Source organism: Actinomyces sp. 2119 (assembly GCF_003591215.1).
GTDB classification, from domain to species: domain Bacteria; phylum Actinomycetota; class Actinomycetes; order Actinomycetales; family Actinomycetaceae; genus Actinomyces; species Actinomyces lilanjuaniae.
Genome location: NZ_QYRR01000007.1, coordinates 115,344 through 172,854, shown reverse-complemented (window position 1 = coordinate 172,854; position 57,511 = coordinate 115,344). Strand labels below are relative to the sequence as shown.

48 protein-coding genes, 1 tRNA gene, 1 other RNA gene and 1 pseudogene (2 of these 51 only partly in view) are annotated in these 57,511 nt (G+C 70.4%); 28 read left to right on the top strand and 23 right to left on the bottom strand.

Translation table 11 applies throughout. The features are described 5' to 3' along the window. Positions 1-2,607: the 5' portion of a type VII secretion protein EccCa gene (gene eccCa, locus D4740_RS09980; RefSeq protein WP_259390780.1), read on the bottom strand. The gene continues 1,521 nt to the left of window position 1, outside the view; only the first 2,607 of its 4,128 coding nucleotides appear in the window; the start codon lies at positions 2,605-2,607; its stop codon lies off the left edge, out of view. Positions 2,608-2,798: 191 nt separating this feature from the next. Here eccCa and D4740_RS09975 point away from each other — a divergent pair, with 191 nt between their 5' ends. Both D4740_RS09975 and D4740_RS09970 read left to right on the top strand, forming a co-directional pair. Continuing rightward, the gene (locus D4740_RS09975; RefSeq protein WP_147392901.1) at positions 2,799-4,184 is read left to right on the top strand and encodes a hypothetical protein; all 1,386 of its coding nucleotides are present in this window, start codon (positions 2,799-2,801) and stop codon (positions 4,182-4,184) included. 7 nt (positions 4,185-4,191) lie between these two features. Next, positions 4,192-4,833 carry a hypothetical protein gene (locus tag D4740_RS09970; protein WP_119836791.1) on the top strand — a complete coding sequence of 214 codons (642 nt, stop codon included), beginning with the start codon at positions 4,192-4,194 and terminating at the stop codon, positions 4,831-4,833. Between the two features lie 229 nt (positions 4,834-5,062). On the opposite strand, the gene D4740_RS09965 is transcribed toward D4740_RS09970, so the two are convergent. Beyond that, positions 5,063-5,353: a WXG100 family type VII secretion target gene (locus D4740_RS09965; protein ID WP_119836790.1), complete on the bottom strand. Its 291-nt coding sequence runs from the start codon at positions 5,351-5,353 to the stop codon at positions 5,063-5,065. Between the two features lie 105 nt (positions 5,354-5,458). Next, entirely contained in the window at positions 5,459-5,791 is a 333-nt protein-coding gene (locus D4740_RS09960; RefSeq protein ID WP_162933740.1) for a WXG100 family type VII secretion target, read from the bottom strand. A 448-nt stretch (positions 5,792-6,239) separates the two neighbouring features. Here D4740_RS09960 and D4740_RS09955 point away from each other — a divergent pair, with 448 nt between their 5' ends. The 9 genes from D4740_RS09955 (at position 6,240) to D4740_RS09915 (ending at position 14,746) form a co-directional block, all read left to right on the top strand. Then, positions 6,240-7,577: an EsaB/YukD family protein gene (locus D4740_RS09955; RefSeq protein WP_259390779.1), complete on the top strand. Its 1,338-nt coding sequence runs from the start codon at positions 6,240-6,242 to the stop codon at positions 7,575-7,577. Next, entirely contained in the window at positions 7,577-8,902 is a 1,326-nt protein-coding gene (gene eccB / locus D4740_RS09950; RefSeq protein ID WP_119836787.1) for a type VII secretion protein EccB, read from the top strand. The genes D4740_RS09955 and eccB overlap by 1 nt, the downstream gene beginning before the upstream one ends. Then, the gene (locus D4740_RS09945) at positions 8,899-10,629 is read left to right on the top strand and encodes a S8 family serine peptidase (protein ID WP_182911393.1); all 1,731 of its coding nucleotides are present in this window, start codon (positions 8,899-8,901) and stop codon (positions 10,627-10,629) included. The genes eccB and D4740_RS09945 overlap by 4 nt, the downstream gene beginning before the upstream one ends. Positions 10,630-10,812: 183 nt before the next feature. Beyond that, positions 10,813-11,160, top strand: coding sequence for a hypothetical protein (locus D4740_RS09940; RefSeq protein WP_147392900.1), 348 nt, complete (start codon positions 10,813-10,815; stop codon positions 11,158-11,160). Between the two features lies 1 nt (position 11,161). Beyond that, positions 11,162-12,496 (top strand): hypothetical protein, encoded by a 1,335-nt coding sequence (locus D4740_RS09935; RefSeq protein WP_119836784.1) that lies wholly within the window; start codon positions 11,162-11,164, stop codon positions 12,494-12,496. Beyond that, a complete protein-coding gene (locus D4740_RS09930; protein WP_147392899.1) occupies positions 12,493-13,041 on the top strand; it encodes a hypothetical protein in 549 nt (182 codons plus the stop codon). The genes D4740_RS09935 and D4740_RS09930 overlap by 4 nt, the downstream gene beginning before the upstream one ends. Before the next feature lie 17 nt (positions 13,042-13,058). Next, the gene (locus D4740_RS09925; RefSeq protein WP_259390778.1) at positions 13,059-13,604 is read left to right on the top strand and encodes a hypothetical protein; all 546 of its coding nucleotides are present in this window, start codon (positions 13,059-13,061) and stop codon (positions 13,602-13,604) included. Between the two features lie 17 nt (positions 13,605-13,621). Further along, positions 13,622-14,164 (top strand): hypothetical protein, encoded by a 543-nt coding sequence (locus D4740_RS09920; protein ID WP_259390777.1) that lies wholly within the window; start codon positions 13,622-13,624, stop codon positions 14,162-14,164. A gap of 42 nt (positions 14,165-14,206) precedes the next feature. After that, positions 14,207-14,746 carry a hypothetical protein gene (locus D4740_RS09915; protein WP_259390776.1) on the top strand — a complete coding sequence of 180 codons (540 nt, stop codon included), beginning with the start codon at positions 14,207-14,209 and terminating at the stop codon, positions 14,744-14,746. A 94-nt stretch (positions 14,747-14,840) separates the two neighbouring features. Here the strand turns inward: D4740_RS09915 and D4740_RS12925 are convergent, their stop codons facing one another. The 6 genes from D4740_RS12925 to D4740_RS09885 all read right to left on the bottom strand — a co-directional run bounded on the left by D4740_RS12925 (position 14,841) and on the right by D4740_RS09885 (position 20,379). After that, positions 14,841-15,698 (bottom strand): hypothetical protein, encoded by an 858-nt coding sequence (locus D4740_RS12925; RefSeq protein ID WP_182911392.1) that lies wholly within the window; start codon positions 15,696-15,698, stop codon positions 14,841-14,843. A gap of 9 nt (positions 15,699-15,707) precedes the next feature. After that, positions 15,708-16,895 (bottom strand): hypothetical protein, encoded by a 1,188-nt coding sequence (locus tag D4740_RS09905; protein ID WP_119836782.1) that lies wholly within the window; start codon positions 16,893-16,895, stop codon positions 15,708-15,710. Beyond that, on the bottom strand, positions 16,892-17,185 hold the full coding sequence (locus D4740_RS09900) for a hypothetical protein (RefSeq protein ID WP_119836781.1): 294 nt from the start codon (positions 17,183-17,185) through the stop codon (positions 16,892-16,894). The genes D4740_RS09905 and D4740_RS09900 overlap by 4 nt, the downstream gene beginning before the upstream one ends. Beyond that, entirely contained in the window at positions 17,182-17,451 is a 270-nt protein-coding gene (locus tag D4740_RS09895; RefSeq protein WP_259390775.1) for an SseB family protein, read from the bottom strand. The genes D4740_RS09900 and D4740_RS09895 overlap by 4 nt, the downstream gene beginning before the upstream one ends. 163 nt (positions 17,452-17,614) lie before the next feature. Then, positions 17,615-18,832 carry a PLP-dependent transferase gene (locus tag D4740_RS09890; RefSeq protein ID WP_119836779.1) on the bottom strand — a complete coding sequence of 406 codons (1,218 nt, stop codon included), beginning with the start codon at positions 18,830-18,832 and terminating at the stop codon, positions 17,615-17,617. A gap of 149 nt (positions 18,833-18,981) precedes the next feature. After that, the gene (locus tag D4740_RS09885; RefSeq protein ID WP_119836778.1) at positions 18,982-20,379 is read right to left on the bottom strand and encodes a MalY/PatB family protein; all 1,398 of its coding nucleotides are present in this window, start codon (positions 20,377-20,379) and stop codon (positions 18,982-18,984) included. A 307-nt stretch (positions 20,380-20,686) separates the two neighbouring features. Here D4740_RS09885 and D4740_RS13555 point away from each other — a divergent pair, with 307 nt between their 5' ends. After that, positions 20,687-20,956, top strand: a complete 270-nt coding sequence (locus D4740_RS13555) for a NaeI family type II restriction endonuclease (RefSeq protein ID WP_119836777.1) — start codon at positions 20,687-20,689, stop codon at positions 20,954-20,956. Between the two features lie 54 nt (positions 20,957-21,010). Here the strand turns inward: D4740_RS13555 and D4740_RS09875 are convergent, their stop codons facing one another. Both D4740_RS09875 and D4740_RS09870 read right to left on the bottom strand, forming a co-directional pair. Beyond that, positions 21,011-22,006: a DNA cytosine methyltransferase gene (locus tag D4740_RS09875; protein ID WP_259390774.1), complete on the bottom strand. Its 996-nt coding sequence runs from the start codon at positions 22,004-22,006 to the stop codon at positions 21,011-21,013. Between the two features lie 169 nt (positions 22,007-22,175). Next, positions 22,176-22,263, bottom strand: a tRNA-Ser gene (locus D4740_RS09870). A gap of 173 nt (positions 22,264-22,436) precedes the next feature. Between D4740_RS09870 and ffs the strand changes: the two genes are divergently transcribed. The 4 genes from ffs (at position 22,437) to bsh (ending at position 27,139) form a co-directional block, all read left to right on the top strand. Then, an RNA gene (gene ffs, locus D4740_RS09865) (signal recognition particle sRNA small type) lies at positions 22,437-22,532 on the top strand. A gap of 145 nt (positions 22,533-22,677) precedes the next feature. Continuing rightward, on the top strand, positions 22,678-25,377 hold the full coding sequence (locus D4740_RS09860) for a DNA polymerase III subunit gamma and tau (RefSeq protein ID WP_119836775.1): 2,700 nt from the start codon (positions 22,678-22,680) through the stop codon (positions 25,375-25,377). 1 nt (position 25,378) lies between these two features. Next, the gene (gene recR / locus D4740_RS09855; protein WP_119836774.1) at positions 25,379-25,987 is read left to right on the top strand and encodes a recombination mediator RecR; all 609 of its coding nucleotides are present in this window, start codon (positions 25,379-25,381) and stop codon (positions 25,985-25,987) included. Between the two features lie 195 nt (positions 25,988-26,182). Beyond that, positions 26,183-27,139, top strand: a complete 957-nt coding sequence (bsh, locus tag D4740_RS09850; RefSeq protein ID WP_220475034.1) for a choloylglycine hydrolase — start codon at positions 26,183-26,185, stop codon at positions 27,137-27,139. A 115-nt stretch (positions 27,140-27,254) separates the two neighbouring features. Here bsh and D4740_RS09845 read toward each other — a convergent pair whose 3' ends face one another. Together D4740_RS09845 and D4740_RS09840 are read right to left on the bottom strand one after the other, a co-directional pair. Then, on the bottom strand, positions 27,255-28,325 hold the full coding sequence (locus D4740_RS09845) for an ABC transporter permease (RefSeq protein WP_119836772.1): 1,071 nt from the start codon (positions 28,323-28,325) through the stop codon (positions 27,255-27,257). Beyond that, the gene (locus tag D4740_RS09840) at positions 28,322-29,347 is read right to left on the bottom strand and encodes an ABC transporter ATP-binding protein (protein WP_119836771.1); all 1,026 of its coding nucleotides are present in this window, start codon (positions 29,345-29,347) and stop codon (positions 28,322-28,324) included. The genes D4740_RS09845 and D4740_RS09840 overlap by 4 nt, the downstream gene beginning before the upstream one ends. A gap of 220 nt (positions 29,348-29,567) precedes the next feature. Here D4740_RS09840 and D4740_RS09835 point away from each other — a divergent pair, with 220 nt between their 5' ends. Together D4740_RS09835 and D4740_RS09830 are read left to right on the top strand one after the other, a co-directional pair. After that, positions 29,568-31,112, top strand: a complete 1,545-nt coding sequence (locus tag D4740_RS09835; RefSeq protein WP_119836770.1) for an aspartate kinase — start codon at positions 29,568-29,570, stop codon at positions 31,110-31,112. A gap of 131 nt (positions 31,113-31,243) precedes the next feature. Further along, on the top strand, positions 31,244-32,332 hold the full coding sequence (locus D4740_RS09830; RefSeq protein ID WP_119836769.1) for an aspartate-semialdehyde dehydrogenase: 1,089 nt from the start codon (positions 31,244-31,246) through the stop codon (positions 32,330-32,332). A 39-nt stretch (positions 32,333-32,371) separates the two neighbouring features. Here D4740_RS09830 and D4740_RS09825 read toward each other — a convergent pair whose 3' ends face one another. Then, on the bottom strand, positions 32,372-33,712 hold the full coding sequence (locus D4740_RS09825) for an NtaA/DmoA family FMN-dependent monooxygenase (RefSeq protein ID WP_119836768.1): 1,341 nt from the start codon (positions 33,710-33,712) through the stop codon (positions 32,372-32,374). A 26-nt stretch (positions 33,713-33,738) separates the two neighbouring features. Continuing rightward, a complete protein-coding gene (locus D4740_RS09820) occupies positions 33,739-34,236 on the bottom strand; it encodes a flavin reductase family protein (protein ID WP_220475033.1) in 498 nt (165 codons plus the stop codon). An 89-nt stretch (positions 34,237-34,325) separates the two neighbouring features. Here D4740_RS09820 and D4740_RS09815 point away from each other — a divergent pair, with 89 nt between their 5' ends. The 4 genes from D4740_RS09815 to D4740_RS09800 all read left to right on the top strand — a co-directional run bounded on the left by D4740_RS09815 (position 34,326) and on the right by D4740_RS09800 (position 38,854). Then, on the top strand, positions 34,326-35,060 hold the full coding sequence (locus D4740_RS09815; protein WP_119836767.1) for a TetR/AcrR family transcriptional regulator: 735 nt from the start codon (positions 34,326-34,328) through the stop codon (positions 35,058-35,060). An 86-nt stretch (positions 35,061-35,146) separates the two neighbouring features. Next, complete coding sequence (locus D4740_RS09810; protein WP_119836766.1) at positions 35,147-35,542, top strand: co-chaperone YbbN; 396 nt, start codon at positions 35,147-35,149, stop codon at positions 35,540-35,542. Between the two features lie 353 nt (positions 35,543-35,895). Continuing rightward, positions 35,896-37,302: a glutamate decarboxylase gene (locus tag D4740_RS09805; RefSeq protein ID WP_119836765.1), complete on the top strand. Its 1,407-nt coding sequence runs from the start codon at positions 35,896-35,898 to the stop codon at positions 37,300-37,302. A gap of 10 nt (positions 37,303-37,312) precedes the next feature. After that, the gene (locus tag D4740_RS09800) at positions 37,313-38,854 is read left to right on the top strand and encodes an amino acid permease (RefSeq protein WP_220475032.1); all 1,542 of its coding nucleotides are present in this window, start codon (positions 37,313-37,315) and stop codon (positions 38,852-38,854) included. 521 nt (positions 38,855-39,375) lie between these two features. Here the strand turns inward: D4740_RS09800 and D4740_RS09795 are convergent. From D4740_RS09795 to D4740_RS09770, 7 genes and pseudogenes are all read right to left on the bottom strand, one after another. Then, a complete protein-coding gene (locus D4740_RS09795; RefSeq protein ID WP_119836764.1) occupies positions 39,376-41,868 on the bottom strand; it encodes a DUF5979 domain-containing protein in 2,493 nt (830 codons plus the stop codon). Positions 41,869-42,258: 390 nt separating this feature from the next. Then, positions 42,259-43,683: a glutamate-1-semialdehyde 2,1-aminomutase gene (locus D4740_RS09790; RefSeq protein WP_119836763.1), complete on the bottom strand. Its 1,425-nt coding sequence runs from the start codon at positions 43,681-43,683 to the stop codon at positions 42,259-42,261. 280 nt (positions 43,684-43,963) lie between these two features. Then, positions 43,964-45,091 (bottom strand): porphobilinogen synthase, encoded by a 1,128-nt coding sequence (hemB, locus tag D4740_RS13035; RefSeq protein ID WP_220475036.1) that lies wholly within the window; start codon positions 45,089-45,091, stop codon positions 43,964-43,966. A gap of 132 nt (positions 45,092-45,223) precedes the next feature. After that, positions 45,224-46,189 (bottom strand): annotated as a pseudogene (locus D4740_RS13030) (uroporphyrinogen-III synthase); the annotation flags it as partial. 6 nt (positions 46,190-46,195) lie between these two features. Next, positions 46,196-47,476, bottom strand: a complete 1,281-nt coding sequence (gene hemC / locus D4740_RS09780) for a hydroxymethylbilane synthase (RefSeq protein WP_119836761.1) — start codon at positions 47,474-47,476, stop codon at positions 46,196-46,198. 81 nt (positions 47,477-47,557) lie between these two features. Next, positions 47,558-49,177, bottom strand: a complete 1,620-nt coding sequence (locus tag D4740_RS09775) for an NAD(P)/FAD-dependent oxidoreductase (RefSeq protein WP_119836760.1) — start codon at positions 49,175-49,177, stop codon at positions 47,558-47,560. Then, complete coding sequence (locus tag D4740_RS09770) at positions 49,174-50,403, bottom strand: uroporphyrinogen decarboxylase (protein WP_259390783.1); 1,230 nt, start codon at positions 50,401-50,403, stop codon at positions 49,174-49,176. The genes D4740_RS09775 and D4740_RS09770 overlap by 4 nt, the downstream gene beginning before the upstream one ends. Before the next feature lie 317 nt (positions 50,404-50,720). Between D4740_RS09770 and D4740_RS09765 the strand changes: the two genes are divergently transcribed. From D4740_RS09765 to D4740_RS09740, 6 genes are all read left to right on the top strand, one after another. Further along, positions 50,721-52,430 carry a glutamyl-tRNA reductase gene (locus D4740_RS09765; protein WP_119836758.1) on the top strand — a complete coding sequence of 570 codons (1,710 nt, stop codon included), beginning with the start codon at positions 50,721-50,723 and terminating at the stop codon, positions 52,428-52,430. A gap of 46 nt (positions 52,431-52,476) precedes the next feature. Continuing rightward, on the top strand, positions 52,477-53,847 hold the full coding sequence (locus tag D4740_RS09760; protein ID WP_259390773.1) for a ferrochelatase: 1,371 nt from the start codon (positions 52,477-52,479) through the stop codon (positions 53,845-53,847). 41 nt (positions 53,848-53,888) lie between these two features. Next, on the top strand, positions 53,889-54,707 hold the full coding sequence (gene hemQ / locus D4740_RS09755) for a hydrogen peroxide-dependent heme synthase (RefSeq protein WP_119836757.1): 819 nt from the start codon (positions 53,889-53,891) through the stop codon (positions 54,705-54,707). A 278-nt stretch (positions 54,708-54,985) separates the two neighbouring features. Next, positions 54,986-56,047 carry a macro domain-containing protein gene (locus D4740_RS09750; protein ID WP_243106860.1) on the top strand — a complete coding sequence of 354 codons (1,062 nt, stop codon included), beginning with the start codon at positions 54,986-54,988 and terminating at the stop codon, positions 56,045-56,047. Positions 56,048-56,101: 54 nt separating this feature from the next. Continuing rightward, the gene (locus D4740_RS09745; RefSeq protein WP_259390772.1) at positions 56,102-56,755 is read left to right on the top strand and encodes a TetR/AcrR family transcriptional regulator; all 654 of its coding nucleotides are present in this window, start codon (positions 56,102-56,104) and stop codon (positions 56,753-56,755) included. Between the two features lie 44 nt (positions 56,756-56,799). Beyond that, a complete protein-coding gene (locus D4740_RS09740) occupies positions 56,800-57,297 on the top strand; it encodes a Dps family protein (RefSeq protein WP_119836756.1) in 498 nt (165 codons plus the stop codon). A 130-nt stretch (positions 57,298-57,427) separates the two neighbouring features. On the opposite strand, the gene D4740_RS09735 is transcribed toward D4740_RS09740, so the two are convergent. Further along, positions 57,428-57,511, bottom strand: partial view of a TetR/AcrR family transcriptional regulator gene (locus tag D4740_RS09735; RefSeq protein WP_119836755.1) — the 3' end only. It continues 531 nt past the right edge of the window; 84 of the gene's 615 nt are visible here — the last part of the coding sequence; its start codon lies off the right edge, out of view; it ends in the stop codon at positions 57,428-57,430.

The window sequence follows — 57,511 nt, the reverse complement described above, 5'->3', positions numbered from 1 at the left end:
CTCCCGACGCTGCTCCAGGGGGATGTCGGTGACCCCCAGGGGCACCACCAGGTCACCGCGTGACCTCCAAGAGGGGGAGACCAGCCCCAGGGCGTCGTCAGTCACCAGGTCGCCCGTCAGGGAGTCGAGCGTCTCACTGACCTCCAGGGGCGGCAGCCAGATCTGGTGGGCAGGAGTGCCGTGCCCCGCCATCCGGCTCACGGCGATGTCCAGCATGGACATGTCTGCGTAGGGGTCGTCGTGGGAGTCGTTACCGTCCGCGGCGCCGGTGTCCGCAGTCAATGACGCAGCGGGTGGCGTGACGGGCGGCGGGGGCGGTGGCGGGGGAGGTGGGGCTGCTGCTCCAGGGCCAGCGGGCACCGCGCCAACAGCCGCCTCGACAGCCCTGACAGTCTCAGCGGCCGTGAAGGGGACCACCTCGACCGGGCCGGTGGGCTGAGGGGCAGCAAGGACCTCCTCGCCCCAGTGCGGCTGCGGGGAGGGGCGTGTGGGTGGCGGGCCTGCCACGTAGGCGGCCCGGAAGCGGGTCATAGTCTGGTTGTCGCTCTTGAGGAAGCCCGATCCAGGCAGGGAGGGTAGCTCGTAGGCGTCGGTGACCCCCAGGACCACACGGGACTCCATGGCGGAGAAGGTGCGCAGGCCGATCCGGTAGGACAGGTGGGAGTCCAGGCCGCGCAGCCGCCCCTCGTCCAGGCGCTGGGAGGACATGAGCAGGTGGACTTGCAGGGAGCGGCCCAGGCGGCCGATAGCCACGAAGGAGTCGATGAGCTCGGGCCTGGCGGACAGCAGCTCGGAGAACTCGTCGAGGATGACCAGCAGGGCGGGCAGGACAGGGCCGTTGTGGCGTCCCGCGCGCCGGGCCTCCTCGTAGTCGGAGACGTTGGCGTAGTTCCCGGTGTCGCGCAGGATCTCCTGGCGTCTCACCATCTCTCCACGCAGGGCCTCCTCCATGCGGTCAACCAGGTCCAACTCGCTCTCCAGGTTGGAGATCATGGCGGACACGTGGGGGAGCTCGGACATGCCGGCGAAGGTGGCTCCGCCCTTGAAGTCAACCAGGACAAAGTTGAGCTGCTCGGGTGAGTGGGTCAGTGAGAGTGCCAGGACCAGCGTACGCAGGACCTCTGACTTGCCCGAGCCTGTCGCCCCCACCAGCAGCCCGTGGGGACCCATCCCGCCCTCGGCCGACTCCTTGATATCCAGGCTCACTGCCTCTCCCTCCGGGGTGACTCCGAAGGGGACGCTGAGGCGCTGGTCGCCGCTGCGCCGCACCCACTGGCGCTGCGGGTCGAAGTCCCGTACGTCGCCCAGCCCGAGCAGTTCCATGAGGTCGGCCGAGCGACTAGGGTCGGAGGTGCCCACCGGTGCGGAGACCACCTCCTCCCCAGCCGTGGTGAAACGCGCGGCCAGACGGCGGGCCACCGCCTCGGCTTCCTCCGTGCTGAGCAGGTCGACCACGACTGGGACGGGGTCCTGGCCCGCAGCCAGGAGCTGCGCCTCCGGCTCGCCTGCTCCAACGGCACCAGGAGACAGAACCAGGCGCATCCTGGTCTGTGACACTGTGTGCGACGGGGCCTCTACCAGTTCGACCACCGTGACGCCGGGCAGGTCTGCCTGCGCGGCCAGCGGTGAGGACGGGGAGATGCGAGAACCGTCAACCACGACGAGGACATGAGGCTGTGGCCCGTCGACCTCCTGGTTCTCCTGGAAGGAGAGGCCGTGCCCCTCCAGTGCCCCCGGCAGCCTGTCGGCCAGCTCCTCCAGCGAGGCGGCGATGAGACGGGCAGGACCGGCGGCATCCTCCACCCGCTCGGACCAGGCGTGGGGAGCCCATTTGACCCATTCCCATGCTGGAAGGCGTTCCTGGGCGGCCACCACGACCACGCGCAGCATGCTGGGCGGCGTCAGGGTCATGAGGTGGGCGAGCAGCGCCCTGGCCTGTGCCCGGGTGGACTCGCCCGCTCCCGCGATCTCGAGATGAGAGATACCGCTCAGGGAGGTGCTTAGCGGGAGGGCGTCCACATGGGTGTGGGTGTCCAGGAAGCGGCGCATCGCCGACTCGCACACCGGGTCCGGGCTGGCCAGCGCGCCCAGTTCCTCCGCCTCCAGCCTGGCCGCCAGCGGCTGGGTGGAACGTCCCACCCGGACCCGCAGCGGGTCCGAGCCAGAGCGGGCGCGCTCCCACACGCGCACACCCTGGTGGGCCAGGAACGGCAGCGCCTCAGGGTCCGGCAGGAGGGAGAGGGCGCGACGGCGCTGGAGCGCGGCCGTGCTGCGCACAGTGTCACGGACCTCCGAGAGGTAGGCCAGGTACTCCCGCCGCTGGTTGGCGACGTTGTTCCTGTGCTGCCGGACCTGGCGGTAGATGTTGGCCGCCACCATGGACAGCATCGCGACCACCATGCCGCCACCCATGAACATCATCCGGGTGTTGCTGCTGTTAGACACCGCCATGAACACCATGACGCCCATCGAGCCTGTCAGCGGCAGCACCATGGCCAGCGTGCTGGTCGTGTCCTGGGGGATGATGGCGTTGGGAGGCGCCTTGACCTCGATCGTCTCGGTCGGGGCCTCCAGGGCCTCGGGTCCGCTGGCAGTGTCGTCGTTCAATCGGGGGCCTTCCGTCGGGGGCCGGGACAGCCAGCAGATGACAGTCAGCGGATGAGACGTGCCATCCGCTTCTGCCACTGCGTGCTCGCTCGATAGAATCGTGACTACCCTACCCACAGTAGTGGCTGGCCCGGTGGCCTGTCCTGCGTCCTGCCGACCCTGCCCCGTCACCCTTGGAGCGTGTACCCGGAATGAGTACGACCAGCACGCACGTGACCCTCGTGCATGAGGGGGAGCGGCTCGACGTGGCCGTGCGCACCGGGACGACAGTTGCCGCGCTCCTGTTCTCCCAGACTGCCCGCCTAGGCTTCCAGGAGGTCAGCGTCACGACGGCGGACGGGGGCTACGTGGGCGGCAGTGCCGTCCTGGGCGCCGACGTGCCGGAAGGCTCCGTGCTCCTCCTTGGTGACGACGGACCCCGTCTGGGTGCGGGCAGAAGGGGTCGGCTGCTCCAGGCTGCTGGACAGGTCCTGCGGGGCACGTCGCTGGTTCTTCCTGCGACCCTCCTGGTGGCGCTGCTCGTGCTGCTACTGGGTGGGGTGCCCGCAGTGGTGGGGTGGCCCGTGCTGCTGCCCCCGGCAGCCAAGGCTGCGGGCGCAGCGCTCATCGTCCTCCTGGTCGCCTGCTCTGCCTGGCGCACGGGGGAGGAGGAGAGGACTCCCACGCATGAGGCTGCCGCGTGCCTGGGGCTGCCCCTGCTGGGGGCGGCCGGCGCGGTGCTGCTGGTTCCTGGGGGACTGGTGGACCCGGGTGTGGTGACGGCGCTGGCAGCATCGTGGGGTGCCGCTGCGGCAGCCATGCTCCTGTGGCTGGCCCGCCGTGGTGTCGGGAGCGCGGTGTCGGTGTGGTCCTGGACGCTTCTCGCAGTCCTAGTCACCTGTGTCTACGCGCTGAGTCTGCCCCTGACGCCTGTTCTCCTGGTCGTCATGGCGCTCGGGGCGGTGGGCGGCCTGCTGGTCCCCGGCCTTGCCGTGACCTTCCCGGACACCCAGGTCCTGGACCTGGACGCGCGCAGGCTGGTGGGCAGGTCGGTGCGGGAGCGTAGGCCGTCCAGGGCGGCACGTGTCACCGGCTCCCGGGCCGCTCGCACGGTCCGGGACGCGCTGGTCGTCTCCGTTGAGCTGGAGGTGGTCCTGGCCGCGATGGTGGTGGCTGGCAGCCTCACGGCCCTGCGGGTTGCCGCCACGGATGGCGTGGCGGCATGGGGTGCGCGGGCTGAGGTCGCGTCTGTCCTGGCCCTGCTGCTGCTCAGGCCGCGGACGGCCCGGTCCCGGGCCCTGCGCCTGCTGCCACGGGTCGCGGTCGCAGTGGTGATGGTTGTAACGGTCCTCGCCGCCTGCCTGTCGGGCTCTGAGGACGTCCTGGCCGCCACGCTCTCTGGCGGCTCCGGCAGCATGGTCGCTGGCGGCCTCATGCTGGCCGGGGGCGGACTGATGACCGCTGGCGTGATGCTCAGTCTTCACCCCTCGGCGTGGTGGGGCCGGGCGGGTGACCTCGTGCAAGGGCTCGCGGCCCTGTGCGCGCTTCCATCGGCGGTGGTTGCCGCTGGACTGATCGACACGATGAGGCAGATATGAGGCAGGTATGAGGCAGGTTCGGCCCGGCACGGCTGTGCGGGGTGCCCACACCTCCTGGCGGGCGCTGACGGCCGGCGAGGCGGTGCTCGCTGTCCTCCTGGACGTCCTGGTGGTGGCGCTGCCCGCTGTGGCTGTCGGCGTGGGGCTGGGATCAGGCGTCCTCGCCTGGATGGTTGCTCTGGAGACCGTGGTGCTGCTGGTGCTGGTAGAGGCTCGCTCGGGGCGCACGCCGGGCCTGCTGGCGGTGTCGGCCGCCTCCTCTGCCCCGAGCCGGGGAAGCGCACCGGGCCTGGGCAGGGCCTCCGCTCGTGCCGTCCTGCGGCTGATGCTGCCGTTGCAGCGACGCACCGGCGAGGCTGCGGGTCCCGGAGCCAGGCAGTCCGTGCTGGATCTCCTGACTGGTACGGTCACAGTCACCAGCCGTCCAGGTCCTGCTGCCGTCGTGCCGGGGCCTGCTGCGCCACCGCCGACATCTCCCGCTCCCCCGCCTCCACCTGGGGCTATTCCACCTGGGACCGTTGTCTCCAGCGGCCTGCTCACGCCTGACGCAGCCAGGCCAGAGCTAGCGGTGCAGCGACCAGTGCAGCCGTCGACACAGGGGCGGCGTGCTCCTCGGCACCGGGCGATGACGCCACCCGAGGCCCCGTAACGCGTTCAGGCGGCGGTCTTGCTACCGGGGATCATGCAGCGGCTGGCCTGGGACTTGTCCAGGTACCGTGAGTGCGTGTGACCAGGCAGGTCGGTGAGCCGCTGCCCCGGCACCTGGAACTGAGGGTGCCCCGGGACTTGCCCAGGGCACCCCCCGACAACACGCAGCCCTCCTCGGGCGGAGTCGGCTTGCTGCGACAGGCTCTCTGCCGCCCTGCGGCTCGGACGGCTCAGGCGCCGAACAGGCCTGCTGCGCTGGAGTCGGTCGAGTTGTAGTTCGCCGACGAGGTGGACACGTGGGCACCCAGGCGGCCGATCTGGGTCTGCATGTCGTTGAGCGCCGCCCGGCACTCGGCCATGGCGATCGTGTACTGCTGCTGCGCCTGGCCGCTCCAGTCAGACTGGGTGGGCCGCAGTTCAGCGTCCATGTTCTCCACGTTGGCTGCACTCTGCGCGGAGGCCTGCGTCATGGCCTCGGACAAGGCAGCCAAGGAACTGTAGTTCACAAGCATGTCGGTCATCTGTGGTCTCCTTCAGGGATGTTAACGGCACTGCGTCGCTGAATGGTGTAGACGGGGCGGGCCTGGTGGCCCACAGGTACCTCATACCTCTGTGAGTTGCTGGAATCAGCCCGGCAGCCCGTGGTAGGTCCCCACGCTCGCTCCGATCTGCGCGGCAGCAGAGGCTGCCTCCTCCTCGGTTGCCTGGTAGCTCTTGTCGGTGCTACGCAGGGCCTCCTCCAGGGAGTTCAGTGCCCGGTCGATACGGTTGGCGGCCTCCATCCACTGAGTCACTACCTGGGTAACCGCAGTGGCGCCAACCCCCTTCCACCCGGCCTGGGACTGTGCTGAGGCGTCGGAGACGCGGCTGGCGATGGTCTTCTGCTCTGCCCGGTGCGTGGACACGGTGTTTGCTGCGTTGACGAGTGTCCCGCTACCAGCGGCAAGGTTCTCACTCACTGAGGCTCTTCCTTTCTCGGGGGTATTGAGCTCACGCGTGTGGGTCATCGGATTATGTGGTCCTGGCCAGCGCCCTGGCAGGGCCGGTCCTACCTGGTCGCCGCCACTGGTTGTCGTGGCGGCATTACCAGAGAGGCCTGTAAACGCAGGGCACATAAACATGACCGTAAGACCACACTAGTGCATGTCACGAAGTCGTCACACCCGGTTCGTAAAGTGATCCATGCCGCTTTTTCGCTGGGTGGGTCGCGGGCTCGGATCGTGGTGGCCGGGTCCGGGTCGTGAGAGAGCCGTTCCTGCCCCAAGCCAGCCGGTGGCGGAGGTGCCGTCAGGCGATGCGGACCTGTGAGACCGAGGTGCCGTGTCTGTCCCGTGACTTACGATGGAGGCTGTTCCGTGGCATCTGCGACGACGTCGTGGGTCGCTGTCCCCGTTCCAGGAGATCGCCGTGACTCCCCCGAGCACCTCTGTGCGTGAGCCCTCCCTTGTGCCGGTGACCGTCTGGCACGCCAGTATCCCGACGGACCTTGCCCTGTCCTCCACGGTCCCGCTGGTTGAGCTCCTCCCCGCCCTGGCACAGCGTCTCAGTGCGCTTGACCACCAGGCCTCCTCCTACGGCCTGCACCTGCTGACGCAGGACGGCACCGTGCTGGACAGCTCCCGCTCACTGGGCGACCAGCGGGTGCGACCGGGGGCGGTCCTGACCCTGGCACTGCGAGATACCAGGGCGGCGCCGCGTTACGACGACCTTGTCGAGGCGGTAGCTACTGCCGTGGAGGAGCAGCAGACCGCCTGGGAGCCGCGCGACTCCGTAGCGATGTCCCTGGCAGCCTCCTGCCTGCTGTTCCTCGTGGCGGGGGTTCTTCTCCTGCGCCAGGGGCCTGGGGACCCGCTGGTGCCCCTGAGTGCCGTCGTCGTCACGGGTCTGCTGGTCCTGGCTGCCTACGCGCTTGACCAGCTGCGGATCGCGGGCGCCTGGGCACTGGTCATGACGGCTGGCGCCCTGGCGGGCGTGGCTGGTCACACCGCGCTGGAGGGGTCGGCGACGGGCCTGAGGCTGGAGGCGGCCGGCGCTGCCGCTGCTGCGGCCGTCGCCCTGTGCGCGCCCACGCTGCGAGGCAGCAGACCGGTGCTGGCCGGGCCAGCCCTGGTGTGCGTTGCCTTGGTGGGCACTGGCCTGGGGACCCAGGGGCTGGGCTATCCGCTGCATCACGTGCTGGCGGTAGTCACGGCGTGTGCGGCTGTCATCTCCCTGATTGCGCCCTGGCTGGCCCTGGCCTCGGTTCCGGTCACGGTCAGCCTGCCGGACCAGGCTGGCAGGCCGCCGCTACGTGGTCCGCAGGACGAGGTGACGCCTAGCCTGGTCGCCCGGGTCATGGACATGACCGGCCTGGTCCTGTCCGTGCGGGTCTCCTGCTCGATCACCGTCCTGACATGTGTGCCCGTACTGATGGAGACGGGATGGGAGGGGGCTGCCCTGGTGGCGGCCGTGGCTGCCGCCTTCATGCTCTCCACGCGGGCGGTCCGCTCCCGCAGTGATGTACTTGCCGGTGTCGTGGGCGGGATGGCCGTGCTGGTGGTCGCCCTGGTCGTGACGGTCACCTCTCGCACGGACCTGCTCATGCCTGCGGTGGGAGCGGTCGGTGCCGTCGGGGTGGCGGTGCTCCTCCTCAATGTCCTGGGGCCGTCCTACCGGCCACGCCTGGCGCGGGCCGCCGACGCGGTCGAGGTCCTCGTGCTCATGACGATCCCGCCCCTGGCTGCCGTCGTCTGTGGGGTGCTGTGATGGCCTCCAACAGGGACATCCTCAATGCGCAGCGCTTCAACCGGCAGCGACTGGTCATGGCGTTCGTCGCCGGGACCCCGGGTGGACGGGAGGTGGAGCCGAGTGGCACAGTGCGGCCGCTTGTCGGCGGTGTCGCCGTCACACTGGTCATTCTCCTGGTGGCCTTCGTGGTGGGCCGGTTCACCTCCAGCCTGCCGGACGGGTGGGAGGACAGCACGCTGGTCGTCGTCAGGGACGAGGGGACCCGCTACGTCACCATCGACGGCAGGCTGCGCCCGATCACCAACCTCGCCAGCGCGCGTCTGCTGGCTGAGTCGGGATCCTTCCAGGAGGTCTCGGTCAGCGCGGACACCCTTGACGGTATCGAGCGGGGGAGCCGGGTGGGGCTTGAGGACGCCCCCGAGGAGCTGCCCGGCTCCGACTCCCTGGTCTCCCAGGGGTGGTCAGCCTGCTCCACCACCTCGACCGCGACCTCCGCCTTCCTGGGCACCTCACCGCAGGGACAGGCTGCCGCCGACCACGCGCTGGTGTCGGTGGAGGGGACCATCTACCTGGTCGCGGAGGGGAGGAGCCATGAGGTCCCGGCTGAGGTCAGCGGGGCGGTCCTGCTCGCGCTGGGGCTGGACTCGGAGCCGGTGGTGGAGGTGGACGCCACCTGGCTCAACCTCTTTGACCAGGGCTCCGTGATCGAGCCGTTCACGCTGCCCGAGGCCGGGACACCCGCAGACGCCCTGGCCAGCACGGTGGAGGACGCTGTCTCCGGCATGCTGCTGTCGGTCACGGACACCTCCGGGGAGCCGCGCTTCTACCTGGTCCAAGATGACGGGACCCTGGCCCGGCTCACCGAGGTGGAGGTAGACATGTACGAGCTGGGCAACCCGGAGGTGCAGGCTCGTGAGGTCAGCGCCGCTGACCTGGCCCAGGTGGCCACGGCGGAGGCGGGCTCGCCCAGGGACTGGCCCCCGGTCCTGGGGGCGGGCGTCGGTGAGGGGCAGAGCGTGTGCGCGGTCCTGCAGGTTGACGGCTCCGGCGGGTTCACGACGGGCCTGGGTACTGCCGACCAGCTCGGTGACGGGGGCGTTAGCGTCGAGGGCGGGACGGGCGCCCTGGTCCGCGCAACCTCCGGCGGCTCGGCCGGGACGGTCTTCCTGGTCACTGACGCTGGCCGCGCCTGGGCGCTGGGAGGGGACCCGGTGGACACGCTACAGCGACTGGGCTACTCGGAGGAGGACGTCGCCTCCGTCCCCTCCCCCTGGCTGGCGCTGTTCCCCACCGGCCCGGAGCTGTCCTCGCAGGCCGTGTGGGAGGGGGTGGCCCAGCAGTGAGGGGCAGGACTCCGGAGGGGCACAGGCCGGATGCGGAAAGCAGGGGCTCGTGGGCGGTCCGTCGGTGTGGTCTGCTCCACCTGCCGTGGCGGCTGCTGGTTGTCGCTGCTGTCGGGGTCTGGCTGGCTGCGCTGGCCGCAGCAGGGCCGACGGCTGCGGCCCCCGTTGAGCCTGACGACCCCGCACAGGAGGAGACCCAGCAGGCTCAGGAGGAGCCCTCGCCCCAGGAGGAGGCCACCGACTCGCAGGCGGAGGAGACTCCCTCCCCTGAGCCTGAGCCGACACAGGAGCCTGACGAGGCTGAGCCGACGGACGAGCCGACGCAGGAGACTGATGAGGTCGAGCCGCAGGAGGAGCCGGCCCCTGTGGCGCCCGCGCCGGTGCAGACCGCACCGCCTGCGGTGAACCAGGAACTTTCCGGCTGCGGTGAGCTCGCGGAGGAGGGAGCTCTGGACGAGGAGGCCCAGGACGAGGAGACGCCGGTCCCCCTTATTGAGGACGTCCCGGCCGTCTTCTCCCAGGTCGGCGTGGAGGCGGCCTGGGAGGTCTCCCGGGGCACGGACGTGGTGGTAGCGGTCGTCAGCTCCGGCGTGGACGCCTCCAACCCGCACCTGGAGGGTGCTGTCGTCCCGGGGGCGGACCTGATGAGTGGAGGGGACGGGACGGTGGACGAGGACGGCCAGGGGACTGCTGTCGCCGGCCTGATCGCCTCCAGGCCGGTGGAAGACTCCGGGCTGGTGGGTGTCGCCCGGGAGTCGCTCATCATGCCTGTCCGGGTCTTCTCCGGCACCTCGGAGGCGGTTGTGGAGGAGGGCCGGGGGCCGCAGGCCTGGAGGACGGCCCAGGGCATCAGGTGGGCGGCTGACAACGGCGCCCAGGTTGTCGTGGTGCCTCAGGCGCTGGAGGACGACGCCCCCGAACTGGCCGAGGCCGTCGCCTACGCCGCGCAGGAAGGGGCGCTGGTCGTAGCCAGCGGGGGCCAGGCTGAGCAGGGTGAGCCGGACAGCGGCCAGGGCGGTGCGCAGGGCTCTTCCGCGACGTCCACCCCTGCGGGGACCGGGGGAGCCTCCCCGGGGGCTGGGGATGGTGACCAGGACACTGACACGACGGAGGAGCCGCGGTACCCCGCAGCCTATGAGGAGGCGCTGGGGGTGACGGCGCTGGACGCCGACGCCGCAGTATCTGACGCCGTGGTCCACGGCTCCCACCTTGACCTGGCGGTGCCCGCGCAGTCCGTGCTGACGACCTTCCTGGGCCAGGGTGACTGCCTGGTTGCCCGCAACGCCCCGTCCGCCTCCCTCGCCACCGGCTACGCCGCAGGGGTCGCAGCGCTCGTGGTGGCTGCCTACCCGCAGGAGGACCCCGCCGAGTGGGGGTACCGGCTGACGGTGACCGCCTTGCGCGCCACCCCGGAGCAGGCCTCCCCGACCGTGGGGTGGGGTGTGATCGCGCCCTATGCCGCGCTGGACTTTGTCAACGACGGCACGGCCCTGGGGCCGGACAACCCGCGTGGCGCCAGGCAGGCTGCGACCCCGGCGCAGGCCTGGGCGACTCCGCCGGTGAGCGACCCCGGTCCGGCCCGCAGGGCGAGCCTGGCCCGCAGGGCGGGGACAGCCGGGGCTGTGGTGCTGGCGCTGGGCCTGGTGGGCTCCCGCATCCGGTCTGGGAACGCTTCCGGGAGCAGGTCCGCCCTGGGTGGTGGGGGTGGCAGCGCCCCGAGGCTGTGAGGGCGGGGCCGGTCACGCAGAGGCACTCTTAGTGATCCTAATCACAGCCGTGACGAAGAAGGGTCGAGACTGCGTATTTAACGTAGGGTTATCCGCGTGTGACCGCCGGGGGCTCCTGGCGGACTGCTTCTCGTGTCCGTGTTCTCAACGTTCCCAACGTTCTCGATGCTGTGGAGGCCTGTGGTGGCAGGAGCGGATATTCATATTGTCGCAGGCGATCTGGAGGCGCTGGCCGCGTCTCTGGACGGTGTGCGTGGCAGGATCGCTGCCCTGGACGTGTCCGCTCCCCTGGAGCCGGTGGGTGCAGCCATGCCCGGTTCGCTGAGCTCAGGAAGAGCCGGGAGCGCGGTGAGCCGCCTGGAGAGCCAGGGCCGGGTGCTGGGAGGCCGCTACGGGGCCGTGGGTGAGGGCACCCGGGCCCTGGTGTCCGCTCACCAGGCCAACGACGAGTCCGTGGCGCAGGGCGCGGAGTCAGTGGGAGCCTCGGCTGCTTCGGTGGGCCAGTGGGCGCGTTCCAGGGGACTGATGTGACATGGTGGCGTGGAGTGACGTCTGTGCGTGGCGGCCTGACCCCCTGGCGGAGGCCGGTGACGGGCTGAGGAGCCTGGAGGTGTCGTTGAGGGGCCTGGCGGATGAGGCGCAGGTGGCGGGCTCGCGGGTGGTCTCACTGGGTGCCGGCGTGGAGGCGGCGCGTGCGGCGCTGCACCGCTGCGGGGCGTGCCACGACGAGCTGGTGGAGGAGGTGGGAGCGCTGGCGCGTGCCACGGCTGAGGCGTGTGAGGGCGTGGTGGAGGTGCGGCGCAGGGTGCTGGACTGCCAGGACTTTGCTGAGGCGCGGCCCTACCTGGCGCTGGGTGGTGACGGGTCGGTGTCGGTGTCGCTGGTGTCTGCTGCTACGGCTGGTGGTTCTGGTGGCCTGGCTTCGGGGGCTGCGGCTTCTGGGCAGGCGGTGGCCGTGGGGCTGGGTGGTGCCGTGGTGGAGGCGGCCCGGGCCCAGGCTGAGGCGGTTGAGCTGGAGGCGATGGTGGCCTCGGCTCTGGCCCTGGCCACCGAGGTCGATGAGGACTACGCCAGCGCCCTGGCCGGGGGGCAGGCGGCGGCCTCCGGGGCTGCTCACGCCTCTGGTGGTCGCGGTGGTCGCGGCGGTCAGGAGGACCAGGGCGGCCCCACGGTGGGTACTGGCCTGGGTGAGCCGGTTCCTGGTGAGGAGGCGGAGATGCCCGGAGTGGACCCCTGGGTCTACCCCGGGGACTCTGAGTTGGAGGGCTCGGGGGAGCACGGGCAGCGGTGGCCGAATCCCATGGACTTCCTGGTCCATGAGGCGGCCAAGGGCGCGGCGGTGGCGTTGTCGACGACGTGGCCGGACGCGGCTATGAACCTCCTGCACTACCTGAACAACAGCGGGGCACCCAAGCACGTCAACGTGGACAAGATGCTGGAGGACACGACGAGCCTGGGCGCGGAGGCGGAGAAGGTGGTTACGAGGACGGTGGGTGAGGCGGTGGAGGACGCCCGGGCTAGCGGGGCGGACGGGCCGGTGACCTACCCCTTCACCACCGAGTGGGAGGGGTACTACATCCACTCCTGGGAGGACCAGAACTGGTTCTACGCCACGGCCGGGGGGTGGTACGCCACGGAGGGCACGGTCACGGTCTACCCGCCCACGCAGGACAACCCGGAGTGGACCTACTCCTACGACTACCGTGTCCACGTAGCGGACCGCTACAACTGGGACGGGCAGAAGTCGACCCAGATCCTCGGTATGAGGATCAGTGACGAGCAGCTTCAGGAGCTGCACCAGGCGGGGATTGCCCAGGAGTATGACCTGGTGGGGCAGTCGTCGGTGATGAGTGGGAGTGGGCCGTGAGTCGGGGGGCTGTGGTGCGTCATGTGGTGGTGGCGGTGTGTCTGGTGGTGTGTGTGGTCCTGTGCGGGTGGGGGTTCCTGGTGCGTGAGGACGCGCGGGCCAGGAGGATGATCGCCCAGGCGTCGGCGTCGGCTAGTGCTGCGGGTGTGCAGGTGGGGGCTCCCTACCCGGCGGACGTGGACCACCTGGAGGAGATCCTGTCCATTGAGCCGGGGTACTCGCTGCCTGAGGGGGCGCGGGTGGTCTCGGTGGGGCCTGCGGTGCGGTTCGAGGAGGGGTTCCCGGGCGGGTGGGGGTATGTCATCGCCTTCACCGCCGAGGAGCAGGCCATCCGTGACTACGTGGACGCCGAGACGGTGTACTCCGGTGCCAATATCGAGAACCACCCGGTGGTGGACTCGACGCCGATGCGCGTGCAGCTGGCGGACCTGGACCTGGACAGTATCTCCCGGCCCTGGGATGAGGGGCTGGCCGGGGGAGGCAGTCTGGTTCTGGAGCGTCCGTTGGGGCGTGGGTGGCTGGTCATCCACAAGGGCGGGCGGTGACCGGTGGTGAGCGGGTCGTGAGTCGGGGTGTGGTGCGTCATGTGGTGGTGGCGGTGTGCCTGGTGGTGTGTGTGGTCCTGTGCGGGTGGGGGTTCCTGGTGCGTGAGGACGCGCGGGTCGGGAGGATGATTGCCCAGGCGTCGGCGTCGGCTAGTGCTGCGGGTGTGCAGGTGGGGGCTCCCTATCCGGCTGATGTGGATCACCTGGAGGAGATCCTGTCCATTGAGCCGGGGTACGTGCTTCCGGAGGGGGCGCGGGTGGTCTCGGTGGGGCCTGCGGTGCGGTTCGAGGAGGGGTTCCCGGGCGGGTGGGGGTATGTCATCGCCTTCACCGCCGAGGAGCAGGCCATCCGTGACTACGTGGACGCCGAGACGGCGCGCTTCGGTGCCAATATCGAGGACTACCCGGTGGTGGACTGGACGCCGGGGCCTGTGGAGCTGGCGGACCTGGACCTGGGCAGTATCTCCCGGCCCTGGGATGAGGGGCTGTCCGGGGGAGGCAGTCTGGTTCTGGAGCGTCCGCTGGGTCGTGGGTGGCTGGTCATCCACAAGGGCGGGCGGTGACCGGTGGTGAGCGGGTCGTGAGTCGGGGTGTGGTGCGTCATGTGGTGGTGGCGGTGTGCCTGGTGGTGTGCGCGGTCCTGTGCGGGTGGGGGTTCTTGGTGCGTGAGGACGCTCGGGTCGGGAGGATGATCGCGCAGGCCTCGGCGTCTAGTGCTGCGGGTGTGCAGGTGGGGGCTCCCTACCCGGCGGACACCGACCACCTGGGGGAGATCCTGTCCATCGAGCCGGGGTACTCGCTGCCTGAGGGGGCGCGGGTGGTCTCGGTGGGGCCTGCGGTGCGGTTCGAGGAGCGCTTCCCGGGCGGGTGGGGGTATGTCATCGCCTTCACTGCCGAGGAGCAGGCCATCCGTGACTACGTGGACGCCGAGACGGACCTGTCGGGTGACATTATCGAGGAGTACCCGGTGGTGGACTGGACGCCGGGGCCTGTGGAGCTGGCGGACCTGGACCTGGGCAGTATCTCCCGGCCCTGGCGGACGGGGCTGGCCGGGGGAGGCAGTCTGGTTCTGGAGCGTCCGCTGGGTCGTGGGTGGCTGGTCATCCACAAGGGCGGGCGGTGACCGGTGGTGAGCGGGTCGTGAGTCGTCGGTGAGGAGTGGGCCGTGAGTGGTGGGCGGGGGCTGGTTCGTGAGGTGGTGGCGGCTGCTGCTGCCTTGGTGGTGTGCGTGGTGGTGCTCCTGGGGGTCTATGTTGCGGGGCACCTGCTCCTGGGCGGTGCCCAGGCTGGGAGGGTTGAGGCGTCGGCTAGTGCTGCGGGTGTGCAGGTGGGGGCTCCCTATCCGGCGGACACCGACCACCTGGGGGAGATCCTGTCCATTGAGCCGGGGTACTCGCTGCCGGAGGGGGCGCGGGTGGTCTCGGTGGAGCCCGCTGTCAACTTTGCAGAGGGCTTCCCGGGCGGGTGGGGCTATGTCATCGCCTTCACCGCCGAGGAGCAGGCCATCCGTGACTACGTCACGGATCGTGTTGGCTATAAGTACATTGAGAGCCACCCGACGGCGGACCCGAGTGATGATGGTGTGGAGGATGTGGATCTTAGTGATGTGACGGCTCCGTGGGTGGGCGGGTTCGATAATGCCACGCTGGTTCTGGAGCGTCCGCTGGGGCGTGGGTGGCTGGTCATCCGCGGGGGCGGGCGGTGACCGGTCGCCGTGTGGCGGGGTCGCACGCTCCTGCCGGGGGGTGCGGCACCGTGGGAGGACCGGACCGGCCAGGTGCCGCCTTTGAGACGAGCCTCTACGGCGTAGGCGCGGGGCTGTCCGGGTCCTGCTGGTGGCTGGTGGGTGTTTCTTCTGTCTGGTTGGGGGGCTGGGTGAGGGTGGCGATTCGTTGGGGGCCGTGGGGGGTGGCGAGCTCGTGGCGGTGGTGGGGGTGGGTGGAGTAGTGGTGGAGGACGTTGTGGAGGTGGGTGTGGCTCAGGGGGAGGCAGTACATGGGGAAGCGCAAGGTCAGGCCGGTGCTGGTGGTGACGAGGGCCTCGTTGTACATGACGACGCTGGTGAGCGCGGGGGCCAGTTCCCAGGGGATCCAGGTCTCGTGGCGTCCTCCGGGCCACAGCCACACGCCCTCGGGGATGAGGGACAGGGCGGGTCTGCCTCGTCGGGTCATGGGGGTCTTGGCCCAGTAGTAGGTGGCCATGCCGATGTGGACGGCGATCAGTGCCTGGGCGAGGCCGTTGCCGTTGTAGTAGGGGCCTTGTGGGGTAAGCAGGATCATGCCCGCGGCCAGGGCGACGCCCACCAGCGCGCAGGCGGGTGGGACCTGCTCCCACATGAGCAGTCCCCAGTGGGTGGGGAAGACGGTGGCGCGGTGTGCCTGGTACCAGCGCTGATGGCAGGAGCGCCGTCGGCGCAGCAGCCACCACCGGCCCGTGGCCTGGGCGATGGTTGCCGCCCCGCTGGTGGTCAGGATGGCCACGGCGGGCAGCGCCCACATGAACAGCATCATCAGCACCAGCGCGGTGAACAGGGCCAGTGCTATAACCAGTTTCTCGATCTCCTGGGCCACCACCGCGTCGGCCTGGTCGTAGGGCACCACCCGCTGGGACCACCTCCCCCGACCCCGGCCACGCCCCGACAGCTCCTGCTGACTCACAACCGCCCCCTAGTTGTAGCGCCCGCCAGGCTGGCTCACGGCCTCGGCCAGCGAGTTCCAGGCGTCCTTGGCGGCGTCAGCAACAGAGCCAGCGGCGTCTTCAAGGCCCTCGTCAATCCTCTCACGAATATGAAGAGGAACTAACTGCTCGTAGGCATAGCCCACGCCTGTAGCGACAATAAAGGAAGTGCCTATCACCAGCAGGACCGGAGAACCAGCGAGCACTGCCGTGGCACCTGCTCCCGCTCCCGCGGCCACGAGCACCTGGGAGGAGGAGCCTCCTTGCGCGAGCTCGGTGCCGATGAAGCCGACCGTGACGAGGACGTTGGCACGTCTGGCGAGCTGGTTGCCTGTCTGCTGCAGGTCCCCCGCCTTGTTCGTCCAGCGCGTCAGTAGCCGGGAGTTGTCGATGACCCGGTCGATCTCCGCCTGGGTCGGGGACAGGGGGCTCTTGAAATGCAGGCTCCTGGACTGGTTCGCCCCCTTCATCAGCGCCTTGCTGTGCGCCTTGTTCCTCAGGGCGGCCGCCTTGTCCCCGTAGTGGTTCTTGATCTCGGTCTCTGTGCCCTTGGCGGCGATGTCGCCGACCGTGCTGCGGACACCGCTCAGCAGCGTGTCGACGAGGACCTCGGCCTCGGCGAGGACCAGGTTGTCGGTAATCCAGGTCTCCAGCTCGTCGCGGGTGTGGGCCACGTCCTCACGCAGCTCGTCAAAGACCTCCTTCCTGGCCAGGTAGTCCTCATAGGCGTCGTGAGCAGCCTGCCACTGCTCGGCCTGCTTGGTGGTGGCGTCCTTCGGCTTGCTGCCGGGGTCGTCTACGGGGGTGGGCGCGTGGATGAGGTAGCCGCTCACTGTCAGGCCACTATCGCGTGCCCGGCCCCGGTGGCCGGTCATGTCGTCCTGGCGCCAGCCCAGCTGGTCGGCGAAGGCCCGCACCACGTCGGCCGCCTTCAGCGCCCGCTCGAAGGCGTCGTAGCTGGTTGACCGGAGGCGGACGGCGTAGTCCGTGACCGCCTCGGCGGTCTGCCCGGCCAGGTGGTCCCGCGCGTCCTCCTTGCAGTCGTTGAACAGCCCGTCGGCGTCGTAGAAGCTGGCCTTGAGCTCGTAGAGCCAGTCCGCCGCCGAGTGCACGGAGGCGGGGCTTCCGGGGATCTCGGTGTCGATGGTCTCGGTTCCTGTGCTGGCCGTGTCAGTCACGACATGTCCTCCGCCATGCTCCGGAACGTCTGGGCGACGTCCTCGTCGTAGCCGGTGATGAGGTCCACCGCGTCCTTCATGTGGGTGGCGCCCAGCTCGGCGGCCTGGGCCAGGGTGCCCGCGTCCTCACCCAGCTTAGCCAGCATGCTCATGACGAAGTCGGCCCCGTCCCCACCGTCCACCGACTCCGGCATGGTCGGTGCCTGCTCCTCCAGGGTGTCCTGCGCGTCACTGAAGGTGGAGGTGATACGTGCCGCGTAGTCGACGTCGATCTCCAGGTCCCGGCTCACCGTGCTGCCTCCTGCTGGCCGGGCTGGCGCCACAGCTCGCGCGGCACCTCGGGGTCCAGGTAGATCACCTGGTAGGGCTGCACCGAGTCCAGGTCCCCCAGCCGGTCGGTGGGGTAGAGGACCCAGGGCTGGTGGGGTCCCATGCCCCGCACCAGGCGGTCCAGGGCCGTGTAGGCCAGCAGCGCCACGCGCCCGTCCTGGGTCTGGCGCAGCTCGATCTCCGCCCCGTAGGCGCTGCTGCCCCCGGTTGAGGGCAGATAGACCACCGGTGGGACCACCGGCTTGGAGGGCGGCTGGTGACCAGGCCCGCCTGCCGGGACTGGGGGACCTGTTCGTGCGCCGGGGTATACCCCTGGCTCAGTCCGGTGTATATCCACACCGTGATGCTACGTGACTGGATCGTGACTGTCTAGCGCCGCACGGTTTTTGTCACTCCTGCGCCGCCTCCAGGGCCTGCTCCAGGTCCGCCACCAGGTCCGCGGCGTGCTCCACGCCCACGCTCAGGCGCACCAGGTGGTCGGTCAGCCCGTAGGCGGCGCGCACCTCTTCGGGCACGTCCATGTGGGTCTGCGCCACCGGACAGGTCACCAGGGACTCCACCCCGCCCAGGGACTCCGTGAAGGTGAACACCCGCACCGCCCCCAGGAAGGCCGCCACGTCCACCGACTCCGCCAGCTCGACGCTGACCATCCCCGAACGCCCCGGGTAGAGCACCCGGGCCACCGCCGGGCTGGCCTCCAGGGCCGCCACCACGGCGCGGGCGTTGGCCTCGTGACGCTCCAGGCGCAGCGCCAGCGTCTTGAGCCCACGCAGCAGCAGGAAGCAGTCGAAGGGCCCCAGCGTGGCTCCGGTAGTATTCAGTCGATAGCTCAGGCGCTCCGCCAGGTCGTTGTCGCCGACCACCACCACCCCGGCCATGACGTCGTTGTGGCCGCCCAGGTACTTGGTGGCCGAGTGCACCACCAGGTCCGCCCCCTCCTCCAGGGGCCGCTGGCGCAGCGGGGTGAGGAAGGTGTTGTCCACCACCAGCCTGGCCCCGGCGGCGTGGGCCAGCTGCGCCGCCTCACGGATGTCGATCTCCGTCATCATCGGGTTGGTGGGCGACTCGATGACCACCAGGGAGGCAGGCGTGGCCAGGGCGGCACGCAGCCCCTCGATACCCACCACGAAGTCCACCGTGTAGGAGCCCTCCTCGTCCAGGACCTCCAGGTAGCGGAAGGACCCCCCGTAGAGGTCCTGGAGGGCCACGACCCGGCTGCCGTGGGGCGCCAGAGTCAGCACCGCCAGCTCCAGGGCCGCCATGCCTGAGGACAGGGCGAAGCCCGCCGTCCCGCCCTCCAGCTGCGCCAGGGCGTCCTGGAGGACGTCGCGGGTGGGGTTGGCCGTGCGCGTGTAGTCGTAGCCGGTGGACTGCTGCAGCCCTGGGTGCCCGTAGGCGGTGGACAGGTGGATCGGGGTGGTGACCGCCCCGGTGGCCGGGTCCGTGCCGGTGCCCGCCTGGACCAGCAGCGTCTCCAGGTGCAGCCTGGCGGTGTGCGGGTCGTCGGCGGGCGGGGTGGTCGGGTGGTGGTGGACGGGGAAGGTGCGGCAGGCGGGCTGCTGGCTGGCCAGTGGCTCAGGCAGTGGCTTGCTCAGGGGCTCGGTCATGGCTGTGCTCTCCTGTGTGGTGGTCGCTGTGGTGGCGGGGCGTCGCATGAGGGCGGTAGGGGGTCGTGCCTGCGGGCTGGCGATGTCGGCCCGGGGTCGCCCCAGGTCGGGCACAAGGCGGCTGGCGACGGAAGGGATGGCAGGGAGGGCTAGGCGGACAGCCGTCTGCCGTGGTTGGCCTCGGCCAGCAGAGCGGACACCGCCGCCTCCAGGCGGTCCAGGGCGTCGTCGAGGGTGACGCGCGGGCAGGCCACGTTGAGCCGGGTGAACCCCTCCCCGCCGGTGCCGAACATGCGGCCGTCGTCGAGCCACAGCCCGGCCTGGTAGGTCATGATTGGGTCCAGGTCGTTGGCACCCAGCCCTGTGCGCTCCAGCAGGTCGCGGCAGTCCAGCCACAGCAGGTAGGTGCCCTCCGCCGGGCACAGGCTCACCCCGGGCACGGTCTCCAGGCGCTGCGCCACGTGCTCGCGTGCCGACTGGACATGGTCCCGCAGGGAGTCCAGCCAGGCCTCCCCCGACTCGTAGGCGGCCCGGCAGGCCACCAGCCCCAGGGCGTTGGGCTGGGAGTAGCCGGTCGCGGCCAGTTCGCGTCGGAAGGCGGCCCGCAGCAGGGGGCTGCTCACCAGGATGTTGGCCACCTGCAGCCCGGCCAGGTTGAAGGACTTCGACGGGGAGGTGCAGGTCAGTGTCCTGGCCGAGGTCTCCTCGTCCAGGGAGGCGAAGGGGGTGGTGGCGTGGCCTGGCAGGGCCAGGTCGGCGTGCACCTCGTCGGAGACGACGGTGACGTCGTAGCGGTGGGCCAGGGCCGCTAGGGCCTCTAGCTCGGGGCGGGTCCACACCCGGCCCACCGGGTTGTGCGGGTTGCACAGGATCAGCAGGCGGGCGCCCGAGGTGCGCAGTGTGGCCTCCAGGGCGGCCAGGTCCCGCTGGTAGCGGCCCCGGGTGTCCTGGACCAGCGGCGCGCTGGCTACCACGCGGCCGTTGGCCTCCACCACCTCCCGGAAGGGGTAGTAGACGGGCTCCTCGATGACGACCGCCTCACCGGGGGCGGTGCAGGCCCGCACCGCCAGGGCCAGGGCGGGAACCACTCCGGGTGTCACTGTGTTCCAGGAGGGGTCCACCTTCCAGCCGTAGCGGCGGGCCATCCAGCCGACCAGGGCGGTGTGGTAGGCGGCGTCAGGCTCGGAGTAGCCAAAGACGCCGTGGCGGGTGCGCCACAGCAGCGCGCTGACGACCGAGGGCGCGGTGGCATGGTCCATGTCAGCCACCCACAGGGGCAGGGCGTCCTCGGGGCGTCCGCGCTGGGAGGCGAAGTCCCACTTCAGGCTGGCCGTCCCGCGGCGGTCGCGGACCAGGTCGAAGTCGGCGGGCGGCGTGGTCGTCGCAGGGGGGTAGTGGCCGAGCCCGGGCGCGTGCTGGCTGGGGCCTCCCCGCCCTGGCCTGAGACCGAGAGGTGAGATGGTCGGGGCGGCGGGCTGCGTGACGGTGTGGGTAACAGGGTGAGTAACGGGCTGGGTGGCGGTGGTCGGTGGTGTGGTCAGTGGCATGCGTGCGTCCTGGGTCGAGCCACCTTTGTTGGCGTACGCGGCTGCGCGAGTCCGCGGACGGCGGGTGGCTGGCGTGAGGGGCGGGCAGGAGATAAACACGGAGCGCACCGGGGCTCCTCCGCGGAGTACGACGGGCGGGGGCAGGGCTCCGCCCGGACTCTGGCCGTTACGTGGACGGACAGCGACGGCTGGCGCTGTCAGCGCATGCGCATTCGACCCGCGCTGAGGGGACGCACTGTCATCGTGCGGGCCTGAGGCGTCGAGGTCGTCATGGTGCGCAGTGTAGCGCGGGCGTCGGCCTGCCGTCATCCCGGGCTGGGCGGGGCGGTGTCGGCACAGGGACGATCGGCACAGGGACGGCGGCCGTGCTGCTGACCGCAGAGCGGCGTGGAGTATTGGGGTGGTGCGGGCTACGGAGGAGAACAGGCGCATGAGCGTGAACCGGGACCGTAAGACGAGCCTGAGTGCTCACGGCCGTTCACAGGTCACCTGGCTGTTTCGGGACGCGCCGATGCAGCCCAACGTCCTGCTACAGCTGCCGCCAACGGTCGTCTCGCTGCACCGGGTGAGGCGGTAGTGTCCCCTGCACCGCTGCTGCCTCGCCAGTAGGTCAGCAGTGTGCGGCAGGGGTCTAGCTGACTGCCCGCAACCGCCCGCCTGTACCTGTGCCCCAGCTGGGCACAGCCCCCAGCGCCTCGGCAACTGACCTGCCTATCGCCTCGGCGGCCGGTGGCGGGAAGGCGTTGCCGATCTGCCGGTAGACTGAGGTCTTACGTCCGGCGAACTCCCATGCCGGGTCAAAGCCCTGGAGCCGGGCCGTCATCTGGTTGGTGAGCCTGGGGATGTGGTCCACCGGTGTGTCTGCTGCGGGTGCGGCGTCGGCGATCCCCTTCCCGTCGACACCAAGCGCTAGCCAGGCCTGCTTTGCTCGTGTGGGTCCAAGGTCGGCCCCGCCGTGCTTCTTGGAGCCGCCGACCAGCGTGGGTGCAATGCTGTTGGCTCTCCTGGCCCAGGCCTCAGCTCCCCGCCACCCGCGGGAGCCCATGAGCGGGCCGAGTACCTCACCGACCGTGGGTGGGGTGCCACACGCGCGCGGCCACTCGAACCGGCGGCGGCTGCGACGTCGCATCGCCACGAGGATGAACCGGGGCCGCAACTGGGGGACGCCAAACTCGCTGGAGTTTAGCAGCTGCCAGTCGGCGTCGTAGCCCATGGTGTCGAGGGCGGCAAGGATCGATTGCCGGTAGGGGGCAAAGCGTGCGGAGGCCAGCCCCTTGACGTTCTCCAGCATGACTGCGGAGGGACGAGCCTCACGGACCAGGCGGATCGCCTCCGGGAAGAGGTCGCGCTCGTCGTCGGCCCCCAGCTGCCTACCGGCGATGGAGAACGGTGGGCAGGGCACCCCGCCGACCAGGAGGTCGATGCCCCTGTGGTCACGCCCGCTGATGTCGCGCACGTCCCCCTCGTGGACGTGCCAGGAGGGGCGGTTGAGCCGTAGCGTCGCAGCCGCGTCCCGGTCGATCTCCACGGCCAGGCGGTGGCTGAACCCGGCCGCCTCCAGCCCGGAGGACTGGCCGCCCGCACCCGCACAGATCTCCAGCACACTCAGCTCGGGGTTGCGTCGCACGTGCCCTATTCCTCTCATCACGGTGGCTGGTTTCCCAGGAAGGCGGGGGAGCGAGACCATGCTGCCACCAGGCTGCGACACCGTCTCACGTCCGGGAACGGCTACCACGGCTGCTGACCGGCGGCAAAGTAAGTCCCCCGTGGGCGGGGCCGACGGGGGACTGTCATGGTGGCGGAGGATGGGGGATTCGAACCCCCGAGGGCTTGCACCCAACACGCTTTCCAAGCGTGCGCCATAGGCCACTAGGCGAATCCTCCAGGTCTCACAGGCGCTCTCGCTCTCACGGGCGTGCTGCGCGACGGAACGTGAGCATAGCCGAGGTTCGCCAGCCGCTGCCAGTTGCCTACGACCGGCTGCACGTGCGATCGGTCACGGCGCCGTCGGCGCCGGTTCCCAGGTGCGACGGCGGTGCATATCCGCTATGCTGCCACCCGGCCCCTCGTGCGGCGTCATCCTGCGAATCCCCCCAGGACCGGAAGGTAGCAAGGGTAAGGAGGCTCTGACGGGTGCGCGAGGGGTCCTCACGTCCTGGCACCAGGAGGCCGGGGGGCAGCAAGGAGCAGCAGCCCCCCGGGTGCCGCAGTGCCCGGCGGCCTGCCAGGTGCGCCCGCACTGTCGTGTCCGGGGCCGTCGCGCCGCACAGGCTCAGCCAAGCCGTCTAGAGTCGGAGCGTGACCACCGCCCTGTACCGCCGCTACCGCCCCGACACCTTCCAGGACGTCATCGGACAGGACCACGTGACTGCCCCGCTCATGGCAGCGCTGCGCGCGGACCGTGTCACCCACGCCTACCTGTTCTCCGGCCCCCGCGGCTGCGGGAAGACGACCTCGGCCCGCATCCTGGCCCGGTGCCTCAACTGCGAGCAGGCGCCGACCGACGCCCCCTGCGGGGAGTGCCCCTCCTGCCGGGACCTGGCTACCGGCGGCCCGGGTAGCCTGGACGTCGTCGAGATCGACGCTGCCAGCCACAACGGCGTCGACGATGCCCGGGACCTGCGGGAGCGAGCCGCCTTCGCCCCGGCCCGGGACCGCTACAAGGTCTTTATCCTCGATGAGGCTCACATGGTGACCGCCCAAGGCTTCAACGCCCTGCTCAAGCTGGTGGAGGAGCCCCCGACCCACGTGAAGTTCATCTTCGCCACCACTGAGCCGGACAAGGTTATCGGCACGATCCGCTCCCGTACCCACCACTACCCCTTCCGGCTGGTGCCGCCCGACGTCCTGGAGGACTACCTGGGCCAGCTGTGCGATGCCGAGGGGGTCTCGGTGGGGCCGGGTGTCTTTCCCCTGGTGGTGCGTGCCGGCGGCGGCTCCGTGCGCGACACCCTGTCGGTCATGGACCAGCTCATCGGCGGCGCGGTTGACGGGAGCGTGGACTACCAGCGGGCCGTGGCCCTCCTGGGCTACACCGACACCACCCTGCTGGACCAGTGTGTGGACGCCGTGGCCGCAGCCGATGGCAGCGGCGTCTTCCGGGTGGTGGAGCGGGTGGTGACCTCCGGGCACGACCCCCGCCGGTTCGTGGAGGACCTGCTCCAGCGCCTGCGCGACCTGCTGGTCATCGCGCTGGCTGGCTCGCAGGCAGGGCCTGCGCTCGGCTCCCTCCCCGCCGACCAGCTGGCGCGGATGGAGGCCCAGGCGCGCACCCTGGGGGCCGCGGCACTCTCGCGTGCCGCGGACACCACCGCCCAGGCTCTGGGCTCCATGGTGGGGGCCACCTCACCGCGGCTGCAGCTGGAGCTGCTCATGGCCCGTCTCCTTCTGCCCGGGGCTGTTCCCGGGGCTGCGGCACCCTCCGCCGACGGCCAGGCTCCCGCCGTGGGCCAGCCCGTGCGCCCCCTGCCGACGTCCACGCCGGGTACTTCTGCGCCGACGGCCTCCCCGGTCCCCCCTGCGCCGACAGCGCCACCGTCAGCCTCGGAAGCCGAGGCGGCGCCCCAGGCGGTCCAGGGCCAGGGCACGCAGACGTCTCCAGGTGCCGTTCCTGGCGCCACGGAGCCCCTCTCGGCTTCCCAACCCTCTCCACCCCGCCCCGGTGACGGACAAGGAGCGCCGGGAGCGGCGGAGGCGGAGATGATCCGCACCCGCTGGGAGGAGGTCCTGGAGGCGGCCAAGCGCTCCCGGCGCGCGACCTGGGCGCTGGTGGGGCCGAACTCCCAGCCGGGGTCCCTGCGGGAGGGTGCCCTCACCCTGTTGTTCACCGCTCCGGGGCTGGTCGGAGCCTTCGAGAACGGAGGCCACGGCCCGGTCCTGTCCGCTGCGATCCACCAGGCCCTCGGGCTCCAGGTTGACGTGCACGCGGTCCTCGTCGGCGGTGACGGCCCAGGGGGCGGCGGCTCCCGAAGTGGCCACTGGAACAGTACCCAGGCCGGTGCGGGCGCCGCCCCGGTCGCCTGGGACCGCTCTCAGGCCGGTGCGGCCGGTCCTGTGGCCAGTCGCGACCAGGGGATGCCCCGGGCTGCTGACCAGGGTGCCCGGGAGGACCAGGAGCCCCCGCTCCCCCCGGAGGAGCCGCCTGTGCGGCTCCCGGAACCCCCCGGGCAGGGCTGGGACCCGGTGGCAGGTGCCGACGGCGTCCAGGAAGAGCCTGCTCCTGCTGGTCAAGGGACCCGGGGCGAGGCCTACGGCGGTGCCGCAGGCGCGTGGACTCCCGGGCCAGGGGCCTCGGTACCAGACCCTGACGACGGCTGGGGGCCGGTTGCCGTGCCGGGAGGTGGAGGTGCTGTGCACTCGGCCCCGGAGCTGACGGGGCGGACCCGTCAGCCCGTCTCGGGGGTCCCTGCGGGCGGGGCCTCCTCGCCGCCCCCGTCGTCCGTGTCCCTGCCGTCCCCAGCCTCCTCCCAGGAGTCTGCCCTCCAGGAGCCTCCCCTGGCTCCGGTCCGTCGCCTGCACGCCCTGCCGGACCTGCCTGCTGCCGTCAGCCCTGGCCCGTCAGGCCCTGGCCCGTCTGCGGCTAGTGCTGACGTCTTTGACCAGGTGGGCGAGAGGCCCTCCCGCCCACCGCTGGGGCTGGCTCCGGCCACCTGGGACGGGCCCGCACAGCCGGCGCAGACCTTCTCTGACGGGGTCCCCCTGCCTGAGGAGCCCGGGGACCAGGAGGAACCCGCTGCCGAGGGCGCACTTGCCGAGCGCGACGGGGCCGACGACACGTGGGCACCCACCGGCGCTGCGGGGTCCAGGCTTGCGGCTGCTATGGCGGCCGCGCGTGCAGCCGCCCAGGAGCCCGACGACCACTCCGCCCTGGCGGAGGACACCCCCAGTGAGGACGACGAGGACGCCGAGGACGCCGGCGTGGTCGGCCTGGAGGTCGTCAAGCGGGTCCTGGGCGCTACCGTCATCGAGGAGGTCACCGTGACCCAGGAGGGGTACTGAGATGCCTGCTGTCTACGAGGGTGCCGTCCAGGACCTTATCGACGAGCTGGGGGAGCTGCCCGGCGTGGGGCCGAAGTCCGCCCAGCGCATGGCCTTCCACGTCCTGTCGGCGGACACCGCGGCTGTGGAGCGCCTTATTGAGGCGCTGCGCGCGGTCAAGGCCCGCGTGCGCTTCTGCGAGACCTGCGGCAACATCGCCGAGGAGGCCCGGTGCGCCGTCTGCCGCGACCCCAGGCGCGACCCCCGGGTCATCTGCGTGGTGGAGGAGCCCAAGGACGTGGTAGCAATCGAGCGCACCCGGGAGTACCGGGGGCTGTACCACGTCCTGGGCGGGGCCATCGACCCGATCAACGGGGTGGGGCCCGACGACCTGCGCGTGCGCGAGCTCTTCACCCGGCTGGGCGACGGGCAGGTCGAGGAGGTCATCCTGGCCACTGACCCTGACGTGGTGGGGGAGGCGACGGCTGCCTACCTGACCCGCATGCTGCACACGATGTCCGTGCCCGTGTCCCGTCTGGCCTCAGGACTGCCGGTGGGCAGCGACCTGGAGTACGCCGACGAGGTCACCCTGGGCCGGGCCTTCGAGGGGCGCCGCCGCGTGGAGGAGTGAGGCGGCGCCTGCCTGTCCTGGGGCTGCGCGGCCCGGGGGGTCTGGCAGCCAGGTCCGCTTGCCAGGTCACAGCGTGACGGTGTCCGTGTCTCAGTCTGCTGACGTCGTGTTGTGAGCAGCGTCCTGCGGGAGGAGCCGGGTATACGGTTCAACCTATTATCCACGGGACGATGTCCTACCTGGGGACAAGGAGTCATGATGTGTACAGCGCTGCGCTTCTCTGACGTCCAGGGGCACATGTACTTCGGTCGCAACCTGGACTGGAGCCAGGGCTACGGCCAGCGTGTGGTCGTGACACCCACTGGTTACGGGCCCAGATCGCCTTTTGGGGCTGTCCCGGAGATCAGGTACCCGGTGATTGGCATGGGTATCGTCGTCGACGACGTCCCCCTCTACTTCGACGCCGCCAATAACCAGGGGCTGGCGGTCGCGGGACTGAACTTTCCTGGCTACGCGCAGTACGCCACTGGTCCTGTCGACGGCATGACCAGTGTCGCCGCCTACGAGTTCCCGCTGTGGGTGGCCGCGGGCTTCGCCTCGGTTGACGAGGTCGAGGAGGCCCTGGCCAGCACGGTCGTGGTGGACCGTCCGGTCAACGATGATCTGCCCTCCTCCATGCTGCACTGGATCATCGGTGACTCCACCCGGTCGATCGTGGTGGAGCACACCGCCGAGGGCCTCCAGGTGTTCCACGACGACCTTGACGTGCTGGCGAACCAGCCTGGGTTCGCCTACCACGCCGAGAACGTTCGCAGCTATCTCAACGTGGTCAGCGACGTGCCCGACCCGGTGACGTGGGCGAGCTCCCGGCTGGTGCCCTACGGCTCGGGCGGTGGCATGCGCGGGTTGCCAGGTGACTACTACTCGCCCTCTCGGTTCGTGCGCGCCGCCTACCTGAACGCCCACTACCCGACCAAGACCACCGAGGAGGACAACGTCAGCCGTCTGTTCCACTCGCTGGCGGGGGTGGCCATGATCGACGGCGCGGCCCGCATGGGTGACGGACGCTACGAGATTACCGTCTACACCGGTGGCTTCTCCTCACGCACGAGCACCTACTACTACTCCACCTACGAGGACCCTGCGGTGCGCGCGGTGGCCATGGGTGACTACGACCTCACCGGCACGGAGCTGGTCCAGGTCGAGGCCTGAGCCCACAGGTGCCGGGTTGAGGGCACGAGGGCACCCGAGCAGGTTGCGGTGGCGGTCCCGAGCCCAGGTGCGTCGGGATGGGCGGCTGGTCCAGGCTTTTTCGGACCAACGCGCCTCAGGCCATGCGGATGCCACGGGCAAGGTGCCCGGCGGGGACGGCGAGCTCGCGGGAGGCCGTCTCTGTCGCCCCCCACCCCAGTACCAGGAGGACCAGCAGCGTGGTCGGCCAGAAGGGCGACAGGTCGGAGGCGACGTCTCTGGTCCTGGCGCGGCCAGCCCTGGCTGGAGCGGGGTCGGAGGGCGAGGAGCAGTCGTCGTAGACCACCTGTGAGGGCGAGGGGACACGCATCCGGTTTACTGCCTGACCCAGCTCCGCCAGCGGGGTCTCCTGGCTACGGTCCCTGCTGCGGCCCTCCCGGGCGGAGACGTCGCTGAGGGCGGCGAAGGGGTTGGGGGCTACCATCCACCATATCCGCTCCGTGCGGAAGATCGTGTCGGTGCGGGTACTAGGCTCGGCGGCGCACACGGTCTGGGTGCTCGTAGAGGCGCCGTAGTCGATCCGGTAGTGGACCACGGTCTGGTCGTCCCGGACGGCGGCAGAGGACGCCGTCAGCACGATGGGGGTGCCGATGACCAGCGTGGCCACTGCCAGGTAGGTGAGGACGGCGGAGGCCGAGGTCCGTGCGGCCAGGCTGGAGAATCCCAGGCCGATCCCGCAGACAGCCCCCAGCGTGGTCACCAGCACCAGGAGGTGTCCCAGGAGGACCTGCCAGGTCGCCCCTCCCAGGCCAGCCAGGACCACCAGGAACGGCAGCGCCACCGCGAGGAAGGCTATGGCCGCCAGCCAGGCGGCCACGAGCTTGCCCACCGCGATCTCCCGGCTGCGCAGCGCCGTGGCCTGGACCAGCGCCAGGGTGGCGTCGGCCCTGTCTCCGTTGACGGAGGTGGCCGACAGCGTCGGGGCCACGATCAGCCCCACGCCCAGGACGAAGCACAGCACCGTGTCGTAGAGGAGCGGGGCCACCGCCGCCAGGCCCGTCCCGGAGGTTACGGCCGCGCTGCCCAGTCCCAGGACCATGAGGAGCAGCACCGTGCCCCAGGCCGCCAGCATCACCTGCCAGCGGGTGGCCCGGACCCGCCGCCTGAGCTCCAGCACGACGATGGTGCGCAGCCCCGACCAGCTCATCGGCGCTCCTCCTCCAGGCTGAGGTAGGCCTCCTCCAGCCCGCCTCCGGCCGGGGCGAAGGACACCACCTCGACCCCTGCCTCCAGGGCGCTGCGCAGCAGGCGGGCCGCCGCCGCGTCGTCGGCCACGGCCAGGCGCAGGGCACCTTCCGGGGTGGTCCGTGCCTGCGGGAGGGACTCCTGCGCCCAGCGTGCCAGCGCGAGGGTGTTGAGCGCCCGCATCCGCCAGGTCCGCTCCAGCGGCACAGGGACGACGGTGCTGCCCTGCGTCCCGCTCTCCCCGGCTTGCGGGCTGCTGGCCTCCGGTCCCGTCGCCAAGGTCCCTGCCCGGGGTTCCGAAGGCAGCTCTGGCGCGCCTCTCGGAGAGCCTGTCGGGGAGGACGGGGCCAGGGCGGATCCGTGTGCCATGAAGATGACGCCGTCGACGACCTCTTCCAGCTCTGACAGGATGTGGCTGGAGACCAGGACGGTGGTGCCCTGGGAGGCGAGGTCGCGCAGCAGGGTACGCAGGTCGGCCCGGGAGCGGGGGTCCATGCCGGAGGCGGGCTCGTCGAGCAGCAGCACCTGAGGGCTGTGGACCAGGGCACGGGCCAGGCCCAGGCGCTGCCTCTGACCCAGGGACAGGACCCGCGCGGGGGTGTGGGCCATGTCGGAGAGGTAGACCAGGGAGAGCATCTGGTCGGCGCGGTCCCGGGCGGTGCGGGAGTCCAGACCCTGGGCGGCGGCAAAGGTCATGAGGATCTCCGTGCAGGTCAGGGAGTCCCAGGTGCCGAAGGTGTCGGGCATCCACCCCACGGCCCGGTGCACCTCACGTGGCTGGGTGACAGGGTCCAGTCCCGCGACCCTGATGGATCCGGAGTCCGGCCGCAGCAGGGCGGCCAGCATGAGCAGGAGCGTGGTCTTGCCTGCGCCGTTGGGCCCCACCAGACCGGTCACGCTGCCGCTGGGCACCGAGATGCTCAGCCGACTCACCGCAGGCACGGAGTCGAAGGACCGGGTGACCCCGCAGGCCTGGATGCTCATGGACTCATCATATGGCGGGTGCCCCTGCCGACACCCGGGCGTAACGGAGGCGACGTAGGCTGTGCCCAGGCCACGCCGCTGTGGGCGCCGTCCGCGGTGAGGGCACTGCAAGCCCTCACACCCCCGGCCGTCCCCGGACGTCCAGGGACGTACCAGCGCGGCTGCTGCGCCCGCCGCGACGCGGCAGCGCAGGTGGTACCGGACTCGAGGAGCAGCCCGCATGGCACTGGTCGTCCAGAAGTACGGCGGATCGTCCGTCAGCGACATCGAGGCGATGCGCCGTGTCGCCCGGCGCGTGGTCGCCACGCGTGAGGCAGGAAACACTGTCGTCGTCGTGGTGTCCGCCATGGGTGACACCACCGACGACCTACTCGACATGGCCGGCGCCCTGACCACGGACCCCCCGGCACGCGAGATGGACATCCTGCTCAGCGCGGGCGAGCGCATCTCCATGGCCCTGCTGGCCATGGCGGTGGGGGAGCTGGGCGTGCCGGCCCAGGCCTACACCGGAGCCCAGGCTGGGGTCCTCACCGACTCCCGGTACGGCCGGGCCTCGATCGTGGGCGTCCTGCCCGAGCGTGTCGCCCGTGCGGTCCAGGCTGGCGCTGTGGCTATCGTGGCGGGCTTCCAGGGGATCAACGAGGTTGAGGACGTCACCACCCTGGGCCGCGGCGGCTCCGACACCACGGCGGTGGCCCTGGCGGCGGCCCTCAACGCCGACGTGTGCGAGATCTACACCGACGTGGACGGCCTGTTCACCGCCGACCCGCGCATCGTGCCCACGGCCAGGCGCATCGAGGCCCTGTCCAGCGAGGAGACCCTGGAGCTGGCCGCCCACGGTGCCAAGATCCTCCACCTGCGGGCCGTGGAGTACGCCCGCCGCTTCGGGGTGCCCCTTCACGTGCGCTCCTCCTTCTCGGACAAGACCGGCACCTGGATCTACGACGGTACCCGCCGTGACGTCTTCGTGCCCCCCGTGGTCGCTGCCGGGATCGACGACGTCGTGGCTGCGGACTCAGCCGTCGACTCCGAAGACGCAGCAGTCTCGGTAGACGCGGTGGCTCCAGCAGTCCCAACAGCCCAAGCCGCAGGCTCGGCTGCTGGTGGCGCTGCCCCGGCTACCCGCCCCGGCCGCACGGTCCTGGACGGCGCTGCCACCGCTGACGTCGTTGACACCGCCCACCGCCACGCTATCGCCGCCAGGGCCCAGGCCCGCCCCCGCCCGTCCGCTAAGGAGGACCCCGTGGAAGCCCCCGTCATCTCCGGTATCGCCCACGACCGCAGCCAGGACAAGATCACCCTGGTGGGTGTGCCCGACGTCCCCGGCGCAGCCGCCCGTATCTTCGCCATCGTCGCCGGCGCGGGTACCAACATCGACATGATCGTCCAGGACGTCTCCGCCGAGGGCACCGGGCTGACCAACATCTCCTTCACCTGCCCCGACGGCGACTCCGCCTCGGCCCGCGCGGCCCTGGAGGCTGCCCAGGCTGAGCTGGGCTTCCGGTCCCTGCACTTCGACCCCAGAATCGGCAAGCTCTCCCTCGTGGGAGCGGGTATGCGCTCCCACCCGGGGGTCTCCGCCCGGTTCTTCAGCGCGCTCAGCCAGGCGGGTATCAACATCCACATGATCTCTACCTCCGAGATCCGTCTGTCGGTCGTGGTCGACGACGGTGTCCTCGATGAGGCCGTGCGCGCCGTCCACTCCGCCTTCGGCCTGGACGCCGAGGACACCGAGGCAGTCGTGTACGGGGGCACCGGCCGGTGAGCAGGACCTGCCAGCCTCAGGCAGGCCGTTGCCCCCAGCCTGTGCGCCGTCTCTGTACCCGGCCTGCCTCGCCGCGACACCGCGCCCGCTACGCTCGGTGACTACCAGCCAGCACACCTAGGAGCACACCCATGACCAGCAGCACCACTTCTGTCAACACCTACGTCGGCCCGGCTGACGGCGTCGTCCTCGCCGTGGTCGGAGCGACCGGCCAGGTGGGGCGGGTCATGCTCGCCATGCTGGAGGAGCGCGGCTTCCCGGCCCGTGGCGTGCGTTTCTTCTCCTCCGCCCGCTCCGCCGGGACTCTCGTGGGCTTCCGGGGCGCGCAGGTGGAGGTCGAGGACGTCGCCACCGCTGACCTCAGCGGTATCGACGTGGCGATCTTCTCCGCAGGTGCTGCTGCCTCGCGTGAGCACGCCCCGCGCTTCGCGGCTGCGGGTGCCGTCGTGGTGGACAACTCCTCGGCCTGGCGGCGCGATCCCCAGGTGCCGCTCGTCGTCAGCGAGGTCAACCCCCACGACCTGGGGGAGCGGCCCAAGGGCATCATCGCCAATCCTAACTGCACCACCATGGCAGCCATGCCCGCGCTCGCGGTCCTGCACCAGGAGGCCGGGCTCACCCGCCTGGTGGTCTCCACCTACCAGGCCGTCTCCGGCTCGGGGCGGGCAGGTGTCGCCGAGCTGGCCAGCCAGGTGCGCGCGGCCGTCGGCCAGGACCTGGAGGGGCTGGCCCGGGACGGGGGTGCCGTGGAGCTGCCTGGTCCCGAGGTCTACGTGGACACGATCGCCTTCAACGCGGTGGCCTGGGCGGGCAACGACGCGGGTGACGGCTCCGGGGAGACCGACGAGGAGCAGAAGCTGCGCCACGAGTCCCGCAAGATCCTGGGTATCCCCGAGCTGCTGGTCGCGGGCACCTGCGTGCGCGTGCCCGTGTTCAGCGGACACGGGCTGAGCGTGACCGCCGAGTTCGAGCGTGAGATCACGCCCCAGCGTGCCCGCGAGCTGCTGGAGGCGGCCCCGGGTGTCACCGTTGAGGACGTACCCAGCCCGCTGAGGGCGACGGGCCGGGACGGGACCTTCGTGGGACGCATTCGCGCCGACCAGTCCTGCGCCCCAGGGCGTGGCCTGCAGATGTTTGTCGTGGGTGACAACCTGCGCAAGGGGGCCGCCCTTAACGCCGTCGAGCTCGCCGAGCTGGTCGTGGACGAGATGAGGGTCTGAGAGCGCCCGGCCCCAGCCGCTTCCGTGCGGTGCCCCGGACTAGGACGCCTCCTGCCAGACGCGCGGGTCCAGGCCGTACTGGGCGGGTGCTCCCAGGTGCTCACGCAGCGTGGTCCCCTGGTAGTCCTCGTGGAACAGTCCGCGCTCACGCAGGATCGGGACCACCTCATCGACAAAGGTGTCGATCCCGTCCTCGTTGACGTCGGGTGACACCCAGAACCCGTCGCAGGCTCCTGCCTCGAACCACTCCTGCATGTAGTCGGCGACCACACAGGGCGGTCCGACCGGGGTCGGGTGGTAGTCGATGACTCCGTGGGCCAGGATGTCCCGAATGGTCCAGCCCTGCCGAGCCACCTCCAGGGCGCGCTGGGAGCGCGGGTCGAACCCGCTGGGCCGGGCGTCGGCCAGCTCGGCGTCGGTCAGCGGCCGGTCAACCTGCTCCGGCTCCAGGGGCAGTCCCAGCATGGCACCCAGGTAGGGGACCCGGCGGGGGGCGCTGACCTCGTCCAGGTGGCGCCTGCGGGCCAGCGCCTCCTCCACGGTGCTGCCGATCAGGGGCATGAGTCCGGCGAAGAACTTGACCTCGTCAGGGTTGCGACCGTACCGGTGCGCGGCCTGCCGGGCGGCCCGACGCTGTGCCCGGGCGTCCCCGATAGTGAAGGCTGCCCCGATGACCCCGCTGGCGTAGCGTCCGGCGATGGTCAGGCCGTACTCCCCGCCCCCGGCGGAGAAGATGACCGGCTGGCCCTGCTCGGACGGCGGGATAGGCAGCGGTCCCTGTGAGGCGATGTACTCCCCGCGCAGGCCGACCGGGCGGACCTGGTCCAGGTCGACGAAGCGGCCGGAGTCCTTGTCCCGGGTCCAGGCCTCCTCGCCCCAGCTGCCCCACAGGGCCTGGACGGCCTGGATCACCTCGTGCGCCCGGCCGTAGCGCACGGGGCGCTCGGCGATAGTCTGCCCGAAGTTGGCGGCGGCGGCTGGGTCCGCGGTGGTCACCGCGTTCCAGCCGAAGCGGCCGTGGGTGGTGACGTCAAGCGCCTTGTACTGGCGGGCGATGTTGTAGGGCTCGTTGAAGGTGGTGGTGCCAGTGACGACGAACCCGATTCGTGAGGTCTCGCGGGCCAAGGCCGCGACCGTGACCACCGGGTCGATGGTGGCCTGGGGGATGCCCTCGCCCATGGAGGGCGTGATCGCGAGGTTGTCCGGCAGGAAGAGGAAGTCGATGGTGCCGCGCTCTGCGGCCCGGGCGTAGCGGACCTGTGCCTCGATGTCGGTGTAGGCGGCTGGGTCCACGCCGGGGGCGCGCCAGGCGTTGGCCTGGGAGCCGTAGCCGGTGCCCAGGTGCATGCCGAGGATCATCTGTCGTGAGGTCGTGGTCATGGTGCTCCTGAGGTGCTGGTCGGTGTTCAGGCTGCCAAGTGGTGCAGCCCACGTGCATAGAAGATGAGGGGGTCGACGTCTCCATCCTGGTCGATCGCCAGGACGCGCATGAGGGCGATGTCGTGGTCCCCGGCCTCAATCACCCTCTCCGGTGCCACGCTCAGGGTGACGGGGGACCCCAGGAGGGAGGCGTCGTCGTCACGCAGCGCGCACTCCAGCCCGGTGAACCGCTGGGCGCTGGGGCCAGCCAGCTGTGACACCAGCGCGCTGTGCTCGGCGCCCAGGACGCTGATGCGCAGGAGGGGGGCCTGGCGCAGGCGCGGCCAGGTGGTGGAGGTCCGGGCGAAGGAGACCGACACCAGCGGCGGCTCCAGCGACACCGAGGTAAAGGAGCTGGCCAGCATGCCAGCGGGGGCTCCGTCGTCGTCCACAGCGGTGACCAGCACGATTCCGGTGGGATAGCTGGACAGTGCCCGGCGCAGGGCCTGGGGTGTGATAGGAGCGGCAGGACGTAGCGGCATCATGGGGCTCCATTCGCCTACGATGGTAAGTATCTCCGCAGCAAACAATATGGAGAGGCTCTCCGTTTATCAATGAAGCAGGAGTGTGATCCATGTCTGATCCGGCTCGGCTGGGTGCGCGCGCGGTGTCTGAGAGCGCGCGGCGTCGCGTGCGTGCTGACGCGCGGCGGAACCGGGAGAGGATCCTCGTCGTGGCTGAGCAGGTCTTTGCCAGGGAGGGACTCGAGGCCCCGATGGACGTCATCGCCAAGGGTGCCGGGGTGGGGGCAGGGACTCTCTACCGCCACTTTCCCACCAAGCAGGACCTGCTGAGCGAGATCCTGGAGGCCCGGTTCACCGACCTGGCGCGCAGGCGCCAGGAGATTGAAGCCGCAGCCGGGTCCTCCGGTGAGGCCCTGGAGCAGTGGCTGGAGGCGGTCGGGGAGTGGATGCGCGCCTATGACGGCCTGCCGCAGCCGCTGCGGGACGCCTACGTCAGCGGTTCGTCCCCGCTGTCCCCCACCTGCGAGGAAGTGATCGAGATGACGAGAGGCTTCCTGGAGGCGGCGCAGCGCGAGGGCGTGGCGCGTGCCGACGTCGATGCGGCGACGCTCTACCAGGCCGCGCTGGCGTCGGCCTGGGTCGCTGGAGCGGTGGAGGGCGCCCAGAGGGGTGCCGAGGACGGCGCTGCGCGCGGTGACGGGACGGTCGGGCGGTGCGACACGGCCGGGCCGGGGCAGGGCGCTGGGGGTGGTGTGGCTTCCGGGAGCGGGAGGGCTGCAGAAGGGGCGGCGGCCCAGCAGCGGCTCGTCTCACTCATGCGGCGGGGGTGGCAGGAGGCCCGGTAGCGAGGTCGGGCCGCCGGGCCTGTGGAATAGGCTGCCAGCAGGTGATGTTGCGCCAGTCAGAGGAACGCGACTAGAAAGGTTCTCCTATGGCTACCACGAACATCACCGGCGCTGACTTCAAGGACACCATCCACGGTGAGGGCATCACTCTGGTGGACTTCTGGGCGTCCTGGTGCGGTCCGTGCATGCGGTTCGGTCCCGTCTACGAGAAGGCCTCGGAGGCCAACCCGGACATCACCTTCGCCAAGGTGGACACTGAGGCGGAACAGGGGCTGGCCTCGGCCCTGGGGATCTCCTCTATCCCGACTCTCATGGTCTTCCGTGACGACGTGCTGGTCTACCGGGAGGCCGGAGCCCTGCCCGCCTCCGCCCTGGACGCTCTCATCACCCAGGTGCGTGAACTGGACATGGAGGAGGTCAAGGCCAAGATTGCCGAGGCTGAGAAGTCTGAGGCAAGTCAGGGAGCGTCCCAGGAGGCCTGATCCAGGTCCAGGAGGCAGAGCCCCGGAAACCTAGCAGCGGTCGCTGCCGTGCCGATGTAGTCGGGCGGCAGCGACCGCTGTGTCGTGTCCGGGCTCGTTTGGCTGAGGACGTGCGACAGCGGGAGCAGTGGCTCTGCTCTGGTGGGGAGCGGTGCAGGCTCCCGGTGCTGGGGTTCTCGGGTCGGGTGCCTCGGAGGTAAAAGAATCGCCAAAGGTGGAGAAGTTGTCGCACCTGGTTTTCGGGACAGCTGAGTAGGTTGCAAGTTCAGGGTTGTGCCCGCATGTGAGTGGTGCTCGAAACGACGCCGTGGTATTCCATAGGCCTACGTCGTCTACCGAGAGGAGAACTCGACATGTCACGGTCAATACTGAACGGTTATACCGGTTCTGATCCGGACAGAAGCGAGCTAAATCCGCTGTTTGCTCGACCTGGGGAGGCGCATGATCTTCCGAAGTTTCGCCTCCCGGCGTCGGAGGCGCTTCCAGAGACCGCCTACCAGGTGGTCCACGACGAGGCCATGCTCGACGGCAACGCCCGGATGAACCTGGCCACCTTCGTCAGCACCTGGATGGACGACCACGCTGGCCGCCTCTACCTGGAGGCGGCTGACAAGAACATGATCGACAAGGACGAGTACCCCAGGACGGCCGAGATCGAGGCGCGCTGCTGGACGATGCTCGCCGACCTGTGGCACGCCCCGCAGCCCCGGCGCGCTATCGGCACCTCCACGATCGGCTCCTCCGAGGCCTGCATGCTCGGTGGCCTTGCCCTCAAGCGCCGGTGGCGCAACGCCCGCCGGGCGGCTGGCAAGCCGGCTGACAGGCCCAACCTCGTCATGTCCAGCGCCGTCCAGGTGTGCTGGGAGAAGTTCTGCAACTACTGGGACGTGGAGCCGCGCCTGGTCCCGATCAGTGAGGACCACAAGGTCCTCGACGGGTACAGGCTTGAGGACTACGTCGACGAGAACACCATCGGCGTCGTGGCGATCATGGGCGTGACCTACACCGGAATGTATGAGCCGGTGGCCAAGATCGCGCAGGCGCTGGACGCCATCCAGGAGCGCACAGGACTGGACGTCCCCATTCACGTTGACGCTGCATCGGGAGGAATGATTGCCCCCTTCGTCCAAGCAGACCTGGAATGGGACTTCCGCATTAACCGGGTTGCTTCTATCAGTACTTCTGGGCACAAGTATGGACTTGTGTATCCTGGTGTCGGGTGGGTTGTGTGGCGTGAGGAGTCTGCGCTGCCCGAGGAACTGATCTTTGAAGTGTCCTACCTGGGAGGCCAGATGCCGACCTTTGCGCTCAACTTCTCCCGTCCCGGCGCCCAGGTGCTGCTCCAGTACTACATGTTCCTGCGGCTCGGGTTTGACGGCTATCGCAGAGTGCAGTCCAACAGCCGCGACGTCGCCCGCTACCTGGCCGGGGAGATAGCGCAGATGGGCCCCTTCGAGCTGTGGAACGACGGCTCTGACATCCCGGTGTTCGCCTGGCGGCTGCGCGCCGACCACACGGACCGGTGGAACCTCTACGACCTGTCCGACCGGCTGCGGATGAAGGGCTGGCTGGTTCCGGCCTACCCGATGCCGGACAACCTCGCTGACCTCACCGTGCAGCGTATCGTCGTGCGTAACGGGCTCAGCCGTGACCTGGCCGACGCTCTCCTTGAGGACATGCGTGCCGAGGTCACCTACCTCGATCGGCTCGGCGGTCCTCTGCCCCATGTGGAAGGCCGCCCGGCGGCCTTCCACCACTGAGGAGGCTGACATGTCCAGCAGCACACGCAGTTCTGCCGCTCCTGGCAGCATGTCCGTTTTCAACCTGGCCGTGCTCACCGTGGTGGCGGTCGCCTCGCTGCGCTCACTTCCTGCCATGGCCGGCTACGGGATCGCCTCGGTGGTGCTCTACGTCATTCCCGCAGTCTTCTTCCTGGTGCCCACGGCCCTGGTGTCCGCCGAGCTTGCTACCGGCTGGAAGGGCGGCGTGTTCATCTGGGTGCGTGAGGCCTTCGGTGAGCGCTGGGGCTTCGTGGCCATCTGGCTGCAGTGGGTGCAGAACGTCGTGTGGTACCCCACGCAGATCGCCTTCATCGCCGTGAGCCTGTCCTACGTCATTAACCGTGGCTGGCTGGCCAGCAATGGCGTCTACGTGGCTGGTGTCATCATCGTCCTCTACTGGGTGTCCACGCTCGTCGCCCTGGCTGGCGGCAACCTCTTTGCCACGGTGGGGTCGTGGAGCGGGATTGTGGGGACCCTGTTCCCGGCAGTGGTGCTGGTGGTCCTGGGTGCGGCCTGGCTGGTGACCGGGGCACCCTCCCAGACGCCGCTGACGGCCTCGGCCGCACTCCCGCCGTGGACGGGCCTAGCCTCCATCGTGCTTGTCGTGTCCAACGTGCTCGCCTATGCAGGCATGGAGGTCAACGCGGTCCACGCGAACGACCTGTCTGACCCCGGGCGCGGCTACCCCCGCTCGGTGCTGGTCTCCTCGGCCCTGATCCTGACGATCTTCATTCTGCCGACCCTGGCGATCGCCGTCGCTGTCCCTCAGGGCAGTCTCGGAGTGGTGGACGGGATCAACCTGGCTTTCCAGACCTTCTTCGACCACTGGCACCTGGGCTGGGCCACGCCGGTGATCTCCCTGCTCATCGCCCTGGGTGCCTTCGCCTCCGTGGTGACCTGGATCGCCGGGCCGTCCAAGGGTCTGCTGGCTGCCGCCCGAACGGGGTTGCTGCCGCCGCTGCTACAGAAGCGCAACCAGGCAGGGGTGCAGCGTTCGATCCTCATGCTGCAGGGGGTCATCGTCACGGTCCTGGCGCTGCTGTTCGTAGTCATCCCCAACGGAAACACCGCTTTCGTCACACTCATCGACATGGCGGCAGCGCTGTACCTCATTATGTACATGATGCTGTTCGCTGCTGCTGTCCGCCTGCGTACCACTCGCCCGCAGGTGCGGCGTACCTATCGCACTCCTGCGATGAGGCTGGTGGCTGGCATCGGGTTCGTTGCCTGCGCGGTGGCGTTCGTCCTGTCGTTCGTCCGCCCGTCCGGGTTCACGGGGCTGAGCACCATGGGCTACGCCCTCGTGGTGGGACTGGTGATCGTGGTGCTGGGGCTGCCGCCACTGGTCTTCTACGCGCTGCGTAGGCCGGGGTGGCGGCTGGAGCCTGATCACGCCACCGGCGACGCCGTTCTGGTCAACCCGCCGCTGGCACCCACGCCCCAGGCCGGAGACGCCATGTCTGTGCATCAGCACGGGCGACGGGCAGCACTCCGACGACCGTCCGGGCGTCACCTGGACCGCACGTCCTAGATCCTCCGACCTTGCTCGTCGTTGCTACGGCGTCGGGCAGGCCGTGCGGGAGGCGCAGGGACACACCATGAGCCCCGCTGCCGCTGTAAGGCGGCAGCGGGGCTCACCCGTGCCCGCTTGCCCGGGGGCGCGGTTTCCTGCCTGCGGACCTGGGGCTAGACGTGCTCGGCCTTGGTGGTGCATGAGCCGGAGCGATGTCTCCCAGCGCCCTTGGTGGACGGTTGTCTGATGCCCGCATGGTTGGGACGGTACTCGTGTGGTGGAGCCCAGGCTAGGTGAGCAGGTGTGCTCTCACCCTGCCGGGGTGCTTGGCCCCGCTGCTGAGAGGCTGGAGTCGGTCGTTTCTCCCCCGCTGGCTTTTGCTACTTCCGTCTACAAGGACAGCCGGGCAGGATCTCTACGGGAAACGCCTTTTCTGGCGGTGTGAAGCGGAGGTTTGGAGGCCGAAAGCACTGGAGGGGGCCGACTCGTCAGAGTCGGCCCCCTCCAGCCTGACGTCAATAGCCGGTGTCTACGACGTCCTAGCCGCGACGACGAGCGATCAGCAGCGCACTACCTGCTCCCAGTCCTAGTAGCGCGACAAGACCGATGCCGATAGTCGCCCCGGTACGTGCGAGCGTCCCGCTGCGCGGTGAGGAACCTGTCGGGTTGTTGCCGGGCGTTCCTGGTGCCTGCGACGACCCGCCCGCAGCGCCGCCACCGGGGCCTGATGCCGACGGCGTCTCAGTAGCGACCGGCTCTGCGGGCTCGCTGGGGGTCTCGGTGGACTCAGGAGTCTCGGTTGCGGGCTCGCTGGGGGTCTCGGTGGACTCGGGAGTCTCGGTTGCGGGCTCGCTGGGGGTCTCGGTGGACTCGGGAGTCTCGGTTGCGGGCTCGCTGGGGGTCTCGGTGGACTCGGGAGTCTCGGTTGCGGGCTCGCTGGGGGTCTCGCTGGGCTTAGGAGTCTCGGTGGGGGTCTCGCTGGGCTCAGGAGTCTCGGTGGGGGTCTCGCTGGGCTCAGGAGTCTCGGTGGGAGTCTCGGTGGGCTCAGGAGTCTCGGTGGGAGTCTCGCTGGGCTCAGGAGTCTCGGTGGGAGTCTCGGTGGGCTCAGGAGTCTCGGTGGGAGTCTCGGTGGGCTCAGGAGTCTCGGTGGGAGTCTCGGTGGGCTCAGGAGTCTCCTCCGGCGTGTAGGTGTTAGTGAAGGTGGCGGTTGCTGTCTGATCGCCGGCAGTGATGGTGATGGTCTGTGGCTCGGGTGGGGTGAGGGTGTAGCCGTCCTCCTGAGCGGCGTCGATGTCCTCGGTGATGGTGCACTGGGTGCCCTCGGGCAGGGCGAGGTCGGCGTCTACAGCGGTCCCGTTACCGGTAGTGGTAAGGGTGCCGGTGGTGGTGTCAGCGTCGTCGCAGGTGAAGGTGAAGGTGAACTCCTTGGAGGTCAGGTCCTCACCGCCCTCAACGGCCTTGGCCACTGAGAACGACCCTACCGGGGTCTCCGCCTCGTCCGCGGTGTTCCTCAGGGTGACGGCCGTGGAGGTCTGGTCGGCGACCGTGAGCGAGGTCGTCGTCTCACCGCCCACAGTAAAGACCGGGGTACCCCACGTCGCGCCCGCAGGCGTGGTGGAGGCCGTCGTGGGGTCCTCGCTCAGGGTGAGGACCGTGCCGGCCGGGAAGGTCCCGTTGTAGGTGGTAATCGCCCCGAGAGTCACCTCCATTGTCGTCGTCCCACCGGTGCGGTCAGCATTGACCTCCCCGGGTGCCGTCCAGCCCTCGTAGGTGTCCACCGTGGCACCCCCCGGCAGGGTGTAGTCGATGCCGACGGTGAAGGTGGTCCCCTCCGGGACGCGGGGAGCAGCCTCACCTGAGAGGAGCTTGGTGATGTTGAGGCCGCCGAACCCGGCTTCCATGGATACGTCGATGGTGAAGGACCTCGTGTAGTAGACGAGGTAGCTGGACTCGAGGGTGGTGCCTGCCAGGGTCGCGTTGTTCTCGTACTCCACCCCGGCCTGGATCGTCTGGTTGTCCGTTGTCGGGAAGGACGAGTAGTACACGGAGTAGTTGGTGTTCGGAGCGAAGGGTCCGGTGACCCTGATCGTAGCCTCGTCCCCGTTAATCTCTACCTCCAGGTCAAAGTTACCCTGAGAGGTGTCGTGGTCCTGGCCGGCGGCGTCGGTAACCGTGCCCACCGCGGTGTCGCTGGTTGCGCTCTTCCCGATGTCAAGCGTCCAGTTGCTGAGGGTGGTGTCATAGGTCTGGCCGGGGGTGAGACGGTCGGTGAACGTGATGGTAGAAACTGTCTGCCCATCAACGGTGATTGGGTTTCCCCCGGCAGCCAGAGCCTCCTCAATGGCTGGTGTCCCAAAGTTCAGCTCCCAGTCAAGGGAGGTCGAGGTAGCGGTGAGCGGGGACGCCCACTTGCGTAGGGACTCCGGGGAGTAGGGGAAGCCTGTGTACTCGCCGATCCGGCCGCCCGGGATCTCGACCGTGCGCACGGTCCCGTTGGCGTTGATGTCCGCGGTGCTGGACTCGGTGGGCTGCTCGGCCACGATGAGGGCTGAGCCGCTACCGTTCAGGCCGCTGAACCCCTGGTCCACCAGTGAGTCAAGCTGCTCGTTGAAGGTGCAGGTGATGTTCTGCTGGTCCAGCTCGCAGGTGCCGATCGTGGTCTGAGTGCCGTTGTAGGTGACTGACAGGGGCTGGGACAGCGGGAACTCCCGGTTGCGGAACACCTCCGGCAGACCGATAGAGAAGGAATCACCACTCTTGGCGTTCGCGTTGCGGGCGTCCCAGGTGAAGGACAGGCGGAGGACGTCGCCTGCCGTGATGGTGGTGTCGTCGGGGTCGTCCTGCCCCGTGTTAGAGGACTTCACCAGCCTCAGGTCGCTGACAATGATTCCTGGGTTGTCTGCTGCCTGTGCGGCGGTGGGCAGTACCGCGCTCATCAGGGCTCCGGTGAGCGACAGCAGCATGGCGAGCACAGCTGCGACGAAGGCTTTGCTGGGGGCCTTGCTGCGATGCGCAGGTGAGGTGGGTGACATAATGGTCCTCTCGGGGTGCGGGGACACGGCTGGGTGCGCAGCTGGTCGCATCCTGTCCTAGCTGGTCCGACAATACCGGGGAGAAAACATAGTACTGCGCTGTGCGGGGCCTCAATAGGGAAATAGGCGGCGGCAAGGAATCGATACAGGATATTAGCTGGTGAGGTGCCTTATCTCGGATGGGGACAATAGTTTGGAGACGGCTAGTGCTTATCGTCAACGTGGAGTAGTCTGCGGCTGCTCGGGGTGCGGAAAATATTTATCGTTCTGTTGCCGGGAGGGGTGGGTGCGTCGCGCACTGTCTGGGTTGGGTGGCCAACAGCCCGACGGGCGCGTCGTCCGGGACCCCGGCAGCTAACTGTCCCGGATCGGGACGGCTGTCCTGACCTGTCAGCCCTGTCGGTCGGGGCGGGCCTGGGCTGCGGCACGCGCGGCGGCTGGAGCAGCGGCAGCGATGGCCTCCACCGCCTCCTCGTCGTGAGCGGCGGAGACGAACCACGCCTCGAACACGGAGGGTGGCAGGGCCACGCCCTCCCGCAGGAAGGCGTGGAAGAAGGGGGCGAAGCGCCAGGTCTCCTGGGCCTGGGCGCCCTCGTAGTCATGCACGCCGCTGCTGGCGGCGCTGTCCCCGAACATGACGGAGAACAGGGAGCCTGCGCGCTGGACGCGGTGGGCCACCCCTTGGGCGCTCAGCGCCTCGGAGACCACCTGGCCTACCTGGGCCGAGGCTGCGTCAACCGCCCGGTAGACCTGGTCGTCAGCCAGCTCCAGGGTGGCCAGGCCTGCTGCCGTGGCCAGCGGGCTGCCCGACAGGGTCCCTGCCTGGTAGACGGGACCCAGGGGGGCCAGCAGGTCCATGACGTCAGCGCGCCCGCCGACGGCGGCCAGCGGAACCCCGCCGCCGATCACCTTGCCGAAAGTCAGGAGGTCGGGCACCCAGGAGGCCTCCGCCGTGCTGGCGGGCCAGATGCGGGCACTGTGTGTACTGCCGGGCACGGGACCGCCCTGCCCGTCGGCCACCCATCCCTCGACAGCCTCCAGGCCCCACCAGCCTGCTGGTCCCACACGGAAGCCGGTGAGCACCTCGTCAAGGATCATGAGGGCGCCGTGCTGGGCAGTCAGGCGTCGCACGCCTGCGGTGTAGCCGGGTAGCGGGGGCACCACGCCCATGTTGGCGGCCGCCCCCTCCAGGATGACGGCGGCCACCTCCTGGCCGCGCTGCTCCAGGCAGGCCTCCAGGGCGGGGAGGTCGTTGTAGGGCAGGACGAGGGTCTGGGCGGCCACCATCTGCGGCACCCCGGCGCTGCCGGGCAGCCCTCCGGTGGCTACGCCGGAGCCGGCCGCGGCCAGCAGGCCGTCAGAGTGGCCGTGGTAGCAGCCGGCGAGCTTGACCACGAGGTCACGCCCGGTGGCCCCGCGCGCCAGGCGGACAGCGGTCATGGTGGCCTCGGTACCGGTGGACACGAGGCGGACCCGCTCGGCCGCTGGCACCCGGCGGCGCACCTCCTGAGCCAGCAGGGTCTCCGCTTCCGTGGGCGCCCCGAAGGACAGCCCTCGCCAGGCGGCCTCCCGCACGGCCTCCACCACGCCGGGGTGGGCGTGGCCCAGGAGGGCCGGTCCCCAGGAGCCCACGAGGTCCACGTAGTCGCGGCCCTCGGTGTCACGGACCCGTGCGCCGCTGGCGGAGGTGATGAAGCGCGGGGTCCCACCCACCGAGCCGAAGGCGCGTACCGGGGAGTCCACGCCTCCGGGGATGACGGCACGGGCGGTCTCAAAGAGGGCGGCGTTGCTGCGGGCGGGGGTCTGGGTGGTCATAGAGGCTCCTGGCTGGGCGGCGTGGGCTGTCTCGGAGACGGCTGCGGTGGGCTGGGGTCGGGTGTACGGACAGGCTCCTGCGCCCGTGGCTGGTGTGCGGTCGTGGGGCCGTGCCGCTGCGCGGCTGGCGACTCGTCAGACCATAGCCGCCCCTGCCGCTGCGGGAGCCCAGGCAGGCGGTGGTCCTGCCTGGGTTGTGCGGGTTTCTGCCCGGGGCAACCAGACAGGACAGGCGGGCCAGCAGGCCCTCAAGACGCGCACCCGTGAGCGTCGCGCTCTGCTAGGAGGCCAACCACCCGGGGTTCTCGGCGACCTGCCGGGCCCAGTAGGTCAGCACCACGTCGGCACCTGCGCGTACGATCCCCAGCAGGGACTCGGCGATGACCCGCTCACGCTCCACCCAGCCGTTGCGGGCGGCGGCTTCCACCATGGCGTACTCCCCGGAGACCTGGTAGGCGGCCACGGGAACGGGGCTGGTCGCGGCAACTTGGGCCAGGACGTCCAGGTAGGGGCCTGCGGGTTTGACCATGACCATGTCTGCGGCCTCGGCCGTGTCCAGGGCAGCCTCGCGCAGGCCCTCGCGCCGGTTGGCGGGGTCGAGCTGGTAGGTGCGTCGGTCGCCCTGCAACGTGGAGCGCACCGCCTCCCGAAAGGGGCCGAAGTAGGCCGAGGCGTACTTGGCCGAGTAGGCCAGGAGCGCGACGTCGTCGTGCCCGGTAGCGTCCAGGGCGGCGCGTACCGCCGCGACCTGCCCGTCCATCATGCCCGAGGGTGACACCATATGTGCCCCTGCCTCCGCCTGGGACACGGCCATCGCCTGGTACAGGGGCACGGTGGCGTCGTTGTCCACCTCACCCGCGCGAGGCCCGTCCTGCCGTAGCACGCCGCAGTGCCCGTGGCTGGTGAACTCGTCCAGGCAGGTGTCGGCGCACACCACCAGCGCGTCGCCCACCTCGGCGCGCACCGCAGCCACCGCCTGGTTGAGGATGCCGTCCTCGGCCCAGGCCTGGCTGCCGACCTCGTCGCGCTCCTGGGGCACGCCGAACAGCACCACACCGCCCAGCCCGGCGCGGGCGCAGGCGACAGCCTCGCGGCGCAGGGAGTCCAGAGTGTGCTGGACGACGCCGGGCATCGCCTCCACCGGCTGCGGCTGGCTGACGCCCTCGCGCACGAAGACCGGCTGCATGAGGCTGGCGGGGTCAACAGTGTGCTCGCGGGCCAGGCGGCGCATCGCGGGCGTGGAGCGCAGGCGCCGGGGCCGCACGGTGGGGGTGACGGGGGCGGGCACACCCCGGGAGGCCAGGAGGTCGGGAGCCGGAGGTCGAGGTGCTGTGCTGGCCGCAGGGCCGGTCGTGGAACGGGATGCAGCGGGAGCCGTGGGAGCCGTGGGAGTCGTTGTGGGAGTCATGGGAGTCATGGCGTCGTCTCCTGTCAGGGTTCTTCTTCGTTCTTCTACGGCGTCTGCGGTGCCTACGGTCCTTCCGCCCGCCTGGGCTGAGTGGCGGGCCGCCTCCTTGACCGCCCGAAGCACACCCGCTGGTGTGGGGGAGGCGGCGGTGGCATCCACGATGATGCCTGCCTCCCTGGCGGCCTGGGCCGTCGTGGTCCCGATGGCAACGGTGCGGGTGGGAGGTGGTGGTGGCCCCACCAGGTCAAGGAGCGCGCGGGTTACCGAGGGCGCGGTCAGGACGACGGTGTCCACCCTGCCGTCCTGCCAGGACGCCAGGAGCCCGGCAGGCAGGTCCTGCGGTGCTACCGGCACAGTGGTGTAGGCCTCCACCTGCTCCACCTGCCAGCCCGCCCGGCGCAGTCCCTGGGCCAGGACCGGGCTGGCTAGGGCGGACGCGGGCAGAAGCACTCGCCTGCCCACGTCAGGGCTGTTGCCGGGAGTATCGCCGGGAAGGCTGCTGTCCGGGTTGTCCGAGCCACCTGCCGAGCTACCTGAGGCACCGGGGCCTGCGGCTAGAACGGGGTGGTGCAGGAGCGCCTGGGCGCTGCCCTCAGCGACCACGTCGGGGGGCCGGCCTACCAGGTTCCGCCAGGAGCGGGCTGTAGCCGGGCCGACGGCGGCGACCTGCACCTTCGTCGGCAGGTTACGTTGCGGGAGGTCACGGCTGTGCCCACCGGAGGGGAGCTGGTGCGGTGGCTGCCCCAGTTGCCGGAGCAGGCAGGAGGCCAGCACCTCCACGGTCCGCGCCGAGGTCAGGACCAGCCAGGCTGCCTCCCCCGTGACCAGGCAGCGGCACAGGTCCTCCAGGGCTCCTCTCTGCCCGGGGACAGGCACGGTCCGGGTCAGGGCGGCTCGCACCACGGTGGCCCCGGCACGCTCGAGACCCTCGGCCAGCGCGTCAGGTGTGCGCAGGCGGGGCAGAAGGATCCTCAGGCCGCTCAGCGCCTGGGGGGCGTCAGCTGAAGCACCGGGGTAAGCGGGTGAGGCCAGGGGGCTGCCGGACGTAGCCGGGCGGCCGGTGGGCGGCTGCGTACCCGGGGAGGCGATCGGGCGCATACCAGGTCAGTCCTGTCCAAGCCCGCCGGACCCCTCCGGGGGGTGCTCGGGCCTGCGCGCCTGGAGGTCCGACAGCTCGCCGGCACCGTCCTCCAGCAGCACCGAGGCCACCCGGGCGCCAAGGTTCTCGGCGGCCACCAGGTCGGAGGTGGTACGGGGGGCAGAGGAGCCCTGGGGGCGCACGCCTCGGCCCTGGCCGCCGGGCAGCGGGACGCGCCGCTCCCGAACCAGGCGGCGTTGTCCGTCCAGGGAGGACACGAGCGCTCGCAGAACCAGCTCGCGACGTGCCGTGGCACCGGTTCCGGGAAGATCGGGGCGCCGTGGCGCGGTGCCGGGGTCGCTCACGTCGGGGTACCCGGCCGTGGCAAGCCTGTTCTCCTGCGCTGCGGGTCCCGTTCCCGCCCGGGCCGGGCCGGGGCCGTGCGTCTCAGGTTCCAGGTCAACAACCCGCGCCCAGGCACCTACCGGTGCTGCGCACCCGGCCTCCAGCCCGGCGGTGAGAGCGCGCTCAGCGGTGACGGCTACGCGCGTGTCGGCGTCCTCCAGGCGCGCGGCGGCCCTCGCCAGGTCCTCGTGCTCCTCCAGGGTCCCGGTCCTGGCCTCCACGGCGAGTGCCCCCTGCGCCGGCGCTGGCAGCATGACCTCGGGGTCCAGGACCTGGCTCGCGCAGTGCTCCAGACCCAGGCGCCGCAGGCCGGCCAGTGCCAGCACCACGGCGTCCAGGTCGCCCTGCGCGTCAGGACCTGCCGGGGTGACGGGCTCGTCGGTACCTATCGCAGCGGCCGTGGCCAGGCCGCTGACCCGGGCCAGCCGGGTGGGCACGTTGCCGCGCAGGTCCACGACCTCCAGGTCGGGGCGGACCGCTAGCAGCTGGGCCGCACGGCGGGGGGAGCCGGTGCCCACGCGTGAGCCTGTGGGCAGCGCCTCCAGGGTCAGGCCGTCGCGGGCACACAGGGCGTCGCGCATGTCCGCCCGCCGGGGCACGCAGATGACCTCCAGGCCGGGTGCGGGTGCGGTAGGGAGATCCTTGAAGGAGTGGACCGCCAGGTCCACCTGACTCCCTAGCAGGGCGCGGCGCAGTAGGGCGGCAAAGACGCCGACTCCTCCCAGGTCACGCAGCGGGGTGCGGTCCCCGTCTCCCTGGGTGCGTACGGTCACCAGCGAGATGCTGGGGGCGCCCGCGTCCTCCAGTGCCCGGGCCACCTGGGTGGACTGGGTCAGCGCCAGACGTGAGCCCCGTGTACCCAGGCGGACAGCGTGGGTCGCGGGATTCTGGCCCTCATGCATGCGCGCCTCCTCCTCCCGGACTCCCCGCCACCCTAGGGGACAAATCTGTTTGCGCCCTGGATGCCACCGGGACGCGGCATGTCAGGTACGGCTGGGTGGCGCCAGGCTTCCAGCGGCTGCCCGTGCGTGGGGCACGATGGCGGCGATCCCGGTCCCGGCCACCCAGGCGCCCGTGACAACCAGTCCTTTCAGTCGCGCTACCTCTTTTTCCACGCGGGCCGTGCGGCGGCGGTAGGCGGGAGTGGGCGGGGGCAGGGTCCCGTCCCAGCGGGCCACGACGTGGTCCAGCACCGCGGAGGGGTCCACACGCCTGCCGGTCAGGGTGGCGGCGTCCTCCAGGGCAGCCTCCAGGTCTACCTCCGGGCGTGGCTGGCCCGGGCGTCCGTAGGACAGGCGCAGGGCGTGCGTGCCCGGCCCGTGGCGCTCACGCAGCTGGCGCCCCACCCACGGCCACTTGGCACTGAGGTGGGACAGGGCCTTGGCCCTCACCGGGCCGGGGAGGACCTCGTCCGAGGGCTGCGTCCCTGGTGCGGTCCCTGGTGCGACCAGCAGTCCTGAGCCTGTGGGGGCATCGTCCAGCCCGGGGGCGCGGACCACCAGGACGAGGCGAGCCAGGCTGGTACCGCGAGGCACCTCCACGTCGGTGTCCACGCCCGGGGCGCCCTCCAGCAGGCGCAGGGCGGCCCCGGGTGAGCAGGCCAGAACCACTCGTGTGGTGCGCAGGAGGCGCGTGGGTCCCACGGGGGGCGGCTCGTCGGAGGGCGAGGCCCCTCGCTGGGTGGCAGAGACCGCTAGGGTCCACCTCCCGGGAGCCTCCTGCCTGAGCCACTGCGCCCCCGTGCGGGTCTCGGTCCTCCCGCCAGCGGCCTCGACGGCCTGCCGTAGGGCGTCGGTCAGGAGGAACATCCCGCCCTCGACGGTAGCGTCGCCTCCCTGTCGCCCGCTGCTGCGGCGTCGCTCCAGCAGCTCGGTGACGGCTGCCCCCAGGCTGCCCAGGCGGGCGGTCGCCTCACGCAGTCCCGGGGCCACAGTGTCGGTGGCGAGCACGCTGGGGTCGGCGGAGTGGATGCCCGCCACGACGGGGCGGACCAGCCGGTCCAGCACGCCCTGGCCCATCCGGGTCCGCACGAGGGAGGCGAGGTCGCCAGGGTCCTGCAACCGGGTGCCCGCGGAGGCGGGCAGGTCCCGGTCCCGGGCAGCCAGGGCGGCCGCCTCGGTGCCGATGACGGAGACGACGTCGGGTGAGCCCGGGTCGGCGGGGATGCCTAGAAAGGCGTTGGCGGGGAAGGGGTGCAGGCCCCACGGCTGCCCAGAGGGGGCAGCCCCGTCTGCTGTCTGTGGCACTGTGCTGGTGGAGCCGTCCCGGGGTGGGGCGGCGCTCCCGGCTACGGGAGGCAGGAAGAGGTGGGGCCTGCCCGAGGGGGAGACGGTGGTCAGTCCGAGCTCGCAGGCCGTGGCCGTGACGCCCAGGGGTGAGTCGGCACGGGTGGCGAAGCCCTCGGCCCCCAGGTCGATCCGTACCCCGGCCACGCTGGCCCCCGCCACCAGCCCCCCGGTGTAGCCGCGGGCCTCCACCAGGAGGGGGCGCAGTCCTGCGCGCGTCAGCTCCCAGGCGGCGCTCAGTCCTGCTATGCCGCCGCCGACGACAACGGCGTCCCAGTCCTGTATCTCCTGCCGGCTGCTCCCGGTCGGGGCACTCACGGCTGCTCCTGCTCAGGCTGCCAGCCCTCACGGGCCGTCTCCTCCCAGTCGGCGGCCCCGTGCACACGGGCGACGACGCGGGTCAGCGTGTCCGGATCGGTGGAGGGCGGCACGCCGTGCCCCAGGTTGACGACGTGAGCCGGTGCCGCCAGGCCGGACTCCAGGCAAGTGTCGACCGCACGGGCCAGGACCGGCCACGGCGCGGCCAGCAGCGCCGGGTCAAGGTTGCCCTGCACCGGGCAGGACCGCCCCTGCGGGTCGCTACCGGACAGCGTCTCCACAGCCTCACCCAGGTCGGTGCGCTCGTCCACACCGACGGCGTGGGCACCCGCGGCTCTCATGTCCCCCAGCAGCCGGGCGGTGCCGGTGCCGAAGTGCAGCAGGCGGGGCGGCTGGCCGGTCACGGGGGACACTGCCTGGCTGGCGGTCTCCAGAGCCAGGCGGGAGTAGGGGAGCACGTGCTGGCGGTAGAGGGCGGGGGACAAAGAGCCTGCCCAGGAGTCGAACAGCTGAGCAACGCAGGCTCCGGCCGTGACCTGGGTGGCGATAAAGGCACCTGTCAGCCGGGCGCACCAGGTCATCAGCCGGTTCCAGGAGATGGGGTCGGCGTGCATGAGGGTGCGTGCTGCCAGGTGGTCCCGGCTCGGGCGCCCCTCCACCATGTAGGCGGCTAGGGTGAACGGGCCTCCGCCGAACCCGATGAGCGGGGTCCAGGTGGCCTCCCCGCGACTGTGCCTCAGCCCGGCGCGAGCCCGGTGCCCCAGGGTCTCCTGGTGGCCAGGAGCCTGCGGGCTCCCTAGTTCGGCGACGACGCGGCGCACGGCCTCGGCGACGGCCTGGACCCCCGTCGCCCCCTCCCGGGCTGCTGCGCCTGCGGAGGTCTGGCCGTAGCGGTGGTCCAGGAGTGCGGTGACGTCCCTGGCCTCACGTACCGGATGGTCCAGGACAGGGCCGACCCCCTCCTCAATGCGTACCGCCACCCCGGCCAGGCGCAGGGGGAGCACGATGTCGGAGAAGAGCACGGCCGCGTCCACGCCGTGACGGCGTACGGGCTGGAGGGTGGCCTCCGCCGCCAGGAGCGGGTCCAGGCAGGCGTCCAGCATTGGGGTGCCGGCCCGCGCTCGCAGCCGCCGGTACTCCGGCAGCGACCTGCCGGCCTGGCGCATGAACCACACCGGGGTGCGCTGCGGCCTACGCCCGTCGAGGGCCTCCAGGAGAGCGGGCAGCCGGGGGCTGGCCGCATGCTGCGGCCCGGCGTCGGTGCGGGGGACTGGCCCTGAATTGTGTGCAGAGCCAGTGACGCAATAGGGCTCTGCTAGGGGGGGTGCCTCGCACGGCCTGTTTTCACGGGGCGGCGTCTGGCTGGTGCACGGCATCTGGGTGGGGACTCCTCGGTGACGGTGTTTCTGGCTGAGATCTCGCAGAATAGTTTTATGACACAATGTCGCGAATGGCGTGGCGGTGCTGCCTCGCTAGGTTATATGACGTAACAGGGAAGGTTATTGTGCCTCCTCCCTTTCCGGGTGATTCAATACCACCCGACGTGGCGATCTACTTCATCTCAGCAGACCACCGCTTCCTGGACCTGGAGACAGTGTCCCGCCTGGGCGCGGTAGCCCCCGGACTGGGGAAGGAGCTTGTGGACCTCCTACCCGGGCTGCGGGGCGCCATGGTGCTGGCAACCTGCAACCGGCTGTCACTCCTCCTGGACTCCCGCAGCGGCTCCCGTGCCGACTTCGGCAGCAGCTCCAGCGCTCCTTGCGGTGTCGTGCCCGGCGTCTACGGTGGCGGGACCGTGGACGACGGCGGAGGTGACGACTCAGACAAGGTCGCCGGTGGCGCAGCGCCAGAGGCCCCGGGCAGCAGGGGCGAGGAGCAGGACAGCCCGCCGGTGCCTGACGGGCTGGCGGCGACGCTCTCCCGGGTGTCCGCTCTGATGGCCCGCCGGTCCGGGCTGGAGCGCGATGACCTCGCCTGGGCCTCCTGGGAGGGTGCGCAGGCCTACCGCGAGCTCTTCGCCACCGCCTCCGGGCTGGAGTCCATGGTGGTGGGAGAGCGGCAGATCGCCGGGCAGGTACGTCGCGCCCTGGGGGAGGCCGAGCGGGAGGGCACGCTCAGTCCTGACCTGGTCCGCGTCGTGGAGCACGCCCTGGTCGTCTCCCGCAGGGTCGCGGCAGAGACGAGCGTGGTGGGTCGCGGTCGCAGCCTGGCAGCGGTCGGCGTGGACCTCGTGGCCCAGGAGCTGCCTCCTCTCAGCCGCTGCCGGGTCCTCCTGGCGGGGACCGGCTCCTACGCGGGAGCGACTGTCTCGGTGCTGCGCGAGCGCGGCGCCGCCGACGTGACCGTCTACTCCGCCTCGCACCGGGCGCAGTCCTTCGCTCAGGGGCACGGCCTGCGTGCCCTGGACCCCGACGGGCTCCAGGCGGCACTGGCCACGGTGGACCTGGTCATCACCTGTCGCGGTCGGGGTGCCCCCGTGCTCACCCGCGACCAGGTGGCGCGTGCCACCGCCCAGCGGCTGCGGAAGGAGGGGGGTAACCGGCCCCTGACGCTGCTGGACCTGTCCCTGGTCCGCGACGTCGAACGTGGTGTAGAGGAGCTGCCCGGGGTCGTCTACACCGGGCTGGAGCGTATCCAGTCAGCCGTCCCCGAGGCGGGTACCGAGGACCTCGCGGCGGCCCGGGCCATCGTGGCTCAGGAGACGGAGGCGTTTGAGCGGTTCCTGCGGGGCCGTCGCATGGACGGACTCATCACGGGGCTTCGCTCGCAGGTCAACGACATGGTGGCCCAGGAGGCTGCACGGCTGCGCCCGGTGCCTGCTGCGGGGCGGCGTAGTGCCGCAGGAGGCACCGGCTCCCGGGGTGGCGCTGGCGGTGAGGGCGTCGGCATGGCAGACGGCGGTGCGGAGCCGTCCCGCAGGGACGACGAGGACGGCGAGGCACTGGTCACCGTGGCTGAGGCGCAGCAGGCGCTGCGGAGACTGGCTGCCCGCCTCCTGCACCACCCCACCGTGGCTGCCCGCCGTGCGGGTCAGGACGGCAGGGAGGAGGACTTCCGTGTCGCCCTGGAGACCGTCCTGGGTCCTGAGGTGGCCGGGGGAGTGGCGGCCGGGCCGAGGAGGTCGAGGAGCCGAGGTGACAGCGGCTCGGAGGTGAGTGGCCCTGTGTGCCTGCCTCGGGTGGTGTCCCTGGACGCGGCCGACTCTGACGGCCGGGAGTCCACCGCTACCCCGCCGTCGGCCCGGGTGCAGTAGTAGCGACCAGCCCGCCTGACCTGACCGATCTTATGGAGGACCACCAGTGAGCTTGCCGAGCAGCCGACCCGGGCGCGACCCCCTGGCCCCTTACGACGCCGTCCTCCTCCTGTCCTACGGGGGTCCCCGAGGGCCGCAGGACGTCCTGCCCTTCATGCGCAACGCCACTGCCGGGCGGGGCGTTCCCGACTCCCGCCTCCTGGAGGTCTCTGGCCACTACCAGCGTTTTGGCGGAGTGTCACCGATCAATGCGCGTAACGCTGAGCTCGCCGCCGCGCTACGCGCTGAGCTGGAGGCCCGGGGCTGTTACCAGCCGGTCGTGGTGGGCAACCGCAACTGGCACCCCTTCGTCACCGAGGCCCTGCGGGAGCTGTCCGACGCCGGGGCGCGGCGGGTCCTGGCCCTGACCACGTCGGCGTTCGCCTCCTACTCAGGGTGCAGGCAGTACCGGGAGGACCTGGCTGCGGCCCTGGAGCGGCTGGGGGCGGGGACGGACGGGGCTACCGGACGTGGTCCGGAGGCTGACGCCGCAGCGCGTGTCGGCGGACCCGGGGGGCAGCCGGTGCGGCTGGTCGTGGACAAGACCCGCCCCTGCTACAACGCTCCCGGCCTCCTGGAGGCCAATACCGACGCCATCGTCCAGGCTTACCAGGAGCTGGCCGCCGACGGCGTCCCGGCTGCCGACGTGCGCCTGGTCCTGGTGACCCACTCCGTCCCCGTGGCCATGGAGGAGGGCTCTGCGTCCCACCCACCTCGTCTGTCCCGCCCGCACTGGGAAGGGGCGGGGGAGGAGGCGGCCGCCCCGCGCTCCTGCGGGCTGGAGCCGGGGGTAGCGCCCGACCTGTCCTCCGAGGTCTCCTACGTGACCCAGCACCAGGCTCTGGCCAAGGTGCTGGTTCCCGCTGTCGCCCGTCGGCTGGGGCTGGACCAGGTTCCTGACTACGACCTGGTCTACTGCTCTCGCTCCGGGCCGCCCCAGGCGCGCTGGCTAGAGCCGGACGTCAACGACCACCTGCGCTCCCTGGCAGCCGCGACGGACTCTGGGAAGGGGCGGGGCGGACCCGCAGGCGTCGTCGTCGCCCCTGTCGGGTTCGTCTCTGACCACATGGAGGTGGTCTTCGACCTGGACACCGAGGCGAGGCAGACCGCCCACGACCTGGGCCTTGCCTATGCTCGCGCGGCGACAGCCGGGACCCACCCGGCCTTTGTGTCCTCCCTTGCCGACCTCCTGGTGGAGCGAGCCGCCTGTGCCAGGGGGGAGGAGGTCGTCCCGGTCACGACCACAGGGGTCGGTCCCTTCCACACGGTCTGTCCCCCGGGCTGCTGCCTGCCCGCTCCTGCTGAGACCGCGCAGACCGCTGGCTCGGACCCGATCCCGGATGCCGTCGCAACTGCTACGTCCCGACCGCTACCTTGAGCCACGACCTTTGAACTACGTCCTTGCACCAGGAGAGACACATGAGCAACAACCAGGACACGACTACGGCCCCTACCGCCCACGGCGCGGACCACGCCCCTAGCACTGCCGCAGACGGCTCTGGCGACGAGGCCCGCCACTACCGCCACGACCCACGTGACGCGGCCCATGTCGATCTTGACGCCGTCAACGACCAGAACCACTACGCCCTCTACGCCGTCATGCGGCTGGTCGCGCCGCTGCCGGCCGCAGAGCCTGAGCGCCGCCAGGTTGTCGAGGAGTCCGTCGCATTCGTGGAGGCCTCGGGGGTGACCACACGTGGCTGGTACGACATTGCGGGGTTCCGCCCTGACGCGGACCTGCTGGTGTGGTGGCTCGACGACGACCCGGAGGTGCTCCAGGACGCCTACCACCGCCTGCGGGCCAGTGCCCTGGGTCGCCACCTGGAGCCGGTGTGGTCCTGCGTGGGGCTGCACACGCCCGCGGAGTTCAACCGGCGTCACATCCCGGCCTGCTTCGGCGGGGTGGTGCCGCGCGACTGGCTCATGGTCTACCCCTTCGTGCGCTCCTACGACTGGTACCTGCTCGACCCCCAGGAGCGCTCCCGGATGATGGCCGAGCACGGGCGTCACGGCTTCTCTCAGTACCCCGACGTCAAGGGATCCACGCTGGCTACCTTCGGGCTGAGTGACTACGAGTGGGTCCTTGGCTTCGAGGCGGACACGCTGGACCGCCTGGAGGGGGTCCTGCACCACCAGCGCTACACCGAGGCGCGCCTGCACGTGCGCGTGGACACTCCCTTCTACACCGGTCGCCGTGTGGAGCCGCTGGAGTGGGCGCAGCGCCAGCCTAGGGTCTGACAGCCTGGCGGGCCGGGGCGCGGAGGGCTGTGCAGCCCGTGTCCGCGCCCCGGCCCGCGACACCCTTGTGCACCCCCGTTCTCGCGTCTATTTCCTCGGTGCCGCTAGTTATCGCGAGTCCTGGTCTCTTCCTGGCAGTAATCCGCATAAACGCTGTTAAGTTATAGGATATTACGACGTGGTACCATCGTTGTTGCCACCGTATTCGCCGGTATACGGCGGCTGCGGTGCCGACCGGGACCTGACGACTACCTGTCTGGGCCATAGGGGTGGTGCTCATGATGGTAGGACTGGTGCCTGGCAGCGGGCACGCTACCCGGCACGCCTCCACGACGTCGCGGACCCAGAGGGTGCTGGACGCCGTAGGGAAGAGACGTCTGACGCTGGGCGGGTCGGCGCGCTCAGCTGCCTCCCCTGCCGACGCTCCTGCTGCCAGCCCGGCTGTGCTCCCGGCGTCCTGGAAGAAGGCGGCCCGCTCCAGTGCCGACCGCTCCCGCCTGGTACGTCGCCTGGTCTACGCCCTCACGGGTGAGGAGGCGCAGGGGCGGCCGCTGTGGACGGACGTGACGATTCCTACCGATCCCGATGAGCTGCGGGCTCTTCTTGGGTTCATCCTCACGACCCGGCCGCCGGGTGCTCTTCCCGCTGACCTCGCTGCGGACCTGGATGCCCTGCTGGAGGCTGAGGCTGCCGAGCGTGGTCGCGTTGAGGCTATGACCCTGCCCTCTCTTGCGGTTACTCACCGGGTGGGCGGTCGGCTCGGCCGGGTCCTCGCCCTGTGGCGGGGTAACCTGGTGCGTCTTCGCGCTGACGCGGTGCTCAACTCGGCCAGGTCCCGCATGCTCGGTTGCTTCGTGCCAGGACACGACTGCACCGACAACGCCGTCCACGCGGCTGCAGGTCCCGCCCTGCGTCAGGAGTGCGACTCCTACATGAGGCAGGCCGAGCGCTTCGACCCCCGTCGGCGCAGCACCGGTGAGCCCCCCGGCGGGGCGGTGCTCACCGGTGGCTACCACCTGCCAGCCGGGTACGTCATCCACACGGTCGGACCCGTGATCGAGCCGGGGGCGGCGCCAAGCGTGCAGGACCGTAGGGTGCTGGATGCCTGCTACACCTCGGCGCTTGACGTGGCGGTGGCGGCGGGACTGGGCAGCATCGGCCTGTGCGCGGTGTCGACCGGGGCCTTCGGGTACCCTGTCGACATGGTGGGGATGGTGGCCGTGGAGGCCGTCGTGTCCTGGGTCGCCCGGCACCCCGACTCCCCCCTGCGTATCGTGCTGTGCGCCGGCACTGCGGCGGAGGCCGCCGCCTATGAGAGGGCGCTGGCGCCTCCTCCGTGACACCAGACCGTGACGCCGGAACGACTGGGTGGGTGTAACCCCTACCATGGGGCTGTGTGCCCCCCTCCTGGTAGCAGCCCGGACTCCACGACCGTGGCGCGCATCCGTGACGCTGCCATGGCTCGTTTCGCCAAGGACGGTCTGAGCGCGGGGCTGCGTGCCATCGCCGCGGATGCCGGTGTCACGGCCGGCCTCATCGTCCACCACTTCGGCTCCAAGGAGGGGCTGCGGCAAGCCTGCGACGAGGAGGTTCTGCGCCTGGCAGCCCAGGCCAGGACGGACTCCGAGGTCATGGGTGGGCCCGTTGACCTGCTCACCCAGATGGCCCGCACCGAGGACTACGTCCCGGCGACTGCCTACGCGCTACGCTCACTCGTCGAGGGCGGTCCCCTGGGGGCGGCCCTGCTTGAGTCTGTCGTCCTCGACACGGCGCACTACATGAGTGCCGGGGTCGCCTCCGGGCACGTGGCCCCCACTTCCGACGAGGAGAGGCGCTCCCGATACCTGGTGTACTCCGGTTTCGGTGCCCTGGTGCTCTTTGCCCGCTACGCTGCCAGTGATCCCACGGATGTCGAGGCCGTGGTCCGCGAGTTCATGGAGTGGAGCGGCCCGGTGGCCGCCGAGCTCTTCTCCACGGCCCTGCTGACCGACTTGGAGGCCCTTGCGACCTACGTCCAGGCGATGCGTGGAGCGGACGCCGGTAACTGATAGGCGACACTCGCATTCGACCGAGATAGTGTAAAGTAGAGTCCATGAGTACTGAGACCGTCGCTACTCCCTCTATCACCCTCGCCTTCACCGCCTCTGCCGCCCTGAGCGACAGCCTCCAGCGTGTGCTGACCGACCTTATTGCCCTCGAGCTGGTAGGAAAGCAGGCTCACTGGAACATCGTCGGTCCGAACTTCCGCGACCTCCACCTTAACCTTGACGAGGTCGTCGATATCGCTCGTGAGGGCGGTGACGAGGTCGCCGAGCGTATGCGCGCCGTCAACGCGACCCCGGACGGTCGCCCCGCCACTGTGGCAGCCACTACCAGTGTTCCTGCTGCCCCGGAGGGCGAGATCCTCACCTCCGAGGGCGTGGCCTACATCGTGTCCGCCATTGAGGCCGTCGTGGCCACGCTGCGTGGGGTGGACGAGCAGGTTGACGAGGAGGACCCGACTTCCTCCGGAATTATCGAGGACCTTATCGGCAAGCTTGAGCAGCAGGCCTGGTTCATCTCGGCTGAGGTCCGCAAGCCTGTGCGCTGAGGTCGGCAGGCGCCCGCCGAGGCGGTGTGTTGACGGGCCCCGGCCGGGGCGCCGCTGACCTGACGACGGCTCCTTCCGGCGACACGACGTGTCGTCCTGCCGGGAGGAGCCGTGTGCTGTCGGGGGCGGCCTAGGCTCGCCAGTCGCCCAGGGCTCCCTCCAGGCAGCCCAGAGCCGCCTCGACCAGCGGGTAGCGTTCCTCAGGAGGGCAGCC

What these genes read in the sequence shown, in the direction of transcription:
- D4740_RS09975 (WP_147392901.1), top strand. Translation starts at nt 2,799, where the DNA reads ATGAGTACGACCAGCACGCACGTGACCCTCGTGCATGAGGGGGAGCGG.
- D4740_RS09970 (WP_119836791.1), top strand. Translation starts at nt 4,192, where the DNA reads ATGAGGCAGGTTCGGCCCGGCACGGCTGTGCGGGGTGCCCACACCTCC.
- D4740_RS09965 (WP_119836790.1), bottom strand. Translation starts at nt 5,353, where the DNA reads ATGACCGACATGCTTGTGAACTACAGTTCCTTGGCTGCCTTGTCCGAG.
- eccB (WP_119836787.1), top strand. Translation starts at nt 7,577, where the DNA reads ATGGCCTCCAACAGGGACATCCTCAATGCGCAGCGCTTCAACCGGCAG.
- D4740_RS09935 (WP_119836784.1), top strand. Translation starts at nt 11,162, where the DNA reads ATGGTGGCGTGGAGTGACGTCTGTGCGTGGCGGCCTGACCCCCTGGCG.
- D4740_RS09890 (WP_119836779.1), bottom strand. Translation starts at nt 18,832, where the DNA reads ATGACCGAGCCCCTGAGCAAGCCACTGCCTGAGCCACTGGCCAGCCAG.
- D4740_RS09885 (WP_119836778.1), bottom strand. Translation starts at nt 20,379, where the DNA reads ATGCCACTGACCACACCACCGACCACCGCCACCCAGCCCGTTACTCAC.
- recR (WP_119836774.1), top strand. Translation starts at nt 25,379, where the DNA reads ATGCCTGCTGTCTACGAGGGTGCCGTCCAGGACCTTATCGACGAGCTG.
- bsh (WP_220475034.1), top strand. Translation starts at nt 26,183, where the DNA reads ATGATGTGTACAGCGCTGCGCTTCTCTGACGTCCAGGGGCACATGTAC.
- D4740_RS09845 (WP_119836772.1), bottom strand. Translation starts at nt 28,325, where the DNA reads ATGAGCTGGTCGGGGCTGCGCACCATCGTCGTGCTGGAGCTCAGGCGG.
- D4740_RS09840 (WP_119836771.1), bottom strand. Translation starts at nt 29,347, where the DNA reads ATGAGCATCCAGGCCTGCGGGGTCACCCGGTCCTTCGACTCCGTGCCT.
- D4740_RS09835 (WP_119836770.1), top strand. Translation starts at nt 29,568, where the DNA reads ATGGCACTGGTCGTCCAGAAGTACGGCGGATCGTCCGTCAGCGACATC.
- D4740_RS09830 (WP_119836769.1), top strand. Translation starts at nt 31,244, where the DNA reads ATGACCAGCAGCACCACTTCTGTCAACACCTACGTCGGCCCGGCTGAC.
- D4740_RS09825 (WP_119836768.1), bottom strand. Translation starts at nt 33,712, where the DNA reads ATGACCACGACCTCACGACAGATGATCCTCGGCATGCACCTGGGCACC.
- D4740_RS09820 (WP_220475033.1), bottom strand. Translation starts at nt 34,236, where the DNA reads ATGATGCCGCTACGTCCTGCCGCTCCTATCACACCCCAGGCCCTGCGC.
- D4740_RS09815 (WP_119836767.1), top strand. Translation starts at nt 34,326, where the DNA reads ATGTCTGATCCGGCTCGGCTGGGTGCGCGCGCGGTGTCTGAGAGCGCG.
- D4740_RS09810 (WP_119836766.1), top strand. Translation starts at nt 35,147, where the DNA reads ATGGCTACCACGAACATCACCGGCGCTGACTTCAAGGACACCATCCAC.
- D4740_RS09805 (WP_119836765.1), top strand. Translation starts at nt 35,896, where the DNA reads ATGTCACGGTCAATACTGAACGGTTATACCGGTTCTGATCCGGACAGA.
- D4740_RS09800 (WP_220475032.1), top strand. Translation starts at nt 37,313, where the DNA reads ATGTCCAGCAGCACACGCAGTTCTGCCGCTCCTGGCAGCATGTCCGTT.
- D4740_RS09795 (WP_119836764.1), bottom strand. Translation starts at nt 41,868, where the DNA reads ATGTCACCCACCTCACCTGCGCATCGCAGCAAGGCCCCCAGCAAAGCC.
- D4740_RS09790 (WP_119836763.1), bottom strand. Translation starts at nt 43,683, where the DNA reads ATGACCACCCAGACCCCCGCCCGCAGCAACGCCGCCCTCTTTGAGACC.
- hemB (WP_220475036.1), bottom strand. Translation starts at nt 45,091, where the DNA reads ATGACTCCCACAACGACTCCCACGGCTCCCACGGCTCCCGCTGCATCC.
- hemC (WP_119836761.1), bottom strand. Translation starts at nt 47,476, where the DNA reads ATGCATGAGGGCCAGAATCCCGCGACCCACGCTGTCCGCCTGGGTACA.
- hemQ (WP_119836757.1), top strand. Translation starts at nt 53,889, where the DNA reads ATGAGCAACAACCAGGACACGACTACGGCCCCTACCGCCCACGGCGCG.
- D4740_RS09750 (WP_243106860.1), top strand. Translation starts at nt 54,986, where the DNA reads ATGATGGTAGGACTGGTGCCTGGCAGCGGGCACGCTACCCGGCACGCC.
- D4740_RS09740 (WP_119836756.1), top strand. Translation starts at nt 56,800, where the DNA reads ATGAGTACTGAGACCGTCGCTACTCCCTCTATCACCCTCGCCTTCACC.